Origin of the sequence: Streptomyces sp. NPDC048275, assembly GCF_040652275.1 — a bacterium.
GTDB lineage: Bacteria > Actinomycetota > Actinomycetes > Streptomycetales > Streptomycetaceae > Streptomyces.
Genome location: NZ_JBEZLR010000078.1, coordinates 1 through 45,129 on the forward strand (window position 1 = coordinate 1; position 45,129 = coordinate 45,129).

The 45,129-nt window shown below is 70.6% G+C and carries 44 protein-coding genes and 1 riboswitch; of the genes, 18 read left to right on the forward strand and 26 right to left on the reverse strand.

All coding sequences use genetic code 11. The annotated features are described in order from the left end of the window. Nucleotides 1-91: 91 nt before the first annotated feature. From AB0D57_RS34130 to AB0D57_RS34145, 4 genes are all read right to left on the reverse strand, one after another. A complete protein-coding gene (locus AB0D57_RS34130) occupies nucleotides 92-1,426 on the reverse strand; it encodes a GAF domain-containing SpoIIE family protein phosphatase (RefSeq protein ID WP_362082081.1) in 1,335 nt (444 codons plus the stop codon). 323 nt (nucleotides 1,427-1,749) lie between these two features. Further along, on the reverse strand, nucleotides 1,750-2,685 hold the full coding sequence (locus AB0D57_RS34135; RefSeq protein WP_362082084.1) for an LLM class F420-dependent oxidoreductase: 936 nt from the start codon (nucleotides 2,683-2,685) through the stop codon (nucleotides 1,750-1,752). A 198-nt stretch (nucleotides 2,686-2,883) separates the two neighbouring features. After that, entirely contained in the window at nucleotides 2,884-5,451 is a 2,568-nt protein-coding gene (locus AB0D57_RS34140) for an FtsX-like permease family protein (RefSeq protein ID WP_362082087.1), read from the reverse strand. A 7-nt stretch (nucleotides 5,452-5,458) separates the two neighbouring features. Then, nucleotides 5,459-6,322 carry an ABC transporter ATP-binding protein gene (locus AB0D57_RS34145; protein WP_362082090.1) on the reverse strand — a complete coding sequence of 288 codons (864 nt, stop codon included), beginning with the start codon at nucleotides 6,320-6,322 and terminating at the stop codon, nucleotides 5,459-5,461. A 147-nt stretch (nucleotides 6,323-6,469) separates the two neighbouring features. Here AB0D57_RS34145 and AB0D57_RS34150 point away from each other — a divergent pair, with 147 nt between their 5' ends. Both AB0D57_RS34150 and AB0D57_RS34155 read left to right on the forward strand, forming a co-directional pair. After that, nucleotides 6,470-6,709, forward strand: coding sequence for a toxin-antitoxin system HicB family antitoxin (locus tag AB0D57_RS34150; protein WP_362082093.1), 240 nt, complete (start codon nucleotides 6,470-6,472; stop codon nucleotides 6,707-6,709). 4 nt (nucleotides 6,710-6,713) lie between these two features. After that, nucleotides 6,714-7,088 (forward strand): fic family toxin-antitoxin system, toxin component, encoded by a 375-nt coding sequence (locus AB0D57_RS34155; RefSeq protein ID WP_362082096.1) that lies wholly within the window; start codon nucleotides 6,714-6,716, stop codon nucleotides 7,086-7,088. 28 nt (nucleotides 7,089-7,116) lie between these two features. On the opposite strand, the gene AB0D57_RS34160 is transcribed toward AB0D57_RS34155, so the two are convergent. Together AB0D57_RS34160 and AB0D57_RS34165 are read right to left on the reverse strand one after the other, a co-directional pair. Beyond that, a complete protein-coding gene (locus tag AB0D57_RS34160; protein WP_362082099.1) occupies nucleotides 7,117-7,830 on the reverse strand; it encodes a class I SAM-dependent methyltransferase in 714 nt (237 codons plus the stop codon). Between the two features lie 69 nt (nucleotides 7,831-7,899). Continuing rightward, entirely contained in the window at nucleotides 7,900-8,586 is a 687-nt protein-coding gene (locus tag AB0D57_RS34165) for a triacylglycerol lipase (protein ID WP_362082101.1), read from the reverse strand. A gap of 115 nt (nucleotides 8,587-8,701) precedes the next feature. Between AB0D57_RS34165 and AB0D57_RS34170 the strand changes: the two genes are divergently transcribed. After that, entirely contained in the window at nucleotides 8,702-11,449 is a 2,748-nt protein-coding gene (locus AB0D57_RS34170; protein ID WP_362082103.1) for a LuxR C-terminal-related transcriptional regulator, read from the forward strand. Nucleotides 11,450-11,528: 79 nt separating this feature from the next. On the opposite strand, the gene bioD is transcribed toward AB0D57_RS34170, so the two are convergent. The 3 genes from bioD to bioB are packed head-to-tail and all read right to left on the reverse strand — an operon-like array spanning nucleotide 11,529 to nucleotide 14,743. Further along, entirely contained in the window at nucleotides 11,529-12,245 is a 717-nt protein-coding gene (gene bioD, locus AB0D57_RS34175; RefSeq protein ID WP_362082106.1) for a dethiobiotin synthase, read from the reverse strand. 1 nt (nucleotide 12,246) lies between these two features. Next, entirely contained in the window at nucleotides 12,247-13,527 is a 1,281-nt protein-coding gene (locus AB0D57_RS34180) for an adenosylmethionine--8-amino-7-oxononanoate transaminase (protein ID WP_362082109.1), read from the reverse strand. Continuing rightward, nucleotides 13,520-14,743, reverse strand: a complete 1,224-nt coding sequence (gene bioB / locus AB0D57_RS34185; RefSeq protein WP_362082112.1) for a biotin synthase BioB — start codon at nucleotides 14,741-14,743, stop codon at nucleotides 13,520-13,522. Before bioB ends, AB0D57_RS34180 begins: the two co-directional genes overlap by 8 nt. 175 nt (nucleotides 14,744-14,918) lie before the next feature. On the opposite strand from bioB, the gene AB0D57_RS34190 reads away from it, so the two are divergent. Then, nucleotides 14,919-16,052: an 8-amino-7-oxononanoate synthase gene (locus tag AB0D57_RS34190; protein ID WP_362082114.1), complete on the forward strand. Its 1,134-nt coding sequence runs from the start codon at nucleotides 14,919-14,921 to the stop codon at nucleotides 16,050-16,052. Nucleotides 16,053-16,064: 12 nt separating this feature from the next. On the opposite strand, the gene AB0D57_RS34195 is transcribed toward AB0D57_RS34190, so the two are convergent. Next, nucleotides 16,065-16,289, reverse strand: coding sequence for a DUF397 domain-containing protein (locus AB0D57_RS34195; RefSeq protein ID WP_362082117.1), 225 nt, complete (start codon nucleotides 16,287-16,289; stop codon nucleotides 16,065-16,067). Nucleotides 16,290-16,298: 9 nt separating this feature from the next. Further along, entirely contained in the window at nucleotides 16,299-17,156 is an 858-nt protein-coding gene (locus tag AB0D57_RS34200) for a helix-turn-helix transcriptional regulator (protein ID WP_362082120.1), read from the reverse strand. Nucleotides 17,157-17,368: 212 nt separating this feature from the next. Between AB0D57_RS34200 and AB0D57_RS34205 the strand changes: the two genes are divergently transcribed. Then, nucleotides 17,369-17,827 (forward strand): ATP-binding protein, encoded by a 459-nt coding sequence (locus tag AB0D57_RS34205; RefSeq protein ID WP_362082123.1) that lies wholly within the window; start codon nucleotides 17,369-17,371, stop codon nucleotides 17,825-17,827. A gap of 9 nt (nucleotides 17,828-17,836) precedes the next feature. On the opposite strand, the gene AB0D57_RS34210 is transcribed toward AB0D57_RS34205, so the two are convergent. Next, a complete protein-coding gene (locus AB0D57_RS34210) occupies nucleotides 17,837-18,763 on the reverse strand; it encodes a LysR family transcriptional regulator (protein ID WP_362082126.1) in 927 nt (308 codons plus the stop codon). Between the two features lie 169 nt (nucleotides 18,764-18,932). On the opposite strand from AB0D57_RS34210, the gene AB0D57_RS34215 reads away from it, so the two are divergent. Continuing rightward, nucleotides 18,933-19,550, forward strand: coding sequence for a LysE family translocator (locus AB0D57_RS34215; protein WP_362082129.1), 618 nt, complete (start codon nucleotides 18,933-18,935; stop codon nucleotides 19,548-19,550). Here AB0D57_RS34215 and AB0D57_RS34220 read toward each other — a convergent pair. From AB0D57_RS34220 to AB0D57_RS34235, 4 genes are all read right to left on the reverse strand, one after another. Beyond that, on the reverse strand, nucleotides 19,504-20,025 hold the full coding sequence (locus AB0D57_RS34220; protein ID WP_362082132.1) for a DUF6328 family protein: 522 nt from the start codon (nucleotides 20,023-20,025) through the stop codon (nucleotides 19,504-19,506). The two genes, AB0D57_RS34215 and AB0D57_RS34220, sit on opposite strands and share 47 nt — an antisense overlap. 78 nt (nucleotides 20,026-20,103) lie before the next feature. Further along, the gene (locus AB0D57_RS34225) at nucleotides 20,104-20,577 is read right to left on the reverse strand and encodes a C40 family peptidase (RefSeq protein WP_362082135.1); all 474 of its coding nucleotides are present in this window, start codon (nucleotides 20,575-20,577) and stop codon (nucleotides 20,104-20,106) included. A gap of 3 nt (nucleotides 20,578-20,580) precedes the next feature. Then, nucleotides 20,581-20,776, reverse strand: a riboswitch (cyclic di-AMP (ydaO/yuaA leader). Nucleotides 20,777-21,071: 295 nt separating this feature from the next. Continuing rightward, entirely contained in the window at nucleotides 21,072-21,377 is a 306-nt protein-coding gene (locus AB0D57_RS34230) for a hypothetical protein (protein ID WP_362082138.1), read from the reverse strand. A gap of 7 nt (nucleotides 21,378-21,384) precedes the next feature. Further along, nucleotides 21,385-22,041, reverse strand: coding sequence for an ATP-dependent Clp protease proteolytic subunit (locus tag AB0D57_RS34235; protein WP_362082141.1), 657 nt, complete (start codon nucleotides 22,039-22,041; stop codon nucleotides 21,385-21,387). A gap of 224 nt (nucleotides 22,042-22,265) precedes the next feature. Between AB0D57_RS34235 and AB0D57_RS34240 the strand changes: the two genes are divergently transcribed. The 8 genes from AB0D57_RS34240 (at nucleotide 22,266) to AB0D57_RS34275 (ending at nucleotide 29,380) form a co-directional block, all read left to right on the forward strand. Next, a complete protein-coding gene (locus tag AB0D57_RS34240) occupies nucleotides 22,266-22,544 on the forward strand; it encodes a type II toxin-antitoxin system Phd/YefM family antitoxin (protein WP_362082144.1) in 279 nt (92 codons plus the stop codon). A 510-nt stretch (nucleotides 22,545-23,054) separates the two neighbouring features. After that, nucleotides 23,055-23,357, forward strand: coding sequence for an urease subunit gamma (locus tag AB0D57_RS34245; protein ID WP_054229180.1), 303 nt, complete (start codon nucleotides 23,055-23,057; stop codon nucleotides 23,355-23,357). A gap of 16 nt (nucleotides 23,358-23,373) precedes the next feature. Then, nucleotides 23,374-23,685 (forward strand): urease subunit beta, encoded by a 312-nt coding sequence (locus AB0D57_RS34250; protein ID WP_362082149.1) that lies wholly within the window; start codon nucleotides 23,374-23,376, stop codon nucleotides 23,683-23,685. Further along, nucleotides 23,678-25,399, forward strand: a complete 1,722-nt coding sequence (locus tag AB0D57_RS34255) for an urease subunit alpha (protein ID WP_362082151.1) — start codon at nucleotides 23,678-23,680, stop codon at nucleotides 25,397-25,399. The genes AB0D57_RS34250 and AB0D57_RS34255 overlap by 8 nt, the downstream gene beginning before the upstream one ends. Further along, nucleotides 25,399-26,073 (forward strand): urease accessory UreF family protein, encoded by a 675-nt coding sequence (locus AB0D57_RS34260; RefSeq protein WP_362082154.1) that lies wholly within the window; start codon nucleotides 25,399-25,401, stop codon nucleotides 26,071-26,073. The genes AB0D57_RS34255 and AB0D57_RS34260 overlap by 1 nt, the downstream gene beginning before the upstream one ends. 132 nt (nucleotides 26,074-26,205) lie before the next feature. Further along, a complete protein-coding gene (ureG, locus tag AB0D57_RS34265; protein WP_362082157.1) occupies nucleotides 26,206-26,889 on the forward strand; it encodes an urease accessory protein UreG in 684 nt (227 codons plus the stop codon). After that, nucleotides 26,886-27,644, forward strand: coding sequence for an urease accessory protein UreD (locus AB0D57_RS34270; protein WP_362082160.1), 759 nt, complete (start codon nucleotides 26,886-26,888; stop codon nucleotides 27,642-27,644). The genes ureG and AB0D57_RS34270 overlap by 4 nt, the downstream gene beginning before the upstream one ends. Before the next feature lie 146 nt (nucleotides 27,645-27,790). Beyond that, nucleotides 27,791-29,380 (forward strand): alpha/beta hydrolase, encoded by a 1,590-nt coding sequence (locus tag AB0D57_RS34275; RefSeq protein WP_362082163.1) that lies wholly within the window; start codon nucleotides 27,791-27,793, stop codon nucleotides 29,378-29,380. 47 nt (nucleotides 29,381-29,427) lie between these two features. Here AB0D57_RS34275 and AB0D57_RS34280 read toward each other — a convergent pair whose 3' ends face one another. The 5 genes from AB0D57_RS34280 to AB0D57_RS34300 form a co-directional block, all read right to left on the reverse strand. Further along, nucleotides 29,428-30,456, reverse strand: a complete 1,029-nt coding sequence (locus AB0D57_RS34280) for an NAD(P)-dependent oxidoreductase (protein WP_362082166.1) — start codon at nucleotides 30,454-30,456, stop codon at nucleotides 29,428-29,430. Nucleotides 30,457-30,499: 43 nt separating this feature from the next. After that, a complete protein-coding gene (locus tag AB0D57_RS34285) occupies nucleotides 30,500-31,234 on the reverse strand; it encodes a lysophospholipid acyltransferase family protein (protein WP_362082169.1) in 735 nt (244 codons plus the stop codon). A gap of 122 nt (nucleotides 31,235-31,356) precedes the next feature. Further along, nucleotides 31,357-32,583 (reverse strand): ornithine--oxo-acid transaminase, encoded by a 1,227-nt coding sequence (gene rocD / locus AB0D57_RS34290; RefSeq protein ID WP_362082173.1) that lies wholly within the window; start codon nucleotides 32,581-32,583, stop codon nucleotides 31,357-31,359. Further along, on the reverse strand, nucleotides 32,580-33,392 hold the full coding sequence (gene ddaH / locus AB0D57_RS34295; RefSeq protein WP_362082176.1) for a dimethylargininase: 813 nt from the start codon (nucleotides 33,390-33,392) through the stop codon (nucleotides 32,580-32,582). Before ddaH ends, rocD begins: the two co-directional genes overlap by 4 nt. 123 nt (nucleotides 33,393-33,515) lie before the next feature. After that, nucleotides 33,516-34,019, reverse strand: coding sequence for an Lrp/AsnC family transcriptional regulator (locus tag AB0D57_RS34300; RefSeq protein ID WP_362082179.1), 504 nt, complete (start codon nucleotides 34,017-34,019; stop codon nucleotides 33,516-33,518). Nucleotides 34,020-34,213: 194 nt separating this feature from the next. Between AB0D57_RS34300 and AB0D57_RS34305 the strand changes: the two genes are divergently transcribed. The 4 genes from AB0D57_RS34305 to AB0D57_RS34320 are packed head-to-tail and all read left to right on the forward strand — an operon-like array spanning nucleotide 34,214 to nucleotide 38,380. Continuing rightward, nucleotides 34,214-34,969 (forward strand): LytTR family DNA-binding domain-containing protein, encoded by a 756-nt coding sequence (locus tag AB0D57_RS34305; protein WP_362082183.1) that lies wholly within the window; start codon nucleotides 34,214-34,216, stop codon nucleotides 34,967-34,969. Between the two features lie 10 nt (nucleotides 34,970-34,979). Further along, on the forward strand, nucleotides 34,980-35,339 hold the full coding sequence (locus AB0D57_RS34310; protein WP_362082186.1) for a hypothetical protein: 360 nt from the start codon (nucleotides 34,980-34,982) through the stop codon (nucleotides 35,337-35,339). A gap of 3 nt (nucleotides 35,340-35,342) precedes the next feature. Further along, a complete protein-coding gene (locus AB0D57_RS34315) occupies nucleotides 35,343-37,169 on the forward strand; it encodes a cation acetate symporter (protein ID WP_362082189.1) in 1,827 nt (608 codons plus the stop codon). Next, entirely contained in the window at nucleotides 37,166-38,380 is a 1,215-nt protein-coding gene (locus tag AB0D57_RS34320) for a histidine kinase (protein ID WP_362082192.1), read from the forward strand. The genes AB0D57_RS34315 and AB0D57_RS34320 overlap by 4 nt, the downstream gene beginning before the upstream one ends. A 235-nt stretch (nucleotides 38,381-38,615) precedes the next feature. On the opposite strand, the gene AB0D57_RS34325 is transcribed toward AB0D57_RS34320, so the two are convergent. The 5 genes from AB0D57_RS34325 to AB0D57_RS34345 form a co-directional block, all read right to left on the reverse strand. Continuing rightward, nucleotides 38,616-38,774: a hypothetical protein gene (locus AB0D57_RS34325; RefSeq protein WP_362082195.1), complete on the reverse strand. Its 159-nt coding sequence runs from the start codon at nucleotides 38,772-38,774 to the stop codon at nucleotides 38,616-38,618. A gap of 96 nt (nucleotides 38,775-38,870) precedes the next feature. Then, nucleotides 38,871-40,991, reverse strand: a complete 2,121-nt coding sequence (locus AB0D57_RS34330) for a protein kinase (RefSeq protein ID WP_362082198.1) — start codon at nucleotides 40,989-40,991, stop codon at nucleotides 38,871-38,873. 39 nt (nucleotides 40,992-41,030) lie between these two features. Then, on the reverse strand, nucleotides 41,031-42,479 hold the full coding sequence (locus AB0D57_RS34335) for a PASTA domain-containing protein (protein WP_362082201.1): 1,449 nt from the start codon (nucleotides 42,477-42,479) through the stop codon (nucleotides 41,031-41,033). Nucleotides 42,480-42,751: 272 nt separating this feature from the next. Beyond that, entirely contained in the window at nucleotides 42,752-43,705 is a 954-nt protein-coding gene (locus tag AB0D57_RS34340) for a cytochrome c oxidase assembly protein (RefSeq protein WP_362082204.1), read from the reverse strand. Between the two features lie 119 nt (nucleotides 43,706-43,824). After that, the gene (locus AB0D57_RS34345) at nucleotides 43,825-44,850 is read right to left on the reverse strand and encodes a 6-phosphofructokinase (RefSeq protein ID WP_362082207.1); all 1,026 of its coding nucleotides are present in this window, start codon (nucleotides 44,848-44,850) and stop codon (nucleotides 43,825-43,827) included. Between the last annotated feature and the right edge of the window lie 279 nt (nucleotides 44,851-45,129).

Sequence of the window (45,129 nt, forward strand, 5' to 3'; positions counted from 1 at the left end):
CCTCCGCCTTGCAGCTCGACGCACCAGACCCCGCTCACCTGCGCCGACAAGGCACCACTGCTTCCCTCCGACTTGATCCGCCGGACAGGCCCTAGGCGCGCGGGATGCGCAGGGCGAGGACGGCCATGTCGTCGTGACCGTCGCTGGGGTGGTGATCGGCCAGTGCCTGAACGAACTCCGGCAGGGGCAGGGCGGCGTACGAGGTGGCGAGAGCGGCGAGCTCGTCGAGACACGCGTCGATGGGCCGGTCAGGGCGCTCGATCAGCCCGTCCGTGAAGAAGACCAGCGTGGCGCCCGGGGGCACGAAACGGGAGTGGTCGGGGCGGGGCTGTTCGGCGTCGACCCCGAGCGGCAGCCCGGGCTCGGCGAACAGATATTCCGCTCGGCGCCCAGGGGCGATCAGCAGTGGTGGGACGTGGCCCGCGCTGCTCCAGTGGAGGCGCCAACCCGGTCCGTCCGGTTCGATGCGCGCCAGGGCTGTGGTGGTGACGGGATTGTTCGTGATGGCCTGCAGAGTGCGGTCGAGCTGGGCGAGAACCGCGCCGGGCGGCCCACCCTGTTCGAACAGCAGTGCGCGCAGCATGTTACGGATGGAGGCCATGGCGGCCGCGGCCCTCAGATCGTGACCGACCACGTCTCCGATGACGACCGCCACGACATTGCCGGGCAGGGGGATGGCGTCGCACCAGTCCCCGCCGAGCCGACTGGGCTCGGCAGCGGGCCGGTAGATGGCGGCGGCGGTGAAAGGCCGCAGGTCGGGCAGCGTAGGCAGCAGAAGGCGCTGGAACTGCTCGGCTCCGATGCGCACCCGTTCGAACAGGCGGACGTTCTCGATCGCGATGCCGGCTGCGCCGGCCAGGGCGACGACGACGCTCTCGTCGTGGGCGTCGAAGGGCTGTCCGTCGCGCCGCTCAGAGAGGTAGAGGTCACCGTAGATCTCGCCGCGGACGCTGATGGCGACGCCGAGCAGGGTGCGCAGGCACGGGTGGCCGGGTGGGAATCCGACGGACGACGGATGCGTCGGGATGTGCTCGACCCGCAGGGGCTCGGGGTGGTGGATCACGTGCCCGAGGACCCCCAGACCGCGAGGGAATTCGGTCTCGGCCAGATCGGCGCGTTCCTGTTCGGACAGACCGGCGGCGATGAACTGCTCCAAGCGCTCTCCCGACTCGTCGAGTACTCCCAGTGCTCCGTAGCGGGCGCCCACCAGTTCCATGGCGGTGGTCACGATGCGGTGCAGCACCGCGGGCAGCTCAACCTCCCGGCTGATGGCCACCACTGCATCCAGCAGGCCCTGCAGTCGGTCCATGGCGTCCAGCAGAGCGCGCAACTGCTCGTCGATCCGGCCCAACTCGGCGCGCAGGCGTACGTGCAGGTCGGGAAGGTGAGGCTGCCTCGGGTGTTCCCCTTCCCCGATTCCTGACATCACGAGCGTCCGGTGGCGGGCGGTCCGGTCTCGGTCTCCCCCAGCCGGCAGTCATCGCTCCGCATCGACGTCGTCGGGTCCGCCCACACACTTGAGCGGTGCATTCCGGCCTCCTGGCACGTCCCTGATCCATCGCGGCCACAGCATGGAACGGCGAAACGGACTAAACGGTCATTTCTCAGAAATTAGGATGGCACATTCGTGCAGACCGGGTGGCTTTCGAGGTGGCGTGCGGAGCGCAGGGCCCCTCATCCACAGCATGGTGGTCCGGACGGTGACACGGAATTCCATGATCCGGACAGGACCCCGCGGGATATGGACGGTCACTGGCCGTGCAGCGCGTCCACCACGGGAGCGAACGCCTCCATGTTCGGCTCCAGGACCGTCAGATACGAGATTCCGTACCGCTCCCGCTGCGCCCGCACCTGCTCGATGATCTGCTCCAGGGTTCCCACCAGGACGATCGGCAGCTCCAGGACCTGTTGTTTCGCCAGGTGGGGGATGCGGGACAGCCACGGCTGAATCGCGGCCCCGCGGTCGTCGGTCACGGTGACGATCTGGATCAGCAGGTTGAGCTCGGCGGGCTCCTTGCGCCCGGCGGCGAACTCCCGGTACAGGGCGACGCGTTCGTCGAGTTCCGCGGCCGTGATCGGTTCCAGCATGCCGTCCGGCTTGGTGCGCGCGCCGGTGAACGCGGCGATGTCCGCGTGCTCGGCGGTGATCCGCAGCATCCGGTCGCCGCCCGCGCCGATCAGCAGCGGCACGCGAGGTTTCTGGGCGGCCTGCGGCATGGGGGTTCCCCCGCTCGAGCGAAGTCGAGAGTGGGGGAGAAGCCGAGAGTGGAGGAGCTCGTCCGAGCCGAGAAGCCGGTCCAACTCCTCGACCGTACGCAGGAGATGGGCGACGCGCTCACCCGGCGAACCCCAAGGGAGGCCCGCCGCCTCGTGCTCCGCCCGTACGTAACCGGTGCCGAGCCCGAGTTCGAGGCGGCCACCCGTCAGCGCGTCCGTTGTGGCCACCTCGCGGGCCAGCAAGGTGGGATTCCAGAACCCCGTGTTGAGGACGAAGGTGCCGAGGCGGGGCCGCTCGGTGGCCTCGGCCGCGGCCACCAGCGCGGGGAAGGGGGCGGGCATGCCCAGGTGATCGGGGACCAGGATCACGTCGTAGCCGAGCTCCTCGGCCCGGCGGCACTTCGCGCGCCACTCGTCGGCGGGCGCGGGGGTGAGCAGGTTGACGCCGAAACGGAACGGGCGCGGCATGAACTCTCCTTACACCAAGGCGACTTTAGACCGACCGGCAATGGGAGGGCGGCGTCGCGGGGTCTGGCACGCACATCTGCCGCGTTGTCGTCGGTCGCGATGGCTCGCCATCACTCCCTCCTCCGCCTTGCAGCCGCACGCACCAGACCCCGCTCCTTCTCCCACCCTCCCATTGCCGGTCGGTCTTAGGCGAGTGCGTCACTCGTGGGCGATCGCTGCCAGGACATTCATGCGGGATGCACGCAACGCCGGTAGCAGCGCCGCCACGATGCCCACGACCGCCGACCCCACCACGACCCCGACGATCGTCCCCCAGGGGATGGCGAGTGCGTCCATGCCCTGGAGCGCGAGCACCTGCTGTATGCAGACGCCCCAGACCAGCCCGAGCGCGAGGCCGAGGACCGCACCGAACACGGCGATCACCACCGACTCCAGCCGGATCATCCGGCGCAGCTGGCGCCGGGCGAGGCCGATGGCGCGCAACAGCCCGATCTCGCGCGTGCGCTCGACGACGGACAGGGCGAGCGTGTTGACCACGCCGAGCACCGCGATGACGATCGCGAGTCCGAGCAGCGCGTACACGAGGTAGAGCAGCACCGCGATCTGATCGTGAATCAGTTTCTTGTAGTCGGCCAGGTCGCGGACCTGCACCTGCGGATACGGATCGAGCGTCCGCTCCAGCCGCGAGCGCAACTCGTCGGCGCTCGTACCCGGGGCCGCGTTCACGTACAGGCCGGAGTCCTGCCCGCCGGGCACGTATTTCTCGATCGTCCGGAAGCCGAAGAACAGCCCGCCCTGTGTCCCGAAGCCCTCGGCGGCGTCCTGGTCGGTGAGCGCGGCCACCGTCAGCTCGGTCCGTCGGTCGGCGGGGAACTCGACGGGAATCGTGCTGCCGACGCGTACGCCGTGCTCCCGCGCGAATTCCAGGTCCATGGCGATGTGCCCGTCGCCGAGCGCCGCCGCCGAGTCCCCCTGGGCGTACGTGATGTGGGCGACGTCGTCGAGCTGCGACTCGTAGCCCGCGGCGGTCGTCTCGATCCGCTTGCCGTCCGGCAGCCGCACCGCGACCGGCGTGAACCGCTGGCGGACCACGAGCCCGGCGCCCTCCGTGCCGCGCACCGCGTCGGTGACCTCGCGGGAGAACGGCACGAAGTTGCTGTTCTGGATCACGAAGTCGGCGCCCAGCGTCTTGTCGATCTGGCGGTCGAAGGACTTGCTCATGGACGCACTCGCCACGGACATTCCGCCGACCAGGGCGAGGCCCACCATCAGGGCCGCCGCCGTGGCACCCGTGCGCCGCGGATTGCGCAGCGCGTTGCGCTGGCTCATCCGGCCGACCGGGCCGAACAGCGCGGGGAAGGCTCCACCCAGGACCCGGATCACCGGCCGCACCAGAAGCGGACCCGCGATCACCGTGGCGATGAGGGTCAGGACGACACCGAGTCCCAGCAGCGAGGCGGACGTCGAGGTCTTCGACGACGTGACGCACCCGGCGAGGGCGGCGGCACCGGCCAGGCCCACGACCGAACCGACCACGGCACGCACCCGCAACGGCCGTCCCACACCGGCGACTTCGGCGTCCGCGAGGGCCGCCATCGGGGAGACGCCGGACGCGCGCCTGGCGGGGAGATACGCCGCCACGAAGGTGACGCCGACCCCGACGACGTACGACGAGACGGGGGTCGCCCAACCGATCACCATCTCGGTGGACTTGAGGTTCATCCCGAACGCGGTCATGAGCTGGATCAGCCCGAGGGCGAGCCCGATCCCCGCGGCGAGCCCGAGCGTCGAGCCGACCAGGCCGAGCAGCAGCGCCTCGGTGAGCACGGACCGGCGCACCTGCCGCCGGTCGGCGCCCAGCGCACGCAACAGCCCCAGCTCTCGGGTGCGTTGGGCGATGAGCATCGAGAAGGTGTTGACGATCAGGAAGACGCCCACGAGCACGGCGATTCCGGCGAAGCCGAGCATCACGTACTTGATCACGTCGAGGAATCCGCCGAGTTGGGCGGCGGCGTCCTCGGCCTGTTCGTCGGCCGTCTTCAAGTCGTAGGTCTTGGCGCCGATTTCGGCGGCTACGCGCTGCTTGAGCTCGGTGTCGCTCACCCCCGGCGCCGCGTCCAGCGAGATGCTCGTGGCGGCGTCGGCGCTGCCGAGCAGTTTCGTCTGCGCGGTCGGGGTGTCGAGGAACAGCAGCGCCGCACCGGGGTTGGTGGTGGTGAAGGTCGCGATGCCGACGATCCGCACCTTGAACGTGCCCGGCTGCGCCTGCACCGTCAGGGTGTCGCCGATCGCCACGTGCTTGCGCTCGGCGGTGTCCGCGTCGAGGAGCGCCTCGTCGGCGCCGGTCGGCGCGTGGCCGGAGGTCAGCTTCACCGGACTGCGCTCGGTGACCTCCCAGTTGGTGGCGATGGTCGGGGCGCCCGTGGTCGGCCCGACCGACTCGTTGTCGCGGTCGACGATCGTGAGGTTCTCGACGCCCGCGTCCACATGGGTGGCCGCGACGCCGTCGACCTTCGCCAGCCGGTCCGCGAGCGAGGCGGGCAGCGTCTCGGTGGCGCCGGTCGGAAGCTGCGAGGTGAGATCGTTCCTGGGCGCCACGGTCACATCGGCCGAAGTGGAGGCGAAGAGCCGGTCGAAGGTACGGGTGACCGTGTCCGAGAAGATCAGGCTGCCCGCGACGAACGCCACGGACAGCACGACGGCCAGCGCCGAGAGCAGCAGCCGCCCCTTGTGCGCGAGGAAGCTGCGCAGAGTCGCCTTGAGCACGGCCGCCTCAGTCCTTGTCGAGGGTTACGTCGTCGGGGGTTACGTCGGCGGAGCGGCCGGAGCCGTCCGAGTCGCCGTCGGACCCGGGGGCCGAGGGGCGGCCCCCGGAGAAGAGGCGCATGCGCTCCAGCACCGCCTCCGCCGTCGGCCGCTCCATCTCGTCCACTATTCGCCCGTCCCCGAGGAAGACCACCAGGTCGGAGTGGGCGGCCGCCCCCGGATCGTGGGTGACCATGACGACGGTCTGGCCCAGTTCGTCGACCGCCTCGCGCAGAAAGCCGAGGACTTCGAGCCCCGAGCGGGAGTCGAGGTTTCCGGTCGGCTCGTCCGCGAAGATCAGCTCGGGGCGCGAGGCGAGCGCCCGCGCGCAGGCGACGCGCTGCTGCTGCCCGCCGGACAACTGCGCCGGCCGGTGCTTGAGACGATCGCGCAGCCCGAGCGTGTCGATGACCTGGTCCAGCCACTTCTGGTCGGGTTTCTGGCCCGCGATGTCCATGGGCAGAGTGATGTTCTCGGCCGCGTTGAGCGTCGGGATCAGATTGAACGACTGGAACATGAAGCCGATCCGGTCCCGGCGCAGCCGCGTCAGCTCACGCTCCCTCAGCCCGGTGATCTCGGTGTCGCCCAGCCACACCTGTCCGGCCGACACGGTGTCGAGTCCCGCCAGACAGTGCATCAACGTCGACTTCCCGGAGCCCGAAGGGCCCATGACCGCGGTGAAGCGACCGCGCGCGATGTCCACGTCGACCGAGTCGAGGGCGAGGACGGCCGTCTCGCCCGATCCGTACGCCTTGGTGAGCCCGCGGGCGCGGGCGGCGACCCCGTCGGCGTCACTCCGGCCGAGGGTGTGCTCCGCAGCTGGTGTGGACAACGCCGCCTCCTAGGTGATGGACGTGCCGACTCCCTTGTCCCGGCTGAGCCTAATGTGACCCCGCCCACGCCCGGTATCCCCCCGAAGTACCGCCTCCCGCCGTCGGCGCCCTTGCGGGTGCTAGCGCATCGGCGCTAGCTTCGAGGTATGGCGAAGACTCAGCTGAACGTGCGGGTGGACGAGGACACCGCCCGGGCCGCCCGAGAGCGGGCCCTGGAGCGCGGGATGAGCGTGAACCGCTACATCGAGGAGCTGGTCAGGCAGGACGCCGGGGAAGTGGGACACACCTTCGTCGACGCCGCCACCGACTTCATGAAGCAGTACGAAAGCGTGTTCGCCGAGGAATTCGGCGCGGACCGAGAAGGCTCGCGAGAAGGTCGTCGTTGATCCCTTGAGCAGTCTCAGAGTCGACCTTGCCTGGCTTCTCATGATCGCCGAACAGAAGACGCCCGGAGACCCCCAGGTCACCGACTGGGGAGCCCTCGTCGCCGCCGTCAGCCGGCACGAGGCGGAGATATTCGGCGTTCCCGTCTACGACAGCCCGCACGCCCGCGCCGCCGCAATGCTCCAGCTCCTGCTGCACGTCCCGGCGCTCGAACGCTCCAACGCGATGTTCGCCTCGGCCGTCGCGTACGCCTATCTCGTCGCCAGCGGCGTGAAGGTCGTCACCTCCCCCGAACAGGTGCGCGACCTCGCCCGCCTGGTGAAGGGCGGCGTGGCGACCGTCGACGACATCGCGCAGGAACTGCGCCAGTGGAGCCTGTGAGCCTGTGGGGCTGTCGGGCTGCGAGCCCCTACGGCGTGTCGTCGACTTCGGGGCGGCGCGCGGAACCCAGAACGCAGTACGAGGTGGGCAGTCGCGGCCCCTTCTCGGGCATCAGCAGCCGCCGGTACGGGCCGAGTTCGAACCCGGCGTCGCGCAGCGCGACGATCGGGTCGCGCGCCAGATGACAGCCGCCGGTCAGCCGCGGCCACACCGTGCGGTCCAGGCCACGCTGGGTGTATTCCATCACGCGCCCGCCGCCCTTGCCGTGCTCGAAGAACCGCACGGTGCCGCCGGGCCGCAGTACGCGTCGCAGTTCAGCGAGCGCGCGCGGCACGTCCCGCACGCTGCACAGCACCAGCGAGACCACCGCCGCGTCGAACGCCTCGCTCTTGACCGGCAGCGCCTCCGCCACGCCCGGCGCCACGTCGACCGGCACCTCCGAGCGCAGCGCCGCTTCCAAGGCCAACTGCCGCAGCAGGCGCTCGGGTTCGATCGCGACCACCTCCGAGACGGTGCCCGGATAGTGCGCGAAGTTCAGACCGTTGCCGGCGCCGATCTCGATGACCCGGCCGGAGAGTCCGGCCAGCAGCCGGTCCCGTACGCCGCCTATACCCAGCCGGGTCTCGGCGGTCACGCTGAGCCGGGCGTAGTACCGGGCGAACAGCGGATGGTGCACGAGGTCCGGCGACACCTTGCCGGAGGTGGCTGACCTGGCGCCGGAGCCGGCTGACCTGAACGGCATGACGGACCTCCCGGGAGGACGGGCCTTACCGTGATTGTCCCCCTGGACGTCCGCCACACTCGTCGCGCGTCAGGCGATGAAGTCGCGCACCTGTTCGTAGACGCCGTAGTCGTTGTTCATGTCGGTGTGCGAGATGCAGCCGACCTCCACATTGGTGGCGCCGCTCAGAATCGCGCTGGTGTCCGGGGTGAGCAGGTCGTCGCAGTTCGACCAGTAACTGGCGTACGCGACACTGCCCGGTGTCTCGTCACCGGAGTTCAGCGAGGTCAGGAAGGAACTGCCGGTGTACATCTCGGAGCACGACGTATAGAGCCACCTGCACCATCCGGCCACGGTCGTCCCGTGGTTCACTCCGGCAGTGGAGACGAAGTCGTCGACGTACGAGGTCCCGCCGAGGTTCTTGAGGTAGTAACGCGCGTTCAGTGCGCCCATCGAGTGGACGACCAGGTCCACCTTCGCCGCGCCGGTCTGCGCGAGGACGCTCTGGACCTGGGAGGAGAGCTGCTGCGCGGTGGTCACGTTCGACTGCGACCAGTCGTACGACCACGCATACAGCTCCGAGCTGCTGTAGCCGTCGGCCTTGAAGTCGGCGATCCAGTCGTCCCAACTGCTCGCCGAACTGCTCAGGCCGTGCACGAAGATCACGGGGTTGTGGGTGGCGGCCTGGGCAGGGGTCACGGAGAGGGAGAGCGAGACAAGGAGTGCTGCTGCCACGGCGGAGAAGAACGTGGCGATGCGCCGCATGCGGCGTTGCATGGTGCCTCCAGGTACGAGTGCGGATGCCTGGAGTGTCAGGTGGGGTCTACGCGCGGCGCATCGGCGAACTCGCCGGTCTTTACTAGTCAATTAACTCGCCAGTAACGTCGTTCGTGTGGTGACCTCGGTGAACCCCCCGCCTCTCCCGCCCCCTTCGCCACCGCGGCTCAGGCACGCGCGGCAGCGCCTCGACCCCCCACTGCCCGAAGGCGTCCGCGTACGCGTACTCCATGCCGCGCACGGCGATCCGCGCGCGGCCGCGGAACTCGCCTCGATGCTGACCGAACGCCAGCGAGCCGGTCTGGACCCGCTGCCGGCGCACCCTTCGGTACCCCTGCCGACGGAGCGGACACGCCGTCAGGCAGTGCGCGCACTGCCGGACAGCACCCGCCTCTTGCTGCTCCTCGCGGCGGCCGACCAGCACCCGGTCGCCACCCACGCCTTCCTGCGCGCCGTCGCCGCGGCCCGGCTCGACACCCGGCACATCGAGGCCGCGGAGGCGGCCGGACTCGCCCACGCCACGGCCGGCGGCATCGTCTTTCGCGACCCCTGGACCCGGATCGCGGCGTACGAGACCGCGTCCGCGGCGGACCGGCGCGCCGTCCATCAGCTGCTCGCCCGGGTCCTGCGCGCGCAGGGCGAGGCATCCCGGCGCTCCTGGCACCGGGGCGCGGCCGCGCTCGGCCCCAGCCGGCGGCTCGCCGCGGAACTCCGCACGGCCGCGCACCAGGCGCGCGGCGCCGCCGAACACGCCGTTGCCTGCGCCCTCGTCGAACGTGCCGCCGCGCTCTCGTCCGAGCCGAGCGAGCGCACCAGTCTGCTCGGCCGTGCCGCCGCCGACGCCTGGCGGTCCGGTGACGTCGACCGCGCCCGCCGTCTCGTCGCGACCTGCGACGACCACGCCCTGAGCGGACTGCTCGCGCTGCGGGCGGGGAACGCGACGGACGCGTTCGACGCGCTGCTGACGGGTGCGGTGCGGTATACGGGTGGGGGAGCGGGCGACGGCGCGGGCGGGCATCCGGGCGCAGCGATGTCCGGCGGGCGTGTGGTGTCTGACGGTCGTGTGGAGTGCGGCGGGTCTGTGGTGTCTGACGGTCGTGTGGAGTGCGGCGGGTCTGTGGTGTCTGACGGTCGTGTGGAGTGCGACGGGTCCGTGGTGCCCGGTGGTCGTGTGGAGTGCGGTGGCCGTGCTGTGTCCGACGGGTGTGCGGCGTACGGCAGCCCTGCGGGTCTGCGGAAGCCCATGGCGTACGGCGGACTGCCCAGGCCCGTGAACTCGGGGGCGTCCGGGAATTCTGAGGTCCCTGGGAGTCCTGATGCGCCCGGAAGTTCCGGCGTGTTCCGGAGTTTTGGCGAATCCGGGAGTTCGGGCGGGTCGGGGAGCTTTAGCGGGGTCGGGAGTCTTGGCGCGGTCGGGAGCCTTGGCGGGTCCCGGGATTCTGGCCTGTCGGGGGATTCTGGCCTGCCCGGGGACTCCGGCCTGTCCCGGGACTCTGGCCCGTCCGGGGGATCCGGCCCGTCCGGGGGATCCGGCCTGTCCGGGGCATTTGGCGCGACGCACGACCGCGACGCCGCCGTTCACCTGCTCGCCCGAGCCACCGAGGCCGCCATCTACACGGGGGACTTGCGCCGATGTCGGGAGGCGGCTGCTGTCGCCGACCGGCTCGGGATCGTGCCGCCCGGCACGCTGGGCGGGCTGGCCGCGGCGTTCGAGGGCCGGTACGACGACGCACGCGACGTGCTGAAGGCGGCCGCGGGCCGGTGCGGTCCCGGGGGCGACCCCACCCAACTGATCCACTCGGCCATCGCGGCACTGATGCTCGGCGACCACACCGCGGCAGCCACCGCGGCCGTCCGAGCCGCCGCCTCGGCCCGGGCCAGAGGAGACGCGGTCACGGTTCCGCAAGCCATGGAGTTCCGGGCGTACGCGGACTTCTGGACCGGGCGCCCACGGGCCGCCGAGGCCGCCACCCTCGACGCACTGCGCCAGGCGTACGCCACCGGGCAGGACAACGGAGCCTGCCATCTGCAGGCCGCCCTTGCGATGTTCGCCGCGGTCACCGGCGACGAGAAGGTCTGCCGGGAGCGCGCCGAGGCCGCCCGCTCCTACGCCCTCGCACGGGGGCTCGGCCTCCCGGCCGCGCTGGCCCTGTTCGCGCTCGCCTTCCTCGACCTGAGCACCGGCCGTTTCGCGGCGTCCGCCGCCCGGCTGCGCGCCCTCGCCGGGTTCGGCCCTGGGCACGGGCACCGGGCCATCCGTCACATCGCCACACCGCACTACGTGGAGGCCGCCGTCCGCACCGGCGACACTCGGGTCGCCCGCGCCGCCCACGCCGACTACGACCACTGGGCGCGCACCGTCCGCAGCCCCGACGACCTGGCCCTCAGCGCCCGCTGCCGGGCCCTGCTCGCCTCCGGCGCGGACGCCGTCGAGCACTACCGCACCGCCCTCGACCTGCACGCCTCCGGCACCCGCGACTTCGAAAGGGCCCGCACTGAGCTGCTGTTCGGCGGCGCGCTGCGCCGGCTGCGGCACCGTACGGAGGCCCGTGACCGCCTGCGCAGCGCCCTCGAAGCCTTCGAACACTTCGGCTCCCCGCACTGCGCCGCCCAGGCCCGCACCGAACTGCGCGCCCTGGGCGAACCCGCCTCACCCGCGGGCGCCGCCGCTGACCTCACCGCCCGCCTCACCGCACAGCAACTGATGGTCGCCCGCATGGCCGCCGAGGGAGCCACCAACCGCGAGATAGCCGCCCGGCTGCTGCTCAGCCCACGCACGATCGATCACCATCTGCGCGGTGTGTTCGCCCGGTTGGGCATCCGCTCGCGGATCGAGTTGGTGCGGCTGCTGGGAGAAGGATGAGGAGAGGGATGAGGGGGCGGGCTCCGGTTCGTCGGCTACGGGTCGCCGGGGGCTGGGTCGCGCAGTTCCCCGCGCCCCTTTACGGGGCACCTGCCGCAGTGAAGCGGTGCGCGTCCCAGGTACCGTCCAGCCGGACCGCCAGCCAACTCGAAGCGCCCGCACGGAAGTCGGCGGGCGGGTATGAGCCCGCGCCTGCCGGTACCGCACCGAGCAGGGGGGCGCCGGCCACCACCGGCAGGTCTGCGAGGTTGCAACGGGAGGCCAGGTCCGCGTCGTCGGGCCAGCTCCCGATGACAACGCCCGTGAAGTCCAGCCCACGACGGCGGAGTTCACCTGCCGTCAACTCGGTCGCGTTCAGGGTGCCGAGGCCCGCCGACGCGACGACCAGTACCGGCGCTTCGAGCAGCCGGGCCGCGTCCGCCAGGGTGCCGCCCTCGTCGTCGAAACGGACGAGCAGACCGCCCGCCCCCTCGATCAGCACGAGGTCGTGGTCGGTGGCCAGCTTGGCCGCCGCCTCCGCCACCTCGTGCGGCCGCACCGGTGCGAGCGAGGCCCGCCGCGCTGCCGTCGCGGGCGCCAACGGCTCGGGATAACGGGCAAGTTCGAGCGTGGTCACGGCGCCCGCGAGCCGGGCCACCTCGTCGGCGTCCCCGCGCTCGTGGGGACGTACCCCCGTCTGCGCGGGCTTGAGCACGGCCACGGATCGCCCGGCGGCGAGGGCCGTGGCCGCGACGGCAGCCGTCGTGACCGTCTTGCCGACCTCCGTGCCCGTCCCCGTGATCACCAGTACCGTCATGTCATCCCTCCCGTGCCGCCGCGCACACCGCGCGCGTGATCCGTGCCACGTCCGCGTCGCCCGTGACGTACGGCGGCATCGTGTAGACGAGGTCGCGGAAGGGCCGCAGCCACACGCCCTCGCGCACGGCTGCCGCGGTCGCCGCCTTCATGTTCACTTCGTGGTCGAGCTGGACGACGCCGATCGCCCCCAGGACGCGTACATCCCGGACGCCCGGCAACGAGGAGGCTTCCGCCAGTCCTTCCCGCAGGCCCGTCTCGATCCTCTTGACCTCGGTCTGCCAGTCCTGCCCGAGCAGCAGGTCGATGGAGGCGCAGGCCACGGCCGCCGCCAGCGGATTGCCCATGAACGTGGGCCCGTGCGCGAGCACCGGAACCTCGCCCCGCGAGATCCCGTCGGCCACCCGCGCCGTGCACAGCGTTGCCGCCATTGTCATATAGCCGCCGGTCAGCGCCTTGCCCACACACATCACATCCGGCGTCACGCCCGCGTGCTCCGCCGCGAACAGAGTGCCCGTGCGGCCGAAACCGGTCGCGATCTCGTCGAACACGAGCAGCACGTCGTGCGCGTCGCACGCCTCCCGAAGCACCCGCAGATACGCGGGGGAGTGGAACCGCATCCCGCCCGCGCCCTGCACCACCGGCTCCACGATCACCGCGGCCAGTTCGTCCGCGTGCCGCCCGATCAGTTCGCGCAACTGATCGGCGTACGACTCCTCGTACGCGACCGGCGGCGCATCCGCGAACACCTGGCGTGGGAGCACCCCGGCCCACAGGTCGTGCATGCCGCCTTCCGGGTCGCACACCGACATCGGCTGCCAGGTGTCCCCGTGGTAGCCGCCGCGCCAGGTCAGCAGCCGCCGCTTGTCCGGGCGGCCGAGCGAACGCCAGTACTGCAGGCACATCTTGACGGCCACCTCGACCGAGACCGAGCCGGAGTCGGCGAGGAAGACGTGCTCCAGCCCCTCGGGCGAGATGTCGACAAGGCGCTTCGCCAGCCGGACGGCGGGCTCGTGCGTGAGCCCGCCGAACATGACGTGGCTCATGCGCTCCAGCTGACCGCGCGCCGCGTCGTTGAGCACCGGGTGGTTGTAGCCGTGGATCGCCGACCACCAGGACGACATGCCGTCCAGCAACTCGCCCGAGCCGCCCGCCAGGCGCAGCCGCACGCCGCTCGCGGACTCCACGACGAGCGGTTCCTGCCGGCCCGGCATCGGCCCGTAGGGATGCCAGACGTGCCGCCGGTCGAGGTCGAGCAGTTCGCCCACGGAGAGGTCAGGCATTGGGCGCGAGGTCCGTTCCGGCACCTCGGCGGCGTACGGCGACGAGATCCGTACGGGCCTCGGGAACGCTCTCCTCGGCGGACGAGCCGACGGAGCCACTCCCGGCCTCCGCGTGCGAGCCGCACCCGGCCTCCGCGTGGGAGCCGCACCCGGCCTCCGCGTGGGAGCCGCACCCGGCCTCCGCGTGGGAGCCGCACCCGCCCCCGGTCGAAACCCGGTGCTCCGGCAGCGTCACCTCGCCCGCGTTCTCCACCTCGAACCCGGCGTCGGCGATCATGTCGAGGTCGGCCTTGCCGGCCTGCCCCTCGCTCGTGAGGTAGTCACCGAGGAAGATCGAGTTGGCCAGGTGCAGGGCGAGCGGCTGCATGGTGCGCAGATGGACCTCGCGGCCGCCCGCGATACGCACCTCGACGTCCGGGCACACGAACCGGACCATCGCGAGGATGCGCAGACAGCGCTGCGGGGTGAGGTTCCACTCCTTGGCGAGCGGGGTGCCCTCGAAGGGGATCAGGAAGTTCACCGGAACCGAGTCCGGGTCGAGCTCGCGCAGCGAGTAGACGACGTCGACGAGGTCCTCGTCCGACTCGCCCATGCCCGCGATCAGGCCCGAGCAGGCGGACAGCCCCGCCGCGTGTGCCTTCTGGACCGTGTCCACCCGGTCGGCGTACGTGTGCGTGGTCGTGATGTCCCCGTACGTCCCCTCGGACGTGTTCAGGTTGTGGTTGTAGGCGTCCGCGCCCGCCTCGCGCAGCCGTTCGGCCTGACCGTCGGAGAGCAGGCCCAGGCAGGCGCACACCTCGACGCCCTCGTTCTGCTCCTTGATCGCCTTGATGGTGCCCGCGACCCGGTCCACATCACGGTCCGTCGGACCGCGGCCGCTGGCCACCAGGCAGACCCGCTTGGCGCCCCCGGCCAGCCCGGCTGCCGCGGCCTGCGAGGCCTCGTCGGGCTTGAGCCAGGTGTACTTGAGGATGTCGGCCTTGGAGCCGAGGCGCTGCGAGCAGTACGAGCAGTCCTCGGGGCACAGCCCCGACTTCAGGTTGACCAGGTAGTTGAGTTTCACTCGACGGCCGAACCAGTGCCGGCGCACCTTCCCGGCCGCAGTCACCACGTCGAGCACGTCGTCGTCGGAGGTGGCCAGCACGGCCAGTGCCTCGTCACGGGTCGGCAGCTCGCGCCGAAGCCCCTTGTCCACCAGCGTGTTCAGCAGGTCCATGAAATCTGATCCTGACGTATGCGGGCCCGTGCGGCCAAGGAGAGATCGCACAACAGAGACGGTTCGACGTGTGGGTATTGCCACATCATGGGTGGCGGACCGTCCCGCTAGGGTCTGTGCACTGCCTACAAAACGACCACCCTCACGACCACCTTCAGGGCCCGGAGGCACCAGCATGGCGGGATCGCCGTTCGCGTGGATCGACGAGCAGGCGCACCGGCGCCAACAGGCCGGACTCGTCCGCACCCTGCGCCCGCGCCCCGCGGACTCTCCCATGCTCGATCTGGCGAGCAACGACTACCTCGGCCTCGCCCGCCACCCCGAGGTCACGGCGGCCGCCGCGGACGCGGCCCACCGCTGGGGCGCCGGTGCCACTGGCTCCCGGCTCGTCACCGGCACGACCGAACTTCACGGCGAGCTCGAACGGGAGCTCGCCGACTTCTGCGGCTTCGAGTCCGCGCTCGTCTTCTCCTCGGGTTACGCGGCGAATCTCGCCGCGGTCACCACGCTCGCGCCCCACGGCTCGCTCATCGTCTCGGACGCGGGCAACCACGCCTCGCTCATCGACGGCTGCCGGCTCGCCCGCGGCGTCACCCAAGTGGTCGCGCACGCCGATCCCGACGCCGTGCGCAAGGCACTCGGAACCCACGAGGGTCCCGCCCTGGCCGTCTCCGACACCGTCTTCTCGGTGGACGGCGACGCGGCCCCGCTGTCCGGGCTCGCCACCGCCTGCCGGGAGCACGGAGCCGCGCTCCTCGTCGACGACGCGCACGGGCTCGGTGTCCTGGGCGACGGCGGCCGGGGCGCCCCGCACGCGGCGGGGCTCGCGGGCGACCCGGACCTTGTCGTGACCGCGACGCTCTCCAAGTCGTTCGGCAGCCAGGGCGGCGCCGTTCTCGGCCCCGCCCGGGTCATCGACCATGTGATCAACGCTGCGCGCACGTTCATCTTCGACACCGGTCTGGCGCCCGCGGCGGCGGGCGCGGCTCTCGCGGCGCTGCGGCTGCTGCGCCGCGAGCCGGAGCGTGCCGCACGGGCCCGTGAGGTGGCGACGGCGCTGCACACCCGGCTGACGGCAGAGGGCCTGGAAGCCGTACGACCGGACGCGGCCGTGGTCTCCGTGCGCGCGCCGTCACCCGAGCGGGCCGTGCGGTGGGCGGCCGACTGCCGTGCGGCGGGACTCGCCGTCGGCTGCTTCCGTCCCCCCTCCGTGCCCGACGGCGTCTCCCGGCTGCGGCTGACCGCCCGCGCCGACCTCACCGACGCGCAGATCGCACACGCCGTACGGGTGATCAGCGGGCATCGGTGAACGGGGTGGGCGTCAGCTCAGTCCCGCGATGAATCCCCTCCAGGTCGCAGGGGCGAAGACCAGAGCGGGGCCCGCCTTGTTCTTGGAGTCGCGCACGGCCACGAGTCCGGCCCAGGGGCCTGGGCCCGGTCGTGCCGTCTCGACGCAGTTGTTCATTCCGGTACTGCGGCTGCTGCGCAGCCACCGCACGTCGTGGAGTGAAGCACTGGAAGGTACGTACCGAGGCATTGCGGACATGGTGCCTCCTCACGCGCCGTCACGTAGCACGGCGATGTAATCCAACGAGTCCTCGGGCGAAAGGGCGTGGATCTGCAGGGCGTTGAAGGCCTCGGTGTAGGCCTGGAGGTCTTCTTTCCGCTCGAGGTAGAGGCTACTCGTCAAGTGGTCGAGAACAACCACATCCAGATCAGTTGTGTTCGGAAATGAGAAAATAACGAAAGGTCCGGTGACTCCGATGTGTGCCCCCGCGGCGAACGGCAGGACCTGAAGCCGCACTTGGGGAAGAGCGGCGGCCTCCCGCAGCCGGTCGAGTTGCCGTGACATGACCTCCGGTCCGCCGACCTCGCGTCGTAATACCGCCTCGTCCAGGACCGCGCTCAGTTCCAGCGGCGGAATCGAACGCAACACGTCCTGGCGGGCGAGGCGCACCTCGACGAGCGCGTCGAGCTTGCCGTCCTCGAGACCGCCGACGGCGGCCCGGGTCACCTCCCGGGCGTACTCGGGAGTCTGCAGCAGCCCCGGTACCACCGAGGTCTCCAGCGTGCGTATTCCGCTGGCCTGGGACTCCAGACTGATGAAATCGCGGTATGTCGGCGGCAGGACTCCGCGGTAGGCGTGCCACCAGTGGTGCCGCCCGTTACCCTCGGAGCCCGCCAACCCGACCAGGAGTTCCCGTAATTCGGGCTCGTCGACGGCGTAGGCGTCCAGAAGGCGCTGGACGTCCGCCGGCTTCACCCCGCTGATGCCGGTTTCGATCCGGCTCACCTTCGACTGATGCCAGCCGACCAGACGGGCGGCCTCACCACTGGTGAGGCCCGCACCGGCGCGCAGCGCGCGCAGTTCGGCACCGAGCTTGCGGCGGCGTACCGCGGGACCGTGCTGCATGGCCGTACTCCTTACTCCCTCCGGGCCGCCCAAATGCGGTCTGCCGTCGCAGAGTTCACCGCTTCGAGCGACAGATATATGCATATCTCGGTGGATCGCTCCCGGGACCGGCCCAGTGATGGCAGTCTGGCGCGAAGCACCAGTCCGGGACCGTACTCGAACCATCCGCTCCTTGTCGGACTCCGGTCCCGTGGGAAAGGGACGACGTCGCCATGGCAGATCACCATGAAGCATCCGTCACTCTGCCGAGCGATCCCGCCTCGGTCTCCGCGGCCCGGAAATTTGTCGCCGAAGTATTGGCCGAATGGGGCCTGCCGTGCGACGCCGAAGTCGCCGACACCGTACGGCTGATCGTGTCCGAACTAGCCACCAACGCCGTCCAGCACACTTTCGGGCAGTCGCCCACCTTCAGGGTGGATGTCCGGCTCGACCGAGACGAACGCCTGCGCCTCGGCGTCACCGACAGCCACCCGCGCTTTCCGAAACGCCTGCCCGCCGCCGTCCAACAGGACAACGGACGCGGCATGGTGATCATCCGTTGGCTCACCGCCGAGTGCGGCGGCAGACTTCTCGTGCGGCCCACCCGGGAGGGCGGCAAGACGGTCTCCATCGAACTGCCGTGGGCGGTGCCGGCGCAGCCGGTGACGGCCGGGGGACCACAAGAGCCGTAAGAAAGCCGATCAGTTGTCGGGCCTGTGCTGTGCCGCACGTCCGAAGGCGCCGCGCAGCAAGGCCCGGAAGGCATCGGCCGCCGGCGTCGGACGGTCGGTCCGGTGGACGACGGAGATCGTGCGCCGCAGGTCCCCCGGCTCGAGCAGGCGCAGCCCCACCGGAGTCGCCGCGGTCCTGGCCACCATCTCCGGTACGACCGCGACCCCGAGCCCCGCGCTGACCAGCGCGCACACCAGGGCGTACCCGGGAGTCTCGACCCGCACCGACGGCGTGGCACCGGCCCGGGCCAGCGCGGCCTCCACGCCCTGTCGCGGTGGATGATCCGGGGCCATGCTGATCAGTGGCTGTCCGGCGAGTTCGGTCAGCGGCAGCCGCGCCGAACCGCCCGCCAGGACGTGCCCCGGCGCGGTCACGAGGACCAACTCCTCGACCAGCACCGGCTCCGCGCGCACCGACGAGGGGAGGCGCACGGGGTCCGCGGGCTCGTAGGCGTGGGTCAGCGCGAGGTCCACCTCGCCCGCCGCCACCGCCGAAACACCGTCCGGGGGCTCACAGTTCGCGACCGTGAGCTGTACGTCCGGGTGCGCCCGGCGGAAGGCGCTGAGCACCGGCGGCAGTAGATGGATACCCGCCGTCTGGAAGGTGCCGAGCCGCAGAGTGCCGCCGGACAGCCCGGCCAGCCCGGCCAGTTCGTGCCGGGCCCGCTCCATCTCGTCGAGAATCCGGCGGGCTCGCGCCACGAGCAGCTCGCCCGCGTCCGTGAGCCGCGCCCCGCGATGGGACCGCACCAGGAGGCTCGCGCCCGCCTCCCGCTCCAGCTTCGCCAGCTGCTGGGAGAGCGCGGGCGGCGTGTACCCGAGGCGCTCGGCGGCCCGGGTGATCGATCCCGCCTCGGCGACCGCCACCAGGGCCGCGAGCCGCGTCGGGTCGTACATAGTGCCCCTCCTGACCTTCCCGGGGCTCGAAACACCGCCTCTGCGTCTGAACGAGTGCCTGGACGAGTGCCTGGACGAGTGCCTGGACGACGGTCTAAACGACTGCTTAAGACTGACCCAGGATATTCGACATACCTGTTGAAGGCCTGGTCCGGGCAGCCTGGTGGCCATGGACTCACAGCTCATCGCCTTCACCGGGGTCGCCGCGGGCATGGTCGCCATGCCGGGCGCGGACTTCGCCGTCGTCGTACGCAATGCCCTGGTCTCCCGCAGGGCCGGGGTCGCGTGCGCGCTCGGGATCACCGGCGGGCTGCTCCTGCACACGGCGCTGGCGGTCGCCGGGGTCGCCGCGGTCCTCGCGGCCGTGCCCGCGCTGTTCCGGGCGCTGCAGCTGCTCGGCGGCGCCTATGTGCTGTACCTCGGCGTACGGACCTTGTGGGGGCTGCGGCGGCCGAGCGGGGCGGTGGTCGAAGGGGCGGATTCGGGTGCGGGCCCGCTGCGGCAGGGTTTCGTCACCAACGCGCTCAACCCGAAGGCGCCCATCACGTTCCTCAGCCTGCTGCCGCAGTTCGTACCCGTGGGCAGCTCCGCGATGCCCCGCACGCTGCTGCTGGCGCTGATCGTGGTCGTCCTGGCCCTGGTGTGGTTCCCGGCGGTCGCGTTGCTGGTGGACCGGCTCGGCCGCCTGCTGCGCAGGCCGCGCGCCGCCCGCGTCGTGGCGGCGGCCACCGGCACCGCACTCACCGTTCTCGGCGTGGTGCTCCTTGTGGAGCCTCTTCGGTCCTGACGACGGTACGCCGGACCAGTCGCGGCAGCGCGCCCCACAGCGCCAGATAGGCGACCAGTGTGCCCGCGCTCGCGGCGATCCCGGGCCCCCGCCCGACCGCCACGTCCACGACGAGCAGCACCGATCCCGTGATCGCCAGCATGAGAACGCCCATACCTAACGTGGTCAGGGCGGAGGAGACTCGCACGATGGTCGGCTTGGCACCTTGCCCGAACAGCAACCGGTGCACGGCCGGAGGCGCCGTGAACAGGGCGGTGGCCAGCACGGCCAGCAGGAGCGTCGCGACGTACGTGGCCCGCTGCATCGTGTCGAGGGACGGGAAGCGCGGGGTGAAGGCCAGGGTCAGCAGGAAGGCGAAGAGAATCTGCACCCCGGCCTGCGTGACGCGCAGTTCCTGGAGCAGTTCGCCGAAGTTGCGGTCGGCGCGTTCGAGGGGCGTCTCGTCGCGATCTGTGGGGGGACGTTGCTCGGCCATGGAGTACGAGTAACCGATTCATCCCGTTTCATGCCCCGAGGGGGCGACGGCGCGGCCGCCGTCACCCCCGCGGGCAGATCAGCTGACCCGGCCGTACCACACGCTCTTGGTCCAGATCTTCTGGAGCTTCACGACCTCCCCCGTCTTCGGGGAGTGCCAGATCTTTCCCTTCCCGGCGTAGATGCCGACGTGGTACACGCTGCTGCCCGAGTGGAAGAACACGAGGTCTCCGGCCTTGCGTTTCGAGGCGGAGACATGGCGGGACTTGTTGTACTGCGCCGCGGCCGTACGAGGCAGCTTCTTGCCTGCCTTCTTGTACGAGTAGAGCGTGAGCCCGGAGCAGTCGAAGCGGCGTGGCCCGGCGGCACCGTACTGGTACGGGGAGCCCTTCTTGGAAGCCGCGACCTGGAGTGCCTTCGTCGCCACAGTGGCCGCCTCGGCGTCGGATGCGACGCCCGGGACCACGAGCCCGCCGCCGACGGCGGCGAGGGTGAGCGCGGAGGCCGTACCGGCCCGCGTCCACAGCGACGGAACACGATTGAGCGCAGTCATGCGCAACCCTTCGTCAGCCGCCTGTGAAGGATGACCTGTCGGATTCGGGCTGGCGAAGTAGCCCGGCCGCGTACTGCGGCTTCACCCCAAGGTCCGTCCGGATCTCTCCGGCGGACCGTCGTGCTGGGTCCTCCACTCCTGCCGATGCACATCTGTCGACCGGTCATCCGGGGGCGGCAGGACTCGGCGTCCGCCCGGACCGCCCCGCCGCTGTGGCGGGGGCTTGTCGTCGAAGGGATCTTCACGCATGCCAGTCAGAAAATCCGAGCGGAACCGGCGATTTGTGGGGTTAGTCACCACTCACCCGTTCGGGTGGACACTCTTCCGTTCGAGGGCTGTTGGGGCTATCGATGACGCTTTCACCAGCACCGGAGCCTTCTGTTCCGCTTCTGGGTTACGCGCGTTGCGCAACTTCTGCGGGTCTCCGAAAGGACCCGCGTCTACTCCATCAGGGGGTAATCCGGTTGGTCCGTTTGAAGCCCGGGCCGGACGCGTCAACTCTCCGCGCCGGGCGGCAGGGTGACGCGGGCCGCCCGCCGCTCGCCGTCGAGGACCCGCAGGGCCTGCGCCAGGGTCGGGGCGTGCACCTCGCTCTCGCCCCGCTGGTGCATCAGCGCGAGGGCGTCGCGCAGTGCCGTCGCTTTCCCTACGAGTGCCTGCGCGGCGCGCAGCCCGCGGTAGGTGTCTCCCGGCCGGGCCGGGTTGATACGGCCGAGCAGGTCGACCACGTCGAGGTAACGGTCGATCAGCTCGGCCTCGGCACGGGTCAGTGCGGGCAGTGGGGGCAGTTCGGGCACCATCGGCGGATCACCTCGCGTCGGGTGTGGCATTCCTCGCGCCCGGTGCGGTGTGCGGGGTCTTGCGGCTCGGGATGATCCCGTCCACCAGTCCGTACGCCAACGCCGCCTGCGCGTCCAGGATCGTGTCCCGCTCGATGTCGGCGGCGACTTGCTCAGGACTCTGCCCCGTGTGGCGTACGAGCATGTCCTCCAGCAGCCTGCGAGTGCGCATCAATTCCTCGGCCTGCAGGGCCAGATCGCTCGCCTGACCCTGTACCGGCCCGGCCAGTGAAGGCTGGTGGATCAGCACCCGGGCACCCGGCAGCGCGAACCGCTTGCCCGGCGTGCCGCAGGCCAGCAGGACGGCGGCGGTCGACGCGGCCTGCCCCAGGCACACGGTCTGCACGTCGCAGGTGACGAACCGCATCGTGTCGTAGAGCGCCGTCATCGCGCTGAACGAGCCGCCGGGAGAGTTGATGTACAGCGAGATGTCCTGGTCCGGCGCGAGGTACTCAAGGTGCATGAACTGCGCCATCACATCGTTCGCCGACGTGTCGTCGATCGGGGTCCCGAGGAACACGATCCGCTCATCGAGCAGCTTCGAGTACGGATCGAGGGTCCGGGGCCCCGCACTCGTGCGCTCGGTGAACTCGGGCAGGACATAGCGGGCGGACGGGCTGTCCATGGTGCGCGCCTCCTCTGGTCGACTTCTGTAAAAAATGTACAGGACGTACGTCTGGCGGGGGGCGAGGCATGCTGAGAGCGAAAACGGCGGCGCCCCCGACCGGGAGTCGGCCCGGGGCGTGGGGGAGTGGGTGGTGCGGACCGGTCATGGCGACCGGTGCGGGTCTTCCGGTGCCTGATCTTCCGGTCCGGAGGTGTCGAAGGGCCCGGTCTAAGCTGGAGGGCATGGCCTACGAGATTCCGGTGACGCAAGCCAGAGCTGAGCTCGCCGAGCTGATCAACCGGGTGGTGTACGGCGGCGAGCGCGTCGTCGTGACGCGGCACGGGAAGCCTCTCGTCGCCCTGGTCTCCGCCGCAGACCTCGAGCGACTCGAGGCACTCCAGGAGCCCGCCGAGGAGCAGGTGGTCAGCTCCCTCTCCAGCGTCCGCGAGGTCGCCTCCGCCCCACGCGAGCGCCAGCGGTTCGGCATCGCCGCGGAGCACCGGGGGCCCAACGCGTCGTAGCCGCAAGGCGGTTCGGACCGGGGGGAGCCGGGAAGGCGGTCGTCCGGTGTCGGCTCGTCGGCGTGGGGTCGCGCTCCGGGGCCACCCCGGTCGGCCGGGAGTCCTTGTGGGGCTGCCGGGCGAGGTGGGGCTGCTGTCGCGTCCGTCGGCAGCTGCGTGGCGGCGGCGCGCGCCGTATACGGTCGGATCCTCGGTGGCGTCCCGGGTGACGGCCTCGTCGACGTAGGGGTGGATCCCGAAGGTGTGGCCCGCCGGGGAAGCCCTTTGCCCCGGCGGGGATCCAAGGGTGGGCCGAGTCGCCGCGCAATTCTGAGTGGGCCGAGGTGTACCGGGCCGTGGGCGTTGCGAGCGTGGCGCAGCCCACTCCGGCGGTCAGCGGTGGATCACGGGCCGGTTAACGTCCATGAAACGACGGCCAACTACCGTGCGCATCCATGCCACCAGGGGTTTTGGTGGCTGCGGCCACCGGACCCCGCACGGTCCGGAGCGAGGACTGTGAGGTGGGACGCCGTGCAACTGACCCCGCACGAGCAAGAGAGGCTGCTGATCCATGTGGCCGCCGACGTGGCCGAGAAGCGCCGTGCCCGAGGGCTGAAACTGAACCACCCCGAGGCGGTCGCCCTCATCACGTCGCACATCCTCGAAGGCGCGCGTGACGGCCGTACCGTGGCCGAGCTCATGTCCTCCGGGCGCAAGATCCTCACCCGCGACGACGTCATGGAGGGCATCCCGGAGATGATCCACGACGTCCAGGTCGAGGCGACCTTCCCGGACGGCACCAAGCTCGTCACCGTCCACGACCCGATCGTCTGACGGGGGAGCGAGAGCCATGATTCCCGGAGAGATCCTGTTCGCCGACGGACCCGTCGCCTTCAACGAAGGCCGTGAGGTCACCCCGCTGAGCGTCCTCAACGCCGCCGACCGGCCCGTCCAGGTCGGCTCCCACTACCACTTCGCCGAGGCCAATCCCGGTCTGGAATTCGACCGCGCCGCCGCGCGCGGCAAACGGCTCAACGTCGCCGCCGGCACCGCCGTGCGCTTCGAGCCCGGGATCCCCGTCGACGTCGAACTCGTTCCGCTCACCGGCGCCCGTGTCGTGCCCGGCCTGCGCGGTGAGACCGGAGGTGCCCTCGATGCCTGAGCTCTCGCGTGGTGCGTACGCCGATCTGTTCGGCCCCACCACCGGCGACCGTATCCGGCTCGCCGACACCGACCTGCTGATCGAGATCGAGGAGGACCGTTCCGGCGGACCCGGCTTCGCCGGTGACGAGGCGGTGTTCGGCGGTGGCAAGGTCATCCGCGAATCCATGGGCCAGTCGCGCGCTACGCGCGCAGAGGGCACCCCCGACACGGTCATCACCGGGGTCGTGATCGTCGACCACTGGGGGATCGTCAAGGCCGACGTCGGCATCCGCGACGGCCGGATCACCGGCATCGGCAAGGCGGGCAACCCGGACACCATGGACGGGGTGCACCCCGACCTGGTGATCGGCCCGGAGACCGAGATCATCGCGGGCAACGGCCGGATCGTCACCGCGGGTGCCATCGACGCGCACGTCCACCTGATCTGTCCGCAGATCGCCGACGAGGCGCTCGCGGCCGGCATCACGACGCTGGTCGGCGGCGGCACGGGGCCCGCCGAGGGCTCGAAGGCGACCACGGTCACTCCCGGCCCCTGGCACCTGGCCCGGATGCTGGAGGCGATGGAGCAGTACCCGGTCAACTTCGGTCTGCTCGGCAAGGGCAACACCGTCTCGCACGACGCGATGCTGTCGCAGATCCGCGGCGGCGCGCTCGGTCTGAAGCTGCACGAGGACTGGGGCACCACGCCCGCCGTCATCGACGCCGCGCTGACCGTGGCCGACCGGACGGGCATCCAGGTCGCCATCCACACGGACACCCTGAACGAGGCCGGGTTCGTCGGCGACACCCTTGCCGCGATCGCCGGACGAGGCATCCACGCGTACCACACCGAGGGTGCGGGCGGCGGGCACGCGCCGGACATCATGACCGTGGTCTCCGAGCCGCACGTGCTGCCCAGCTCCACCAACCCGACCCGGCCGTACACCGTCAACACCGCCGAGGAACACCTCGACATGCTGATGGTCTGCCACCACCTCAACCCGGCCGTCCCGGAGGACCTGGCCTTCGCCGAGTCCCGGATCCGTCCGTCCACCATCGGGGCCGAGGACATCCTCCACGACCTTGGCGCCATCTCGATCATCTCCTCCGACGCGCAGGCCATGGGCCGGGTCGGCGAGGTCATCATGCGGACCTGGCAGACGGCCCATGTGATGAAGCGGCGGCGGGGTGCCTTGCCGGGTGACGGCCGCGCGGACAACCATCGCGTACGTCGCTATGTCGCCAAATACACGATCAACCCGGCGCTCGCGCAGGGCCTCGCCCGTGAGATCGGCTCCGTCGAGACCGGCAAGCTCGCCGACCTGGTGCTGTGGGAGCCGGCGTTCTTCGGGGTCAAGCCGCACCTGGTCATCAAGGGCGGGCAGATCGCGTACGCGCAGATGGGCGACGCGAACGCGTCCATCCCGACGCCACAGCCGATCCTGCCCCGGCCGATGTTCGGGGCGATCGGGCGGGCGCCCGCCTCGAACTCGTTCAACTTCGTGGCTCCTATGGCCATCGAGGACGGGCTGCCGGAGCGGCTTTCGCTCGGGAAGCGGTTCCTCGCCATCGACTCGACCCGGGCGGTGACCAAGGCCGACATGCGCGAGAACGACGCCCGGCCGCAGGTGCGGGTCGATCCCGACAGCTTCGCCGTGCACATCGACGGGGAACTGGTCGAGGCGACACCGGCCGCCGAACTGCCCATGGCCCAGCGTTACTTCCTCTTCTGATGTCCCGCGCAGCACTTCTCGTCCTGGCCGACGGCCGCTTCCCCGCCGGAGGGCACGCCCACTCCGGCGGGGCCGAGGCCGCCGTCAAGGCCGGGCGGATCAGCGGGGCGGCGAGTCTGGAGGACTTCTGCCGGGGACGGTTGCACACGGCGGGGCTGGTGTCGGCCGCCCTCGCCGCTGCGGCCGCGCTCGGGGCCGATCCGACGGAGCTGGACACGGCCGCGGACGCGCGTACGCCGTCACCCGCGTTGCGGGTCGCCGCGCGGCGGCTCGGACGGCAGTTGATGCGGGCGGCTCGGGTGACCTGGCCGTCCGGGGAACTCGATGCGCTGGCACGGGCGTTTCCCAAGGGAGCGCATCAGCCGGTCGTCCTCGGGCTCGCCGCGCGCGCCGCGGGGCTCGGTCCCGAGGACGCCGCGTACTGCTCCGTGTACGAGAGTGTCAGCGGGCCGGCGAGCGCGACGGTGCGGCTGCTGAGCCTCGATCCGTTCGACGCCACGGCGGTTCTTGCGCGGCTCGCGCCGGAGCTGGACCTCGTGGCCCATCAGGCGGCCGGTGCCGCTCGCCGGGCTCTCGACGACGGGGTCGACGCACTGCCTGCGGCTTCCGCTCCGCTGCTCGAGATCGGTGCGGAGGCGCATGCCGCTTGGGCTGTGCGGCTCTTCGCGTCGTAGGAGGATCGCCCCGCAGCCCTTGCCCCTTCCCATCCCCTGGGGGCTCCGCCCCCAGACCCCGTTCGGCCTGAACGGCCTTGTCCTCAAACGCCGGACGGGCTGAAAAACAAGACCTGGCTGGAGCCGCACACCATGCACCTCGACCACTCCCACACCCACGACGGCCCCTCCGCCGTCAGCGCTGACGCCCACCGTTCCGACGGCTCCCGTCGTGCCCTGCGCATAGGGCTCGGCGGGCCGGTCGGATCCGGCAAGACGGCGACCGTCGCCGCGCTCTGCCGCGCGCTGCGCGACGAACTGTCCCTCGCTGTCGTCACGAACGACATCTACACGCGCGAGGACGCCGAGTTCCTGCTGCGGGAGGCCGTGCTGCCGCCGGAGCGGATCACCGCCGTCGAGACGGGGGCCTGCCCGCACACCGCGATCCGGGACGACATCTCGGCGAACCTCGAAGCGGTGGAGGACCTGGAGGACGAGATCGGGCCGCTGGATCTCATCCTCGTGGAGTCCGGGGGCGACAACCTCACCGCGACCTTCTCCAAGGGGCTGGTCGACGCGCAGATCTTCGTCATCGACGTGGCGGGCGGGGACGACATCCCGCGCAAGGGCGGGCCCGGTGTGACGACCGCCGATCTGCTCGTCGTCAACAAGACCGACCTCGCACCGTACGTGGGGTCCGATCTGGGGCGGATGGCCGCCGACGCCAAGGCGCAGCGGGCCCAACTGCCCGTCGTCTTCCAGTCGCTCCGGACGGAGGGCGGTGTCACCGACGTCGCCACCTGGGTGCGGGAGCGGCTCGCGGCGTGGACGGCATGACGACAGCGGGAGTGCGGGCCACCGCACGGATCGGGGCACGGGACGACGGCCGGGGCGGTACCTCGCTGCCCGTGCTGGAGGGTGAGGGGCCGCTCGCCCTGCGCCGCACCCGAGCGAGTGACAACGAGGCGCGGGTCATGCTCGTCGGCGCGATGAGCGGTCCGCTCGGCGGCGACCACTTCACCGTCGAGGCGGAGGTCGCCCAAGGAGCCCGGCTGCACGTCGGGTCGGCCGCCGCGACCATCGCGCTGCCGGGCCAGGCCAAGGGCGAGGCGCGCTACGACGTGCGGCTGAGCGTCGCCGAAGGGGGCGAACTGCGTTGGCTGCCCGAGCAGTTGATCTCGGCAGGCGGCAGCGATCTGTACGTCTCCTCGCGCATCGAACTCCAGCGGGGCGCCCGGCTGGTCTTCCGGGAGGAGCAGGTGCTCGGGCGCGCCGGTGAGGAACCCGGCCGGCTCACCAGTCGCCTGACCGTGCGGCTCGACGGACGGCCACTGCTGGACCAGGAGTTGGCGTGCGGGCCCGGTGCGCCCGGTGGCTGGGACGGGCCCGCTGTCCTCGGCGGGCATCGCGCGCTGGGTCAACTCGTCGTCGTCAGCCCTGAGTTCGCGCGGAACCCGGTTCAAGCGCGGCTGCTGGGGGAGTCCGCGGCGCTCACGCCGCTCGCCGGGCCCGCTGCTCTGGTCAGCGCGCTGGCGCCGGACGCGCTGCGACTGCGGCGGGTGTTGGACGAAGCCTTGAGCGACCTCGACTGAAACATACGTCTCCGCTCAACGGAGCGCCGTACACCGGTTATCGGATTAGTAAAGAAGCCCGATCTCCTCTGTTCCCAGGGACCTCACAGCCGAAAGGATCCCCGTACCAATCGCAACGATGTACGGGGAGGTCCCACTTGAGGGCTATGAGACCGACGAGACGGGTGACAGCGCTCGGCTCGGCCGGAGCGCTCGTCACGGCGACCCTGATTGCCGGAGCCGTCACGGCCCCGACGGCCACCGCCGACTCGCGCCACGGTCAGGACCGCGTGGCCCGCGGCGCGGCGATCGCCGCCGCCAAGGCCGCCAAGGCCGGGATCGACTGGCAGGACTGCCCCGCGGACTGGGGCATCGTGAAGCCGATCCAGTGTGGCTGGGTCACCGTCCCGCTCGACTATGCCCACCCGAACGGCAAGCAGATCAAGCTCGCCGTCGACCGCATCGGGAACACGGGTACGAAGGAGGAGCGCCAAGGCGCCCTCGTCTACAACCCGGGCGGCCCCGGCGGCTCAGGCATGCGCTTCCCGACGCGGGTCACCAACAAGAACCCCATCTGGGCGAACACGGCCAAGGCCTACGACTTCGTGGGCTTCGACCCCCGCGGTGTCGGTCACTCGGCGCCCATATCCTGCATCGACCCGCAGGAGTTCGTGAAGGCGCCCAAGGCCGACCCGGTCCCGGACTCCGAGGCGGACAAGCGCGCCCAGCGCAAGCTGGCCGCCGAGTACGCGGACGGCTGCGCCGAGCGCACGGGCAAGGACATGCTGGCACAGATGACCACGCCCAACACCGCGCGCGACCTGGACGTCATCCGGGCCGCACTCGGCGAGAAGAAGCTCAACTACCTGGGTGTCTCGTACGGCACGTACCTCGGCGCGGTCTACGGCACGCTCTTCCCGGGTCACGTCCGTCGTATGGTCGTCGACAGTGTCGTCAACCCGTCGCGCGAGAAGATCTGGTACGAGGCCAACCTCGACCAGGACGTCGCCTTCGAGGGCCGCTGGAAGGACTGGGAGGACTGGGTCGCCAAGAACGACGCGACCTTCCATCTGGGCGACACCCGGGCCGAAGTGCAGGACCAGTGGCTGAAGCTGCGCGCCACCGCGAAGAAGAGCCCGCTCGGTGGCGTCGTCGGACCCGCCGAGCTGATCTCCTTCTTCCAGAGCGCCCCGTACTACGACTCCTCGTGGGTGCCGGTCGCCACGGTGTTCAGCAAGTACGTCGCGGGTGACACCCAGGCGCTCGTCGACGCCGCGGCTCCCGACCTGTCGGACACCGCGGGCAACATCTCCTCGGAGAACGGCAACGCCGTCTACACGGCCGTCGAGTGCACCGACGCCAAGTGGCCCACCAGCTGGACGAAGTGGGACAAGGACAACACGCGGCTGCACAAGGACTACCCGTTCATGACCTGGGCCAACGCGTGGATGAACCTGCCGTGCGCCACCTGGCCGGTCAAGCAGCAGACGCCGGTGAACGTGAAGACCGGCAAGGGTCTGCCGGCCGTCCTGATCGTGCAGTCCACGGATGACGCAGCCACGCCGTACCCCGGCGCCGTCGAACTGCACCAGCGCTTCAAGGGCTCCCGCCTGATCACGGAGAAGGACGCGGGCTCGCACGGTGTGACCGGCCTGGTCAACCCCTGCATCAACGAGCGGGTGGACACCTACCTGCTCACCGGCAAGACGGACGCGGCGGACGTGACGTGCACCCCGCACGCCACGCCCAAGCCGTAGTCAGTACCCGAAGAGGGAGGGGCGGCCGGACTCCGGCCGCCCCTCGCTCATGACGCGAGCCAGGCGTCCTCGGCCGCGTAGTCGAAGAGAACATCCCCGTATGCCTGGAGCATCTTCGGGTACGCCTCCCGCCAGTCCCGCCCGGCGAGTTGACGTTCGATCGAGGCGACCGTCTCCGGGAGCGTGTCGGCGTACCGGACCACCGGACGGTAGCCCAACTCCCGTTCCGCCGCGGCCATGTCGCAGATCACCGGCAGCGGAACCGACCAGGGCGTGTCGCCCACGGTCGGTTCCGGAGCGGCCCCGTCCACCAGGACGGACTCCGTCTCGACACCCATCACGGCGTCGATCGCCGCGCCGATCTCCGCCACGGTCGGCACATCGGGATCGCAGGCGTTGAGGACGCGAGATCCCGGCCGCGCGGCGGCGAGCCGGATCAGCTCCGCGAGGGTGTGGATGCTCACCGGATGGAAGCGGCTCTCGCCGCCGTACGCGAGGACGCGCCTGCGACGGCCGTCGAGGTTGCGCTTGACGAAATACAGCTCGCGGGGCGAGCGGCAGTACGGGCCGTGGATCGCGCCCGCCCGCAACAGGGTCGTCGGCAACCGGTCACCCGCGGCGAGGAGTTCGCGCTCCAGGGCGGCCTTGCGGGTGCTGTACGTGGCGTCACCGGGCGTTACGGTGGACCGGCTCTCGGGGATGGGCACCGGGTAGTGGGGGAAGCCGTCCGGCTCCGACTGGGTGTCGAAGCCGCGCCCCTTGTCGTCCTCGTACACCGACACGCTGGAGATCACCACGGCTGAGCCGACGCGGCCGGCCAGGCCGGCCAGCTGGCGTCCGTGACCGGCGTCGTACGCGACCATGTCGACCAGCACCTCGCAGCCGTCGCCGATCACCGCGGCCAGCGCCGGGTCGTCCGCGCGGTCGAGGCGCACCGCGCGCACCTCCGCGGGCCAGTTCTCGTCCCGGCCACCGCCGAGCGAGGCGGCCGTCACCTCCCAGCCGTCCTCGATGAGGGCGCCCACCGTCGCGCGTCCGATCTGCCCCGTCGCCCCGATCACTACAGCACGTCTCATACGTAGAAAATGTACAGGACGTACGGCGGGGTCGGGGTGCTTGTCAACTCAAGGGCATCCGCGGGAACTTGCGGGCCTTCGCCGCGCTCTCGGCGGCCTCCTTGGCCTCCTCGGCCTTCACGACGGCCGCGTAACGGTCGACGTACTCCTGTTCGGAGAGGCTGAGGATGGCGTACATGATCTCGTCGGTGATGGCGCGCAGGACGGCCTTCTCGTCCTCCATCCCGGCGTAGCGGGAGAAGTCGAGGGGTTGGCCGAAGCGGATCACCACGGGGTGGATGCTCGGGATCTTCTGGCCCGGCGGCTGCGCCTCGAAGGTGCCGATCATCGCGCAGGGGATGACCGGGACCTGGGCCTTCAGGGCCATCACCGCGACGCCGACCTTGCCCTTGTAGAGGCGGCCGTCGTGCGAGCGGGTGCCTTCCGGGTAGATGCCGAGCAGTTCGTCCTTGCGCAGCACTCCGAGACCTTCGCGGATCGCGGCCTGCCCCGCCTGCTTGCCCGAGCGGTCCACCGGGATCTGCCCCGCGCTGCGGAAGAACGTGGCTGTCAGACGGCCCTTGATGCCGGGGCCCGTGAAGTACTCGGCCTTCGCGAGGAAGGTGATGCGCCGCTTGAGGATCGCGGGCATCAGGAAGTGGTCCGAGAACGACAGATGGTTGCCGGCCACGATGGCGGGGCCCGACGACGGAATGTGCTCAAGGCCCTCGATCCGAGGCCGGAAGACCAGCCTCAACAGCGGACCCAGAAGCACATATTTGAGCACGTAATAAAACACTGAAGCGCTCCTCTTTTCCCCCGGGACATTTCCCCGGGGAGCGATCAGTGTAGGCGTGGCCGTCGCCGGGCGTAACCGTTCCAGTGTCACTCTCTGTGGCCTCTGGGGCCACTTGGCCGGTATCAGACCCCTTGCGTCAGCACCTTCTCCAAGGTCCCCAGAGCGGACTGGAGCTCCTCGCCGGTGATGGTCAGTGGCGGGGCCAGCCGGATGGTCGATCCGTGGGTGTCCTTGACCAGAACCCCCTCACGCATCAGGCCCTCGCTGATCTCGCGCCCCGTGCCGAGCGCGGGGTCGATGTCGACGCCCGCCCACAGCCCGCGCGAGCGGAAGCCCTCGACGCCCCGGCCCACCAGCGCGGCCAGACCGTCCCACAGGATGACGCCCAGCTCGGTTGCCCTGCGCTGGAATTCGCCGGTCTCCAGCAGCTCGACGACCGCCGAACCGACCGCCGCGGCGAGCGGGTTGCCACCGAACGTCGAACCGTGTTCGCCGGGCCGCAGCACTCCGAGCACATCCCGACGGCCGACCACCGCCGAGACCGGCACGATGCCGCCGCCGAGCGCCTTGCCGAGCAGCAGCAGATCAGGGACGACGCCCTCGTGGTCGACGGCGAGGGTGGTGCCGGTGCGGCCGAGGCCCGACTGGATCTCGTCCGCGATGAACAGGCAGCCGGTGCGGCGGGTCAGTTCGCGTACGCCGGTCAGGTAGCCCTCGTCCGGGATGACCACGCCCGCCTCGCCCTGGATGGGCTCGATCAGCACGGCCGCGGTCGTCTCGTCGACGGCCGCCTCGAGGGCGGCGAGGTCGTTGTACGGGACGACGCGGAAGCCCGGCGTGAAGGGGCCGAAGCCGGTGCGGGCCGTCTCGTCCGTGGAGAAGCTGACGATCGTGGTCGTCCGGCCGTGGAAGTTGTCGGCCGCCACAACGACGGTCGCCTGATCCGGAGCGACGCCCTTCACCTCGTACGCCCACTTGCGGGCCACCTTGATGGCGCTCTCCACCGCCTCCGCGCCCGTGTTCATCGGCAGCACCATGTCCAGGCCCGTCAACCCGGCCAGGGATTCGGCGAAGCGGGCCAGCCGGTCGTTGTGGAAGGCGCGGGAGGTGAGGGTCAGCAGATCGAGCTGGCGGTGGGCGGCGTCGATCAGCACCGGGTTGCGGTGGCCGAAGTTGAGGGCCGAGTAGCCCGCCAGCATGTCGAGGTAGCGGCGGCCCTCGACGTCCTCGACCCAGGTGCCCTCGGCGCGGGCGACGACCACGGGCAGGGGGTGGTAGTTGTGCGCGAGGACGGGCGCCTCGGCGCGGATCAGGTCGGCGGAGGTCAGCGTACGGGCGGGAGCGGTCATGAGCGGATCTCCTGGGTGCAGCACTTGATGCCGCCGCCGGCCTTGTGGAACTCCGAGAGGTCGACGGGGACGGGGACGTAGCCGTGGCGTGCGAGCTGGTCGGCGAGGGCCTCGGCGCGCGGCGCGATGAAGACGTGGCGGCCGTCGGACACGGAGTTCAGGCCGAACGCCAGCGCGTCCTCGCGGGTCGCGAGCACCGCGTCCGGGAACAGCCGCCCGAGCACCTCGCGGCTGCCGGGCGAGAACGCCTGCGGGTAGTACGCGATGTTGTCCTCGTCCAGGACGAACAGCGCGGTGTCCAAGTGGTAGAAGCGCGGGTCCACCAGCTGGAGGCTGATCGTCGGCACGCCGAAGAACTCCTGCACCTCGCGGTGCGCCTCACGGGTGGTCCGGAAACCGGTGCCGGCCAGCACATACCGGCCCACCGGTACGAGGTCGCCCTCGCCCTCGCACACCGACTCCGGGCGGTACACGTCGAAACCGGCATCCTTGAACCAGGTGTCGTACGCGAGGGACTCGGGGCGGCGCTGGGGAGCGTGGAAGAGCGAGCCGAAGACACGGCCCGCCAGGACGAGCGCGGAGTTCGCCGCGAACACCATGTCCGGAAGATCCGCGACGGGTTCCACGGTGTCCACGGTGTGGCCATGGGCGCGATAGGCGCTGATGAGCGCCGCCCACTGGCCGCGGGCGAGATCGACGTCCACCTGGGTGTCCGGATTCATCCAGGGGTTGATCGCGTACTGCACGGCGAAGTGTCTGGGTTCGCAGACGAGAAAGCGCCGAAGGCGCGGCACACGGCTGTCAGGCACAGAGAGGTTCCTCCGCTTCCTGCGGTGTCGGCTGGGGATGTCTCCACGGTAGAAAAAGGGGGATACGGACGACAAGCGCGGAGAGCTGCGCGTGTGCGCAGTATTGCTGCGCAAATCCGGTGGTCAGCGCACGTTCGATGCGTCTTCTGGTGCGGCGTGGGTCGCTCCCGCCTCCGGGGCCTCCGGCAGCAGGTGGGACAGCACCATGTAACTGATCGTCTTCCGGATGAAGGGCTCGATACGGATCCGCTCCAGCACCTCCTCGAAGTGCTCCACGTCCGTCGCGCGCACATGCAGCAGCGCGTCCGCGCCGCCGGTCACGGTCATGGCCGCGGTGATCTCGGGATGGTTGCGCACCACCTCCGCGAGCCGCCGGGGCGGCGCGGCGCCCTCGCAGTACACCTCCACGTACGCCTCCGTACGCCAGCCGAGTGCCGTCGGCTTCACCGTCGCCGTGAACCCGGTGATCACGCCGGTCTCGCGGAGCCGGTCGACGCGGCGCTTGACCGCGGTCGCCGACAGCCCGACCGCCGTGCCGATCTCGGCGAAGCTCGTCCGGGCATTGGCCATCAAGGCCGTGATGATCTTGCGGTCGAGCTCGTCGAACATGGCGGGCTTGCTGTTCATGGCGGCACTGTATCCAGCGACAACGTCCGGGGCCCGCACGGCGGCGACGCCCATGCCGAGCACCGTGCCACATCCGTGCCGAGCACTGTGCCGACATCCGTGCCCCGTGCCGCGGCGACGCCCGCGCCGCGCGCGGCGGCAACGTCCACGCGCCGCATGTCCAGTCGTACGAATTGCTCTTACACTCCACCTTCATGCTGCGCGCGCTCGCCGTCGACGACGAACAACCGACTCTCGAGGAACTCCTGTATCTACTGAACGCCGATCCACGGATCGCCGGCGCTGAGGGCGCGAGCGACGCGACCGGAGCGCTGCGCCGGATCAACCGGGCGCTCGCGTCGGGCCCCGACGGGCCCGACGCGATCGACGTCGTCTTCCTCGACATCCACATGCCCGGGCTCGACGGACTCGACCTGGCCAGGCTGCTCACCGGGTTCGCCAAACCGCCGCTCGTCGTGTTCGTGACCGCCCACGAAGGTTTCGCCGTCCAGGCCTTCGACCTCAAGGCGGTCGACTACGTACTGAAGCCGGTGCGCAGGGAGCGGCTGGCGGAGGCCGTCCGGCGCGCCGCCCAACTCCGGGACACCGCCCCGCTGATACCCGTGCACGAGCCGGACCCGGACCATATATCCGTCGAACTCGGCGGCGTGACCCGCTTCGTGGCCGTCGAGGACATCACCCACGTCGAGGCGCACGGCGACTACGCTCGCCTGCACACCGCCCAGGGCACGCACCTCGTCCGCATCCCGCTGTCCACCCTGGAGGAACGCTGGCGCTCCCGGGGCTTCGTCCGCATCCACCGGCGCCACCTCGTCGCACTGCGCCACATCGGCGAACTCCGCCTGGACGCGGGCACGGTCAGTGTCCTCATCGACTCGGTGGAACTCCAGGTCAGCCGTCGGCACGCCCGCGAACTGCGTGATCTGCTGATGCGCCGGACCACGAGCTGAGGAGGGCGGCGTGCCGCAGGACCCGACCGAACGCCGTGTGGTCGTCACCGGGGTACCCCGGCGCACCCGCGGGACGTCCGGTTACTACCGGCCCAGGACCGAGATCGACGAACAGACCACACTCGGCCACACCTACGTCCGTTCCTTGATGCGCAGCCAACTCCGGGCGGCACTCCTGGTGTTCGCCGTCCTGGTCCTGCTCATCGGTCCGCTGCCCCTCGCCTTCGCCGCGATGCCGGACGGCGAGAGCCTCGAGTGGGTCGTGCTCGGATGCTGCGTCTACCCGCCGCTGGTGCTGCTCGCCCGCTGGTACGTGCGCCGCGCGGAGCGCAACGAGAAGGACTTCGTGCGCCTGGTCGAGGACCGCTGACCCATGAACCAGAACTACGCCGTCCCCGCGGTGGCCCTCGTCGTCGTGGCGACCGTCCTGGTCGGCGCGTTCGGCCTGCGGATCTCCCGGACCACCTCCGACTTCTACGTCGCCTCACGCACCGTGGGCCCACGGCTCAACGCGGCCGCGATCAGCGGCGAGTACCTCTCCGCCGCGTCCTTCCTCGGCATCGCCGGTCTCGTCCTGGTCCAGGGCCCCGACATGCTCTGGTACCCCGTCGGCTACACGGCGGGCTATCTGGTGCTCCTCCTCTTCGTCGCGGCCCCGCTGCGCCGCTCCGGCGCGTACACGCTGCCCGACTTCGCGGAGGCGCGGCTCGGCTCACAGGCGGTGCGCCGCCTGGCCGGGGCCTTCGTGGTCGGGGTCGGCTGGCTGTATCTGCTGCCCCAACTGCAGGGCGCGGGCCTGACGTTGGCCGTGCTCACCGACGCGCCCGACTGGTTCGGCGGGGTGCTCGTCGCGGTCGTGGTGGTCGCCACCGTCGCCGCCGGCGGTATGCGCAGCATCACCTTCGTGCAGGCCTTCCAGTACTGGCTCAAGCTCACCGCCCTGCTGGTCCCCGCCCTCTTCCTGGTCCTCGCCTGGCAGGCCGACGGGGCACCGCGCGACGGCTTCGACGAACCGGCCACCTTCCGCGAGCAGCGGGTCGTCCGCGTCGACGACAGCCTCGACCTGAAACTCTCGAGCCCCCTGACCGTCACGGCGACGGGCACGGTCGACGGCCGGCGCCATCAGGACGAGCGCATCCAACTCCCCGCAGGCGTCCACCACATCGAACGCGGCACCGCGCTGACCTTCACCAAGGGCGACCCGGTCCCGGTCGCCGACCGCGGCAGCAACAGCGGCATGTCCACCTCGCTGGCGGCCGGTCGCGAGGAACGCCCGCTGTATGCCACGTACGGCCTCATCCTCGCCACCTTCCTCGGCACGATGGGACTGCCGCACGTGGTCGTCCGCTTCTACACCAGTCCGCACGGTGTCGCGGCCCGCCGCACCACCGTCGCCGTGCTCGGCCTGATCGGCGCTTTCTACCTCCTGCCGCCCGTCTACGGGGCGCTGGGCAGGCTGTACGCTCCCGAACTCACGCTCACCGGGAACGCGGACGCGGCTGTCCTGCTCCTGCCGGACCGGGTGATCGGCGGGCTCGGCGCGGATCTCCTGGGCGCGCTGGTGGCGGGCGGGGCCTTCGCGGCGTTCCTGTCGACCGCGTCCGGACTGACGATGGCGGTGGCCGGGGTGCTCACGCAGGACGTGCTGCCTTCGCGCGGAGTACGGCACTTCAGGCTGGGCACCGCGCTGGCCATGATGGTGCCGCTCGCGGCGAGCGCGATGGTGGGCGGGCTGCCGGCCGCCGACGCGGTCGGCCTCGCCTTCGCCGTGTCCGCGTCCTCCTTCTGCCCGCTGCTCGTCCTCGGCATCTGGTGGCGGCGGCTGACCCCGCCGGGCGCGTCCGCCGGAATGCTGGTCGGCGGCGGTGCGGCCTTCGTCGCGGTGGCCGCGACCATGGCGGGCTACCCGGGCTCTGGTTCGTTGCACGCGTTCCTGGCCTGGCCCGCGCTCTGGTCGGTGCCGCTCGGGTTCCTCACGATGGTGCTGGTGTCGCTGGCCACGCCGGGACGGGTACCGGCCGGGACCGCGGCGATACTGGCCCGGTTCCATCTGCCGGAAGAACTCTCCGGGGGAGAAATACGGGGAGAGACAAGAGGAGAGACGCGAGGGGAGACGCGGGCCGAGGTGACGGGCGAGGTACCGGGGGAGACACGGGCAGAAGAGGCACGGGGAGAAGTTCGGGGAGGGGCCAAGGCATGAGCGGATTCCTCGCGGGCCTCTGTGTCGCCGTACTCCCCCTGCTCGCCGCCGGGTTCTGGCTCGGCAGGCGCACCGCGCGGCCCCAGAACCTGGGCGGACTCGGCACCCCCGTCGAGCACGCCACCTTCGAGACCCTGCACACCGCCTCGCTGGCCGCGCCCCCGCTGCGTGCGGGGCTCACCGAGGAGACGGCCCGCAAGTCCGCCCGACGACTGCGCACTCTGCTCGGCACGGATGCCCTCTGCCTCATCGACCAGGACACGGTCCTCGCCTGGGACGGCGTGGGGGAGCACCACCGCACGGAGATCATGGAACGGCTCGGCGGCCCGCTGGAGACCGGGCGCGGCGAGGCCTTCCCGCTCGGGTGCGACGAGCCGGACTGTTCCCTGCGCTGGGCCGTCGTCGCACCACTCACCGTCGACGACCGTGTGCACGGAGCCCTTGTCGCCTGCGCGCCCCGCGAGTCCGCCGTGCTGGTGCGGGCCGCGGGCGAGGTGGCCCGCTGGGTCTCGGTACAACTGGAACTCGCCGACCTCGACCAGTCCCGTACCCGCCTGATCGAGGCCGAGATCAAGGCCCTGCGCGCCCAGATATCCCCGCACTTCATCTTCAACTCGCTCGCGGTGATCGCCTCGTTCGTCCGTACCGATCCGGAACGCGCCCGCGAACTGCTCCTGGAATTCGCCGACTTCACCCGGTACTCGTTCCGCAAGCATGGCGACTTCACCACCCTCGCCGACGAACTCCACGCCATCGACCACTACTTGGCGCTCGTACGGGCCCGCTTCGGCGACCGTCTCTCGGTCACCCTGCAGATCGCGCCCGAGGTACTGCCGGTCGCGCTGCCCTTCCTCTGCCTTCAGCCCCTCGTGGAGAACGCCGTCAAGCACGGCCTGGAGGGCAAGGCAGACTTGTCGAACAAGAGCCACATCAGCATCACCGCACAGGACGCGGGCGCCGAGGCACTGGTCGTCATCGAGGACAACGGCACCGGAATGGACCCCGACCGGCTGCGCCGCATCCTCGCCGGTGAGGTCAGTCCCTCGGGCGGCATCGGACTGTCCAACGTCGACGACCGGCTGCGCCAGGTGTACGGGGACGACTACGGCCTGGTCATCGAGACCGCGGTGGGCGCGGGCATGAAGATCACCGCCCGGCTGCCGAAGTACCAGCCGGGCGTGCACTCGGCGGGACGGCTGCCCAGACATTGAATCCTCCCCCAGCTAAAGCAGGGGGATTCCTGGCTTACGCTGCCTGCGGGTCAGCGACCCAACAGGTCTTCCGCGATCAACACCAGCCGGGTTGAAACCAGCCCGGTTTGACAGGGAAAAGCTTGGAGGTGCATGTGCTGTCTTGGCTCTCGATCAGCACGATGTACGCGCTTGGTTCTCGCAACGCACAGAGCGCAGCTTACCCGATCAGGTGGACGGTGTTTCGCCCCGGGCGTCAGGTGCTGCGCGAGGCCACCATCCCGAGTGTGATCAGGCCGAGTACCACCCAGCCGAACCACAGCCAGCCATTGCTGCCGAGCGCCACCGTGTAGGCCGTCACCATGACGAGCCCACCGACGGTGAGCACCCCCATCGTCTTCGTCGAACCGGGCATCGCAGCACCACCCTCCTCGAGGCGGGGTCCGCGAAGCGGGCCGTGGCCTGGGGCCATTTTCACCCGACAGGGCGAGGTTCGCCAGGGCCGGGCAGGCTACTCGTTTCCGCGCATGAGGGTTTTGTCCCGGCGCTCGATGCCGCAGACCACCAGGTAGTACCCCTTCGCCCACAGCCCTTTGCTGCGCAGGCCATGGCTCAGGTAGGTGCGGGAGCTGTAGCCGAAGTCCTCCGGCGGGGCGTCTGTCGCGCACTGCGCGTCCGCCTCGGCGTCGGCGTCCTTGCCGGCCTCGAAGGTATCGAGGTGCGTGATGCGGACGACCACCCCTGCATGGTCCTTGTCGCAGGAGACGAGCTCGTAGTGGGTGTACTGGCGCGCGTCCCCGCGTACATGGCCGAGGCAGTCGTCCTCCTGCATCTGGGTCGCGTCCTCGAACGTCATCCCGTACGGGCGCAGGCCGCCCAGCTTGCCGTACTCCGGTCCGTGTTTCCCGACCAGCAGGCACGCGACGTTGCCGCCGGTGGCCTCGAAGCCGTCGCGCGTCGGCACTACGGCCAGGCTCTGCACATGCCATGCGAGCTTGTCCGCGACGGACTTCGTCCGCTCGGCGCACTGGTTCGCTCCGCTGCGGCTCGCGTCCTCGAACGAGCGGGCCTGGTACAGCTCCATCACCTGCCCGTCGGGGCGCAGGGCTGCGCAGCTGGGATCCAGTTGCAACCGCGGGACACCCGTCGAGGGCGCGGGGGACGGGTCGCTCAGTACGCAGTCGCCCTTGCGGAGCGGCTCGGACAGGCCGACCGTGTCGCCGTACGGGGGGATGTGCTTGCGCGCCATCGCGTACCAGACCCCGCCCGCGGTCAGTGCCAGCGCGAGGAGCAGCGCCGCGGCGCCTTGCAGGACGAGCGGGCGTTTGCGGCGCCGCCTGCCGGGACCTGTGGTGGGGGTGACCGGCCCCGCGGACCACGGCGGACCGAAGCCGACGCCGGGTTGGGGGGTGCTCGGGTTCGGCGGGCCGAAGCCCTGGCCCGGCCGGGGGGCGTATCCGGGGGCCGGGGCGTTGGTGGCGTGCGCTGTGGGCGTGTACGCCGGGTGGGGCGCCGGTGCGCGAGCGGCATCGGCCGTAGGGGCGTAGGCCGCGGCGGTGCGGGCGGCCGGTGCCGCGAAGCCCTGCTCTCCGGCGGGGGCGGCCAGGCCCTGGTCCCGCGCCGATGCCGCGAAGCCCTGGTCCCGCGCCGGGGCGCCGGAGCCCGCCCGGCCCGGTGGCGCCAGGCCCCCGGAGGCGTCGGAGGTGACGAGCCCCGCCCATGGCGGCCGCGAGCCCGGGTCCACCTGGGTCGGCGGATGGGGCTCGGGCAGGATGATGCGGGCCAGGGCCGCCGCCGTGTCCTCCGCGGAGATTCGCTGGACGGGATCCTTCACCAGCAGCGCCTCGATGATCGGCCGTAGCGCACCGGCCCGCCGCGTCGGTGGCGCCTCTTCCAGGACGACGGCGGTCAGTGTCCCCAGATCGCTGTCGCGGTCGAAGGGACCGGTGCCCTCCACACCGAAGTACAGGGTGCAGCCCAGCGAGAACAGGTCGGCCGCCGCGGTCGGTGGCCCGCCCGAGGCCCGCTCCGGTGCCAGATAGCCGGCCGTGCCGACCAGGACGGACGCCCGGGTCCAACGGGTCTCGGGGGAGTCCGGCTGGACCGAGACGCCGTAGTCGGTGAGCAGAATGCGGGAGCCGGGGGTGCCCGTGCGATCCGGGGCGAGCAGGATGTTCGCGGGCTTGACGTCCCGGTGCATGATGCCGCGCTCGTGCCCGGCGGTCAGCGCGTCGAGTACCGCGATGCCGATACGGGCGCACTCGTCGGGGGCCAGTGGGCCGCGCCGGGCGAGCCAGGCGCGCAGGTCCTGCGCGCCCGCCACGTACTCCATCACGATCCACGGCAGGCCCTCGTGCTCCAGTACGTCGTGCACGGTCACCACGTGCGGGTGCCCGCGCAGTACCGCCGCGTGCCGCGCCTCGGCGCGGGCGCGGGCGATGCGCGACTCGTGCTCCTCACCGCTCTCCGGGACACCGCGGAACTTGATCTCCTTGAGTGCGACCTCGCAGTCGAGCCGCTGGTCGTGGGCGAGCCAGACATGGCCCATCCCGCCGGAACCGACCTGGTCCAGGAGCAGATACCGGCCGCCGATGACACGGCCCACTCCCGACTGCGGTGATCCTGCTGCCATCCGGTTGCTCCCCGGGTTCTGCGTCGGTTCGTACGCGGATCAGGTCATGACCTCGGTGGCCCCGCCGGAGTCGGTCGTGGAGGGTTCACCGGGCGCGGAGTCGCTGGTGCCGGGGTCGACCGGGGCGGGCCCGCTCGACTCCGGTTCGGTCGACGGTGGCGCGCTGCTGACGGTGGGGTCGACCGAGGGCGGGGCGGCCGAGGTGGGCTGCGAGGGGGTGACCGGGTCGCTTCTGGTCGGCGTCTGCGATGGTTCCGGCGGAGAAGTGTCCGGTGGAGGAGTGTTCGGTGGAGAAGTGTCCGGCGGGGGCGATGAGTGCGTCCCGCCGTTCGTCGGGCCGTCCGTCCCGCCATCAGTGCCGCCGCTCGAACCGGGCGTCGTCGGTGTTCCGGTGTCTCCGCCCGAGGATGAGGGGCCGGACGAGGGGCCGGACGAGGGGCCGGACGGAGTCGGCGGGGTGCTCCCGGGGCCAGAGCTCGACGCGTCCAGGCCCGAGCTCGCGTCGTCGGGGCCACCCGTGGTCGCTCCACCGGATTCCGACGGCGAGTCCTCACCATCGCCGGTGTCGGACGGGCTGTCGTCCCGCACGCTCAGGGTCACGGGCGTGCCCCATTCGACCTCGCTGCCCGCGGCGGGCTGGGTGGCGATGACCGGGGCGTCGTCGGGCGGCAGAGTGCCGCCGTCGTACGCCATCGCCAGCCCCTCGTCCGCCAGGCTCTGGGTCGCCCGGGCGAACACCATGCCGGTGACGGCAGGCACGGTGTGTTTCTCGTGGGTGCTGAACGACGTGTCGTTCTTGCCCTCGGTGCCCAGCGGCCGGGCGATCCCACGGTCGGGGTTGTGGACGTCGACGAGCTGGAGCTTGCGGATGTCCTGCCGCCCGGGCGGCGGCTTGACCACCACGACGTGGTCCTGCCGGAAGTCGGCCCACTTCTTGTTGCCGTCCGTGAACTGCACCTTGGTCTTGGCGGCGTCTCCCTCGAAGGGGAGCAGCGGGTTGCCGCACGAGCACTTCACGGCGGGCAGTCCCTGCTGATCGACCAGAATGGCGATTCCGGCCTGCAGCAGAGCGGCGTAGGGAACGGCCTTGCCGTCCTCGTAGTCGTGATTCGTCACGAGAGTGTCGTGACGCAGTACGACGGGTGTGAGCCGATCGATATAGCCAGGGATCTCATCGGTGGTGATACGCAGCACCCGCGCCCATTCCTGAGCCTTCGCGGAGTTCTCGGGAGCGGTGAGGAAATTCTTCAGCTTCTCGACATCGCACGTGCCGGGCTTGGTCGAGCCGCCGAACTCACCGGTGGCCCCGTCGTCGCCGCCTTGTCCCGGCGAACCGCTGTCGTCGCCCCCGGTGGCACCGCCGTACAGCCCGGGGTTGTTGCTGGCCTGCACGCCACCGCTCGGCCGCGCCTCGCGCAGGTGGATGTCCGTGCCGAGTTGGCCGTCCTCCTCGAAGAAAGGAGAGACCGATGAAACGCCGGCCGCCACGGCCCGCACTACGAACAACTGATCGGATTTGCTGCACCCGCTGACTATCAGCACGGAAACCAGCACTAAGACAATCCTGCGGGCCGCCGAAATCCCGACCCTTTGCATGGACACGCGAAATGTCATGACCGCTCCCCCTGCGGTTTCCCCCGTGGGCTCCGCATCCGGACACGGGACCGTCCGGACGCGGAGCATCACATCTCATGCTACTGAACGGAAATGCCTTTCACGCAAGGCGAATTGCAAAGTTAATTCAGCAACCGAGAGATGATTCAGCGACCGCGTGCGTTGAGTGAGGCCAGATAGGCGTTGTACGCCTCGAGTTCCTTGTCGCCGTCGCGGTCCGCGGCCCGGTCCGTGCGGCGGGCCTGCCGCTGCTCGGAGTTGTACCACTGGAAGAGCAGCGCGAGCAGCACGAGGACGGACGGGATCTCGCTGAACGCCCAGGCGATGCCGCCCGCCGCGGTCTGGTCGGCGAGCGCGTCGATGCCGAGCGAGGCGGGCGGGTTCTCGTACGTCTCGACCATCGGCCCGGACGCCATCATCAGCGCGATGCCGAAGAACGCGTGGAACGGCATCCCCGCGAACAACTCCAGCATCCGCATCAGATAGCCCGGCCGGTGCGGCCCCGGGTCCACACCCATGATCGGCCAGAAGAAGACCAGGCCGACGGCGAGGAAGTGACACATCATCGCGATGTGCCCGACCTTGGAGCCCATCAGGAAGTCGAAGATGGGGGAGAAGTACAGCGCGTACAGGCTCGCGATGAACAGCGGGATCGTGAACGCCGGGTGCGTGATGATCCGCATGTAGCGGCTGTGCAGGAACATCAGCAGCAGTTCACGGGGCCCCTTGTGCCCCCGGGTGGCCGCCACCGGCAGTGCGCGCAGGGCGAGCGTGATCGGCGCACCGAGCAGGATCAGGATCGGCGACAGCATGCTGATCACCATGTGCTGCACCATGTGGACGCTGAACATCACCATGCCGTAGTCGTTCAGCTTGGTGCACATCACCAGCATCACGGTCAGCACACCGAGGACGAAGGCGATGGTCCGCCCGACCGACCACTTGTCGCCGCGCCGAGCCAGCCGCACCACCCCCCAGCCGTACAGGCCGAGTCCCGCCAGGCAGGCGACGAGGAAGAACGGGTCCGCGGACCACTCGAGCCCCCGTCCCAGCGTGAACGGCGGCAGATCCATGGTCATGCCGTGCCCGCTGTGATCCATCCGCCGGCTCCTGTTTCGTACGGGTTGTGCGCAATCTGTCCGGCACCAGACTAGAACTGACCCCGGTCACCCTGGTGACCGGGGTCAGTACGAGCGCACTGAAAGGGCCGCGGAACCTCCTAAAGCACGCACTCCGCTTCGGCGTACCGCTCGTCAGGCACCGTCTTCAGCGTCTCCACCGCCTCCGCGAGAGACACCATCACGATGTCCGTACCCCGCAGCGCGGTCATGTGGCCGAACTCACCACGGTGCGCGGCCTCCACCGCATGCCAGCCGAACCGCGTGGCGAGCACCCGGTCGTACGCCGTCGGCGTACCGCCGCGCTGGACGTGGCCGAGGATCACCGGACGGGCCTCCTTGCCGAGGCGCTCCTCCAGTTCGAGGGAGAGCTGCCGGGCGATGCCCGCGAACCTCTCGTGCCCGTAGACGTCCTTGCCGCCCTCGTCGAAGTTCATCGTGCCCGCACGGGGCTTGGCGCCCTCGGCGGCCACCACGATGGCGAACCGCTTGCCCGCCTCGAAGCGCTCGCCGACCGTCGCCGCCAACTCCTCGATGTCGAAGGGGCGCTCCGGTACGACGATCGCGTGCGCGCCCGCCGCCATGCCGGAGTGCAGCGCGATCCATCCGGTGTGGCGGCCCATGACCTCCACGATCAGCACCCGCTGGTGGGACTCGGCCGTGGTCTTCAGCCGGTCCAGTGCCTCGGTCGCGACGCCGACGGCCGTGTCGAAGCCGAAGGTCACGTCGGTGGCGGCGATGTCGTTGTCGATGGTCTTCGGCACGCCGACGATCGGCAGGCCGCTGTCCGAGAGCAGCCGGGCGGCCTTCAGCGTGCCCTCGCCGCCGATCGGGATGATCGCGTCGAGGCCGAGCTCCGCGACATGACCCTTGGCCCGCTCCACGCCGTCACGCAGATGCGCGGGCTGGACGCGGGAGGAGCCGAGCATGGTGCCGCCGCGAGCCAGGATGCCGCTCACCGCGTCGAGGTCCAGCTTGAGGTAGTCGCACTCCAGAAGGCCCTTCCAGCCGTCCCGGAAACCGATGACCTCGTCGCCGTGGTCGACGACCGCACGGTGCACGACGGACCGGATGACGGCGTTCAGGCCGGGACAGTCGCCGCCGGACGTGAGGACACCAATGCGCATGGCCCGAAATACCTTCTCAACGTGGGCTGGGGACCGGACCACGTTGTCCGGCTGGATCCCGGTCACCCTACCGGCGGGACGGGGTGGTGCCGTAGCGGGCGTCCGCCTGGTGGACTCGCCCGCACAAGTGAGCGGGCGGGCTGTCAGGCGGGCCCTGTGGACACCGTGCCGGACACGACTCGGGGCGCAGGCGCCGATGTGCACCTCATCGCCCGTGGACCGCATCTGGCGGCCATGAGGCAGCACGGAGTCCATGTACTCAGCCCGCGCGGCGACTTC

Excerpts from the sequence above, each read along its gene's own strand:
- AB0D57_RS34130 (WP_362082081.1), bottom strand. The coding sequence starts at position 1,426 with ATGTCAGGAATCGGGGAAGGGGAACACCCGAGGCAGCCTCACCTTCCC.
- AB0D57_RS34135 (WP_362082084.1), bottom strand. The coding sequence starts at position 2,685 with ATGCCGCGCCCGTTCCGTTTCGGCGTCAACCTGCTCACCCCCGCGCCC.
- AB0D57_RS34150 (WP_362082093.1), top strand. The coding sequence starts at position 6,470 with ATGGCGAAGACTCAGCTGAACGTGCGGGTGGACGAGGACACCGCCCGG.
- AB0D57_RS34160 (WP_362082099.1), bottom strand. The coding sequence starts at position 7,830 with ATGCCGTTCAGGTCAGCCGGCTCCGGCGCCAGGTCAGCCACCTCCGGC.
- AB0D57_RS34165 (WP_362082101.1), bottom strand. The coding sequence starts at position 8,586 with ATGCAACGCCGCATGCGGCGCATCGCCACGTTCTTCTCCGCCGTGGCA.
- bioD (WP_362082106.1), bottom strand. The coding sequence starts at position 12,245 with ATGACGGTACTGGTGATCACGGGGACGGGCACGGAGGTCGGCAAGACG.
- AB0D57_RS34180 (WP_362082109.1), bottom strand. The coding sequence starts at position 13,527 with ATGCCTGACCTCTCCGTGGGCGAACTGCTCGACCTCGACCGGCGGCAC.
- bioB (WP_362082112.1), bottom strand. The coding sequence starts at position 14,743 with ATGGACCTGCTGAACACGCTGGTGGACAAGGGGCTTCGGCGCGAGCTG.
- AB0D57_RS34190 (WP_362082114.1), top strand. The coding sequence starts at position 14,919 with ATGGCGGGATCGCCGTTCGCGTGGATCGACGAGCAGGCGCACCGGCGC.
- AB0D57_RS34195 (WP_362082117.1), bottom strand. The coding sequence starts at position 16,289 with ATGTCCGCAATGCCTCGGTACGTACCTTCCAGTGCTTCACTCCACGAC.
- AB0D57_RS34200 (WP_362082120.1), bottom strand. The coding sequence starts at position 17,156 with ATGCAGCACGGTCCCGCGGTACGCCGCCGCAAGCTCGGTGCCGAACTG.
- AB0D57_RS34205 (WP_362082123.1), top strand. The coding sequence starts at position 17,369 with ATGGCAGATCACCATGAAGCATCCGTCACTCTGCCGAGCGATCCCGCC.
- AB0D57_RS34210 (WP_362082126.1), bottom strand. The coding sequence starts at position 18,763 with ATGTACGACCCGACGCGGCTCGCGGCCCTGGTGGCGGTCGCCGAGGCG.
- AB0D57_RS34215 (WP_362082129.1), top strand. The coding sequence starts at position 18,933 with ATGGACTCACAGCTCATCGCCTTCACCGGGGTCGCCGCGGGCATGGTC.
- AB0D57_RS34220 (WP_362082132.1), bottom strand. The coding sequence starts at position 20,025 with ATGGCCGAGCAACGTCCCCCCACAGATCGCGACGAGACGCCCCTCGAA.
- AB0D57_RS34225 (WP_362082135.1), bottom strand. The coding sequence starts at position 20,577 with ATGACTGCGCTCAATCGTGTTCCGTCGCTGTGGACGCGGGCCGGTACG.
- AB0D57_RS34230 (WP_362082138.1), bottom strand. The coding sequence starts at position 21,377 with ATGGTGCCCGAACTGCCCCCACTGCCCGCACTGACCCGTGCCGAGGCC.
- AB0D57_RS34235 (WP_362082141.1), bottom strand. The coding sequence starts at position 22,041 with ATGGACAGCCCGTCCGCCCGCTATGTCCTGCCCGAGTTCACCGAGCGC.
- AB0D57_RS34240 (WP_362082144.1), top strand. The coding sequence starts at position 22,266 with ATGGCCTACGAGATTCCGGTGACGCAAGCCAGAGCTGAGCTCGCCGAG.
- AB0D57_RS34250 (WP_362082149.1), top strand. The coding sequence starts at position 23,374 with ATGATTCCCGGAGAGATCCTGTTCGCCGACGGACCCGTCGCCTTCAAC.
- AB0D57_RS34255 (WP_362082151.1), top strand. The coding sequence starts at position 23,678 with ATGCCTGAGCTCTCGCGTGGTGCGTACGCCGATCTGTTCGGCCCCACC.
- AB0D57_RS34260 (WP_362082154.1), top strand. The coding sequence starts at position 25,399 with ATGTCCCGCGCAGCACTTCTCGTCCTGGCCGACGGCCGCTTCCCCGCC.
- ureG (WP_362082157.1), top strand. The coding sequence starts at position 26,206 with ATGCACCTCGACCACTCCCACACCCACGACGGCCCCTCCGCCGTCAGC.
- AB0D57_RS34270 (WP_362082160.1), top strand. The coding sequence starts at position 26,886 with ATGACGACAGCGGGAGTGCGGGCCACCGCACGGATCGGGGCACGGGAC.
- AB0D57_RS34275 (WP_362082163.1), top strand. The coding sequence starts at position 27,791 with ATGAGACCGACGAGACGGGTGACAGCGCTCGGCTCGGCCGGAGCGCTC.
- AB0D57_RS34280 (WP_362082166.1), bottom strand. The coding sequence starts at position 30,456 with ATGAGACGTGCTGTAGTGATCGGGGCGACGGGGCAGATCGGACGCGCG.
- rocD (WP_362082173.1), bottom strand. The coding sequence starts at position 32,583 with ATGACCGCTCCCGCCCGTACGCTGACCTCCGCCGACCTGATCCGCGCC.
- AB0D57_RS34300 (WP_362082179.1), bottom strand. The coding sequence starts at position 34,019 with ATGAACAGCAAGCCCGCCATGTTCGACGAGCTCGACCGCAAGATCATC.
- AB0D57_RS34305 (WP_362082183.1), top strand. The coding sequence starts at position 34,214 with ATGCTGCGCGCGCTCGCCGTCGACGACGAACAACCGACTCTCGAGGAA.
- AB0D57_RS34315 (WP_362082189.1), top strand. The coding sequence starts at position 35,343 with ATGAACCAGAACTACGCCGTCCCCGCGGTGGCCCTCGTCGTCGTGGCG.
- AB0D57_RS34320 (WP_362082192.1), top strand. The coding sequence starts at position 37,166 with ATGAGCGGATTCCTCGCGGGCCTCTGTGTCGCCGTACTCCCCCTGCTC.
- AB0D57_RS34325 (WP_362082195.1), bottom strand. The coding sequence starts at position 38,774 with ATGCCCGGTTCGACGAAGACGATGGGGGTGCTCACCGTCGGTGGGCTC.
- AB0D57_RS34330 (WP_362082198.1), bottom strand. The coding sequence starts at position 40,991 with ATGGCAGCAGGATCACCGCAGTCGGGAGTGGGCCGTGTCATCGGCGGC.
- AB0D57_RS34340 (WP_362082204.1), bottom strand. The coding sequence starts at position 43,705 with ATGGATCACAGCGGGCACGGCATGACCATGGATCTGCCGCCGTTCACG.
- AB0D57_RS34345 (WP_362082207.1), bottom strand. The coding sequence starts at position 44,850 with ATGCGCATTGGTGTCCTCACGTCCGGCGGCGACTGTCCCGGCCTGAAC.